At 46.5% G+C, this 42520-nt stretch carries 29 protein-coding genes and 2 pseudogenes; 19 read left to right on the forward strand and 12 right to left on the reverse strand.

Going from position 1 to position 42520, the window contains the following annotated elements:
- Positions 1-549: 549 nt before the first annotated feature.
- Complete coding sequence (locus tag ACTQ53_RS12475) at positions 550-1875, reverse strand: VapE domain-containing protein (protein WP_441933254.1); 1326 nt, start codon at positions 1873-1875, stop codon at positions 550-552.
- Between the two features lie 455 nt (positions 1876-2330).
- Between ACTQ53_RS12475 and ACTQ53_RS12480 the strand changes: the two genes are divergently transcribed.
- The gene (locus ACTQ53_RS12480; RefSeq protein WP_441933256.1) at positions 2331-3731 is read left to right on the forward strand and encodes a hypothetical protein; all 1401 of its coding nucleotides are present in this window, start codon (positions 2331-2333) and stop codon (positions 3729-3731) included.
- A 114-nt stretch (positions 3732-3845) separates the two neighbouring features.
- Here the strand turns inward: ACTQ53_RS12480 and ACTQ53_RS12485 are convergent, their stop codons facing one another.
- Entirely contained in the window at positions 3846-5138 is a 1293-nt protein-coding gene (locus ACTQ53_RS12485; protein ID WP_441933258.1) for an ATP-binding protein, read from the reverse strand.
- Positions 5139-5363: 225 nt separating this feature from the next.
- Positions 5364-8273 carry an outer membrane beta-barrel protein gene (locus ACTQ53_RS12490; RefSeq protein WP_441933260.1) on the reverse strand — a complete coding sequence of 970 codons (2910 nt, stop codon included), beginning with the start codon at positions 8271-8273 and terminating at the stop codon, positions 5364-5366.
- 240 nt (positions 8274-8513) lie between these two features.
- Between ACTQ53_RS12490 and leuS the strand changes: the two genes are divergently transcribed.
- The 9 genes from leuS to ACTQ53_RS12535 all read left to right on the forward strand — a co-directional run bounded on the left by leuS (position 8514) and on the right by ACTQ53_RS12535 (position 20244).
- A complete protein-coding gene (leuS, locus tag ACTQ53_RS12495) occupies positions 8514-11375 on the forward strand; it encodes a leucine--tRNA ligase (RefSeq protein WP_441933262.1) in 2862 nt (953 codons plus the stop codon).
- 155 nt (positions 11376-11530) lie between these two features.
- Positions 11531-12484 carry a YitT family protein gene (locus ACTQ53_RS12500; protein WP_294969036.1) on the forward strand — a complete coding sequence of 318 codons (954 nt, stop codon included), beginning with the start codon at positions 11531-11533 and terminating at the stop codon, positions 12482-12484.
- A 59-nt stretch (positions 12485-12543) separates the two neighbouring features.
- The gene (locus ACTQ53_RS12505; RefSeq protein ID WP_153124849.1) at positions 12544-13155 is read left to right on the forward strand and encodes a non-canonical purine NTP diphosphatase; all 612 of its coding nucleotides are present in this window, start codon (positions 12544-12546) and stop codon (positions 13153-13155) included.
- Positions 13156-13158: 3 nt separating this feature from the next.
- Positions 13159-14100 carry a glycosyltransferase family 2 protein gene (locus ACTQ53_RS12510; protein WP_441933265.1) on the forward strand — a complete coding sequence of 314 codons (942 nt, stop codon included), beginning with the start codon at positions 13159-13161 and terminating at the stop codon, positions 14098-14100.
- The gene (porZ, locus tag ACTQ53_RS12515; RefSeq protein ID WP_441933267.1) at positions 14097-16094 is read left to right on the forward strand and encodes a type IX secretion system anionic LPS delivery protein PorZ; all 1998 of its coding nucleotides are present in this window, start codon (positions 14097-14099) and stop codon (positions 16092-16094) included. The genes ACTQ53_RS12510 and porZ overlap by 4 nt, the downstream gene beginning before the upstream one ends.
- On the forward strand, positions 16070-17188 hold the full coding sequence (locus ACTQ53_RS12520) for a hypothetical protein (protein ID WP_441933269.1): 1119 nt from the start codon (positions 16070-16072) through the stop codon (positions 17186-17188). Before porZ ends, ACTQ53_RS12520 begins: the two co-directional genes overlap by 25 nt.
- On the forward strand, positions 17185-18192 hold the full coding sequence (locus tag ACTQ53_RS12525; protein ID WP_294969047.1) for a glycosyltransferase family 2 protein: 1008 nt from the start codon (positions 17185-17187) through the stop codon (positions 18190-18192). The genes ACTQ53_RS12520 and ACTQ53_RS12525 overlap by 4 nt, the downstream gene beginning before the upstream one ends.
- A complete protein-coding gene (locus tag ACTQ53_RS12530) occupies positions 18180-19130 on the forward strand; it encodes a glycosyltransferase family 2 protein (protein WP_441933271.1) in 951 nt (316 codons plus the stop codon). Before ACTQ53_RS12525 ends, ACTQ53_RS12530 begins: the two co-directional genes overlap by 13 nt.
- A 25-nt stretch (positions 19131-19155) precedes the next feature.
- Positions 19156-20244, forward strand: a complete 1089-nt coding sequence (locus tag ACTQ53_RS12535; protein ID WP_441933273.1) for a glycosyltransferase family 1 protein — start codon at positions 19156-19158, stop codon at positions 20242-20244.
- Positions 20245-21222: 978 nt separating this feature from the next.
- On the opposite strand, the pseudogene ACTQ53_RS12540 reads toward ACTQ53_RS12535, so the two are convergent.
- From ACTQ53_RS12540 to ACTQ53_RS12560, 5 genes and pseudogenes are all read right to left on the reverse strand, one after another.
- Positions 21223-21336 (reverse strand): annotated as a pseudogene (locus tag ACTQ53_RS12540) (Rpn family recombination-promoting nuclease/putative transposase); the annotation flags it as partial.
- 103 nt (positions 21337-21439) lie between these two features.
- A complete protein-coding gene (locus ACTQ53_RS12545; protein ID WP_441933275.1) occupies positions 21440-23425 on the reverse strand; it encodes a glycoside hydrolase family 97 catalytic domain-containing protein in 1986 nt (661 codons plus the stop codon).
- A gap of 85 nt (positions 23426-23510) precedes the next feature.
- Positions 23511-24503 (reverse strand): quinolinate synthase NadA, encoded by a 993-nt coding sequence (nadA, locus tag ACTQ53_RS12550; RefSeq protein WP_217760003.1) that lies wholly within the window; start codon positions 24501-24503, stop codon positions 23511-23513.
- Positions 24504-24918: 415 nt separating this feature from the next.
- Positions 24919-26004 (reverse strand): glycosyltransferase family 9 protein, encoded by a 1086-nt coding sequence (locus tag ACTQ53_RS12555; RefSeq protein ID WP_294971318.1) that lies wholly within the window; start codon positions 26002-26004, stop codon positions 24919-24921.
- 73 nt (positions 26005-26077) lie between these two features.
- The gene (locus ACTQ53_RS12560; protein ID WP_294971315.1) at positions 26078-26683 is read right to left on the reverse strand and encodes a DUF4254 domain-containing protein; all 606 of its coding nucleotides are present in this window, start codon (positions 26681-26683) and stop codon (positions 26078-26080) included.
- Between the two features lie 225 nt (positions 26684-26908).
- Between ACTQ53_RS12560 and ACTQ53_RS12565 the strand changes: the two genes are divergently transcribed.
- The 6 genes from ACTQ53_RS12565 to ACTQ53_RS12590 all read left to right on the forward strand — a co-directional run bounded on the left by ACTQ53_RS12565 (position 26909) and on the right by ACTQ53_RS12590 (position 34046).
- A complete protein-coding gene (locus ACTQ53_RS12565) occupies positions 26909-27145 on the forward strand; it encodes an acyl carrier protein (RefSeq protein WP_004342032.1) in 237 nt (78 codons plus the stop codon).
- Between the two features lie 21 nt (positions 27146-27166).
- A complete protein-coding gene (gene fabF, locus ACTQ53_RS12570) occupies positions 27167-28429 on the forward strand; it encodes a beta-ketoacyl-ACP synthase II (protein WP_118416262.1) in 1263 nt (420 codons plus the stop codon).
- Positions 28419-29483 carry a ribonuclease III gene (rnc, locus tag ACTQ53_RS12575; protein ID WP_441933279.1) on the forward strand — a complete coding sequence of 355 codons (1065 nt, stop codon included), beginning with the start codon at positions 28419-28421 and terminating at the stop codon, positions 29481-29483. The genes fabF and rnc overlap by 11 nt, the downstream gene beginning before the upstream one ends.
- Before the next feature lie 214 nt (positions 29484-29697).
- Positions 29698-31206 carry a GH3 auxin-responsive promoter family protein gene (locus tag ACTQ53_RS12580; protein WP_294971308.1) on the forward strand — a complete coding sequence of 503 codons (1509 nt, stop codon included), beginning with the start codon at positions 29698-29700 and terminating at the stop codon, positions 31204-31206.
- Between the two features lie 51 nt (positions 31207-31257).
- Complete coding sequence (locus ACTQ53_RS12585) at positions 31258-33231, forward strand: Ig-like domain-containing domain (protein ID WP_441933281.1); 1974 nt, start codon at positions 31258-31260, stop codon at positions 33229-33231.
- 2 nt (positions 33232-33233) lie between these two features.
- On the forward strand, positions 33234-34046 hold the full coding sequence (locus ACTQ53_RS12590; protein WP_294971305.1) for a DUF3108 domain-containing protein: 813 nt from the start codon (positions 33234-33236) through the stop codon (positions 34044-34046).
- Between the two features lie 96 nt (positions 34047-34142).
- Here ACTQ53_RS12590 and ACTQ53_RS12595 read toward each other — a convergent pair whose 3' ends face one another.
- Positions 34143-35648: an acetyl-CoA hydrolase/transferase C-terminal domain-containing protein gene (locus tag ACTQ53_RS12595; RefSeq protein ID WP_441933283.1), complete on the reverse strand. Its 1506-nt coding sequence runs from the start codon at positions 35646-35648 to the stop codon at positions 34143-34145.
- A 385-nt stretch (positions 35649-36033) separates the two neighbouring features.
- On the opposite strand from ACTQ53_RS12595, the gene cysS reads away from it, so the two are divergent.
- Positions 36034-37524, forward strand: a complete 1491-nt coding sequence (gene cysS / locus ACTQ53_RS12600; protein ID WP_441933285.1) for a cysteine--tRNA ligase — start codon at positions 36034-36036, stop codon at positions 37522-37524.
- A 739-nt stretch (positions 37525-38263) separates the two neighbouring features.
- Here cysS and ACTQ53_RS12605 read toward each other — a convergent pair.
- The gene (locus tag ACTQ53_RS12605; protein ID WP_441933287.1) at positions 38264-40120 is read right to left on the reverse strand and encodes a calcineurin-like phosphoesterase C-terminal domain-containing protein; all 1857 of its coding nucleotides are present in this window, start codon (positions 40118-40120) and stop codon (positions 38264-38266) included.
- Positions 40121-40222: 102 nt separating this feature from the next.
- Positions 40223-40630: pseudogene (locus ACTQ53_RS12610) on the reverse strand (YifB family Mg chelatase-like AAA ATPase); the annotation flags it as partial.
- Between the two features lie 333 nt (positions 40631-40963).
- Here ACTQ53_RS12610 and ACTQ53_RS12615 point away from each other — a divergent pair.
- On the forward strand, positions 40964-41380 hold the full coding sequence (locus tag ACTQ53_RS12615; RefSeq protein ID WP_441933289.1) for a Fur family transcriptional regulator: 417 nt from the start codon (positions 40964-40966) through the stop codon (positions 41378-41380).
- A gap of 5 nt (positions 41381-41385) precedes the next feature.
- The gene (locus ACTQ53_RS12620) at positions 41386-41952 is read left to right on the forward strand and encodes a 6-carboxytetrahydropterin synthase (protein ID WP_094380541.1); all 567 of its coding nucleotides are present in this window, start codon (positions 41386-41388) and stop codon (positions 41950-41952) included.
- A gap of 57 nt (positions 41953-42009) precedes the next feature.
- On the opposite strand, the gene ACTQ53_RS12625 is transcribed toward ACTQ53_RS12620, so the two are convergent.
- A complete protein-coding gene (locus tag ACTQ53_RS12625) occupies positions 42010-42168 on the reverse strand; it encodes a hypothetical protein (protein WP_006848009.1) in 159 nt (52 codons plus the stop codon).
- Positions 42169-42520 lie beyond the last annotated feature (352 nt).

A 42520-nucleotide genomic window follows, 5' to 3' on the forward strand; every position in this document is an offset into this window, starting at 1 on the left:
CAAGTGGGTACACCCCGAACCGAACTTTAATTAGCAAGATTTTCAAAGATCTCTCGTGCTTACAGCGTATAGCTGCTTAGCACATTATTGAATTATTAACGAACTATTGATTGTATAATCTATTATATAAATAGGTATGGAAGGGTACTTACGAGGTGCCGGAAAGCCTCCCGGAAGTCGTCATGATAGTCCTGACGAGTTGAAAAGAGCCTCATTCCACTTTTTGCCTGACTATGGCACAATATTGCCCTCTACTAGGGCAATTTTTTGCCATTGACGGGCGCAAAGTAATACGTCGGGAGAAAAATTTCGGGAGGTCTACCACAACCATTCGGAATATGCTCTCCGACTGCTGGAAACGTGGTTTTTCCCGTGAAAAACCTTACTCTCGATTTTACTCTTCACTCTTCACAGACTCGCCTGAAATCCCGATAAACACTGGGGTTGTGAGAGGTGAAGAGTGGTCATCCACTCTTCACAACTCTTCACCACTCTTCACAGCGGAGCCGCTTACCCTTCTGTAGGAATAAGGCTCCTCACAGTTCATTCTCAAGCCGAGAGAGCGAGGAGCTGATAGGCCTGTCCGTTTCTGGTATGCTTGCTCTTGCATCCCATAAACTTGAGAGCCTGACCTATTTTAATCTTCGTACTCAAATTTCCTACCAGCATAGGATACTGCAGATGAAGCACCTTGAATACCTCGGAGCTTACCATCCATTTGCCCTCTTCTTCCTCTTCCGGCATTCGAAAACAGTAGTTGATCATGGTCTCCAGATCATCTACCTTGAAGAAAGGCAGGTTGCACTCCTGAATGCGTGCCACCTCATCATTGGTGAACCAATAGGGGGTCTGCTTATCACGAAGCTCATACATCATTTGTGCATAGAGCTGGTCATAATTGATGGCTGAATTATTGTCAATAAACTCCCCGTCGGGAACCCGAAGACAGAGGTAGCGCCGACTTCCCGTCGGGTCGCAGAGCGGATGCTCATCATTGGTGGTTGCCAGAAATGAGGCGTATCTTCTGCGGTCAGCCTGACTCTTGCCGAAGATAGGACGACCATTCACCTTTACCTTCGAGAGGGTCTGCTTCAACTTGCCCTGCTGGGCAACGGTGATGTTGGCAAGCTCATCAACATTCACTATGAGATTGTGGGTGAGAGCCATTTCTGAATCAAACTTGTTGCCGAAGTTGATGTGGTCGAGGAAATACTGTCGAAGTTCCTCGGGCAGCAGTCGGACGGCAAAGGTACTTTTTCCGCAACCCTGCTGTCCGATAATCACCGGTACGGTTTCATTACCGTGCAGCATATCCATCTGCAGCCAATGGGCTACTGCCGAACGGAACCAGGTGGCGCACCAGGCAAGCTGTTCGCTGGTCAATCCCGGAATTCTGCCGAAAAGAGCAGCCACATGGTTCTTGCCATCCCATTTCGGCAACTTGTTCATGTATTCCCGGATAGGGTCGAAAACGGGAACAGCATCCGACTTGATGTACTCCTCGATGTCCTGTCTTGGCGACTTTTGCTCGCCGATTCCCAATTTCTTGGCGCGGCGTACGATGGAGTTGAAAGCCTCGGCTGTAAGAATCTTCCAGTTCTTCTCCTCAGGGTTCTCCTCCTTCAGAGTCACTTCTTTTTTCTCCAACTCCTTCTTCTCGGAAATCTCCTTTATTTCGGATTTCTCCTTCACCTCGGAATTTTCCGGTTCCTCTTCTTCCAGTTCCTTTACTGGTTTGATGCAGAAGAACTCGGTCTTTCCGTTCAAAACATTTCTCCGGAAGAGATAAGACTCCTCCAGAAAGCTCTCTACCTGGTAGATTGCCAGCTGATTACCTGTCATCATAGATGACTTAAAATTTCTTTTTTCTTCCATAATTCATGGCTTTAAAAATTATTAATAATGATGTGATTCGCCCTCAAAAAAGATGGGGTGAAGAGTGGTGAAGAGTGGTGAAGAGTAGGCTACCACTCTTCACGCATCTAAACAACTGTATATTAGCTATTTATAATACATTTGTGAAGAGTGAAGAGTGTTTTTGAAAATAGCTTTCTATCCACCCGCAGCCTGAAACTTCCATCCAGTCTTCTCAACTCCGGGTGCAAAGATAATCAATAGGAAAGGCGTTTTCCAAGTTTTCCCGTCTGTCGCACGCCCTTCCCGCTCCATTTGGGAAAAAATCAGAGGGGTTGTGGGAAAAGGCGTGGGAAAATCGGGCAGAGTTCTTCAGTTTTATGGGAAAACATTTGGTGATAATGATAGAAAAACGTAAATTTGCAGACTGATAACGGAACTTCGTTTCGCAAATTATTCACTATAAAACAAGAAATATGCTTCAGACTCAACAAGATAAACAAGTCCCCGCATTCAGCTACGAGGTTTTCGATCGTCAACTCGACAATTTTGCAATGATGCTCAAGGTGTTGATGGACGGATGGGAAGATTACAGCTCTCAGGAGATGACCTTCGACATCCACTCCCTATGTACCAAGGCTTCCCGACTCTGCTATCTGGCAGATCAGGACCTCGCCTTGCAGCATACCGATGTTTCCCATCATCGCAAGGAGCAGAACGAAACGTATTTTACCTCCTTCGAACTCATCATCTCCACCCAGTTTACCAAATTCATGAAAAAAGTCCTTGCCCAGGTCAAGGCTGGCAAGAAAGTAGAAGGACACTCTTCCCCAATGTTCTCCTCAGAAATCAGTACGCTCCTGCCTAAGTTGCAGGACCTGCTGCTGATGGATGGCATGAGCAGGGAATCGATACAGATAATGGTGGGAGATATCCTGAATACGGAGAAGCTGATTCAGAAAAATCATAAAATTACGAAGTTTCCGGGGGTGAGATACGAGGAACGTCTGTGGTATCTCATCCGTCTCTATTGCCTCGCCAGCTATCTGGTGCTGCATTTCCGCAGAGTTTGCCACGTTACCAGTTCAGAAATGCCACCCGAGGAAGCGGCACGATTAACGGAATGGGCTGTGCAGAAATACATCTCGGAAAAGGAAAGCAGCGAAAAGCTGGAACTGTATTTCTCCAATCTGCAGTATGACAACGATGGAAAACCGCTCAACGTGAACCAATGGCTCCAGGCCAGAAGGGAGTTGAAGCATCTGGTGCCCCAGAATCTGCTCCTGCTGTTTCTCAATAGTGCAGATGACGTGAGCCAGTTGGGTGCTTCGCTGATAAAAGTGAATTTCTCGAATGATGAATTCATGATGCTCGTGGATGCTGTGGCGAAATACCAGCTCATCACGGAGCATATCCGTGCCATAGAATTTCCGGAGGAATTCGAGCAAGACCTCCATAATGAGGTGTTCTATCTTACGGTGAATGGCCGTTCGGTGAATCTGGAGGAATTGAAGAAATCCATCTCCAAGATGGTGAATCTGGTTTCCAGGAAAAACCACTGGTTCTGCGTATGGAGCGTGCTGAAGCATCTCAACCTGATCAAGCATGAGAGTACCTTCGCCACCTTTGCCCATCAGATGATGAGTGACGACTGGTTTGGCAACATCGATCCCCGTCTCCGCTTTACGGGAGATAATCTGAGCGATTATTCCCGCTACTTCAATGAATATGATTACACCGAATGGAACGAGGAGATGTTTCTGGAGAAGAAGGAGCTGTATGGGATGACGAAGTGGTCGCCTAAGCTCTATCAGAATTTCTCCTCGCTCTGTGCCAGGATGATGCAGGCCATCTGGGGCTACAGTTTCTTCGGCTAGCCCCCTATTGATACAGGTTGATGGCAGCAAGAAAAACACATTTAAATGCCTGATTTACAAAATAATATTAAAAGTTCACAAGTTTGTGGTCCACAAACTTGTGAACTTTGTTTTTTATCCGAATATTGCAGATACGGAATATAATGGATAATTGACAAGCCAATCCTGCTCCCTGTAAGGTGACATGGATAGGCGCATACCTTTCAATCCCTGATTGCGCTCCACAAACACCCTCAGACTCTTAGCCTGTAAATTCTCCTGAGCCTTTACTTCTATCGGAATGATTCTTTCCTCATCCTGCACCAGAAAATCTATTTCACCACGTGAATTTTCTGCCGACCAATAATAGATAGACAAGGAAGATTTCTCCTTCAACTGCTGCAGGACATACTGTTCTGTCAGCGCCCCCTTGAAATCAGAAAACAGCACATTTCCTTCCAGCAAGCTTTGGGCAGGAATATTACTCATGGCTCCCATCAGTCCGATATCAGACAGGAATAACTTGAAAGCAGAGAAATCCTCGTATGCTGCCAATGGTAGCAAGGCTTTCTTACAGCGGTTTACCTTATAGATCAGCCCTGCATCTTTCAGCCATTCGATGGCGAGCTCAAAATCCTTTGCTCTGGCTCCTTCCTTCACGGCACCATAGATGAATTTCTTGTTTTCCTTGGCGAGTTGGGATGGAATGGATTTCCATACCATTCGGATACGTGGAACTTCTATAGCCGGGGCATGTTTAGAAAAATCACGCTCATACGCTTCAAGGATTCCATTTTGAATGCTTCTGACTTTAGACAGATTCCCCTCACTGGCAAAAGACTGGACAACAGCCGGCATTCCCCCTACCAGATAATACTGACGCAGGCATTCCTCAAATTTATTCCGGAACATGGTTATCATATTCCAATCCTTTGACATGAGCAGTTCCACCATACGGCTTTCACCGATTGCATCCAGGAACTCAAAGAATGTAAGAGGATATAAATGCATGAAATCTACTTTACCTACAGGAAAAGAGTCTTTCTGATGCATTGCTATTCCGAGCAACGAACCTGCAGCTACGACATGATATTGAGGTGCTTTTTCTGCAAAATACTTTAATGCAGTGATACCCCTGGGCGCTTCTTGTATCTCATCAAGAATGATAAGCGTATCTTCGTCTATAGAAACGCCTGTACTCCATTGTATGCTATTAATAATACGGGGGATATCAAAGTCATGAGCAAAAACTTCCCGGAGCATTTCATTGTCTTCGAAGTTTACATACGCACTACGGGGATAGGCCTCTTTGGCAAATTCCTGCATCAACCAGGTTTTGCCAACTTGGCGGGCTCCAAGCATGATCAACGGCTTTCGGTCGTTGCTTGCTTTCCATTGATATAGGTATTTGATGGCATTTCTCTTCATAACTATCTGACTATTTGATGTTTCTGAATGCAAAGATACATTTTTTATTTCAAAGAACACAAAAAGTCGTCCTTAAAAATGTATAAAATCACAAAAAGTCGTCCTTAAAAGTGTATAAAACCACAAAAAGTCGTCCTTAAAAGTGTATAAAACCACAAAAAGTCGTCCTTAAAAGTGTATTTGTATCATACATCCAAAGCCCCCACAAGCCTCATACCCCCACAATTATTTCTTACTCTTCGGCGCCTTGCTGAATTTATACATCAAATGCACCATCGCATAGCTTGGCAGCGTATTGTTCCATTTCTCTGTCTTGCCCTGTCCGCCCACCTCATACACGGTGCTCGAGAGATTCTGAAGAATATCAAAAGCCTCTGCCTTCAGCGTCAGCTTGCCTTTGCAGAACGAACGGGCTAGCGAGGCATTCCATACCAGATCACTGGTGTTAAACGACTTCTCGCTGTAACCACGCCTGCAATATTCCTTCAGGTCGGTAGAGAGCGAAATGCCCAGAGGCAAGGTGTAAGTCATGTTGCCACCATACTCAAAATCATAGGCATTCAATTTCTCGAAATTGCTGCGGTCGCTCGTACCATGCTTCCACTCCACCTTTCCACCCAAGTTGATGCTCAACTTGTCTTTCTGATACTTGAAGTACAAACTGTTACCCAACTCAGTTCTGAGCACATAGCAGAGCTGAGTAGAATTATCATCGTAAGCAATATCAAAATCCTTGCGGCGTAAACCGTTAAACCACAGACGATAATCCAGACGGAACAATCTTGCCTTGTCAAGAGCCACACCATAAGATGTCGTTGTCCAGAAATCCCAGTTGCCGCCACCACCAATATTATCACTCATATAGGTGTAGCCACCCGTCTGCGAATTATAAGTAGTACGGGTACCCACAAGATTGTGATAGAAATTACCCGTAGCGAAGAATCCTATATACTGCTGATTCTTGAGTCCGTTGAAACGGATGTTTACATCGTAATGATGATACAGCGAATTCTCCAGGTCCGGATTGTTCACCCTCACCGCCAGAGGATTCGAATTGTCTCTGTATGGCATGATGCTGAAGAAATCAGGCGTCAGGCTCTGCATATAATAATATAAGCGGATAGACTTCTTATCGTCACTACAATCATACATGAACGATGGCATGAACACCACACGGTTTCTCCGGGCTATCGTGTCGAGAGCCGAAGTATGGTAATTGAGACGCTCTTTTTCTTCAGAAATGCTCAGCGATAGAAACAGGTATGAAAATCTATCATTTCTTCGGAATACAAGTTCACCACCCGTATTCTTTTTCATCGTCTGATAGCTTCTACTCACATCCTCGTCTATCACCCCCGAAAGCTGCTCCATGTTAGAAGGCAGCGTGGCGAACATCAGTTCCGGATTGGCTATCCAGTCGCCGCCAAGCTCATCCAGGCGGTATTTCAAGCCCTTCACCGATTGATAGGTCTGCGCAAATTTGGGTCCTATAAACATTGTCCATTTTGAATATGGAAATTCTATTCCATACTTCAAGCTGGCATTCATATCATAGCTGTTCTGTCTGCTGTCGTTGTAATAGTTACGCAAGTCCTTCTCGCCAGTCTTGAAATACTCATTGCGGTTCAGGCTGAAAGACTCGTTTGGCTTAGAGCTGGCATAGCTTCCATTCAAATCCAGTTCTATTCTATCACCCCAAGGCAACTTATACCATACCAGAGCTGTCTGACTACCTGTGAATGCATGCACTTTAGAGCGTGATTGATAGAGCGACCGGTTGGTGATGATGTCGTGCAGGCTGCCACTTACATTCTGTGCAAAGGTAGAATCGATGGTCTGCCTGATATCGCCCCATCTTTCAGGATTGGCAGAATAGGTAGCACTGAGGTTTGACGAAGATGACTTTCTGTCGGAGTAGTCGATACGGGTATCCAACCATACTCCCAACTTTCCACTCACCTGGAAGTTATTGTAGAGGTTGAAACTATGGTTGTCGCTGCGCGAATCACTGATACTTCTACCGAAGATATTGCCAGTAGAGGCAAAATTCTCCTGCGAGCTGTGGGTCAAGTCATGCGTATTGTCCCAAGCAAACGTAACGTTTCCCTGCTCTCTTATCTCCTGACTCTTCGATGTCGTATTAAAGTCAACGCCCACTTGGCGGGTAGTCTTCTGTCCCTGTGGACTGTTGGAAGGCGACCAGTCGCCCTGACTTCCCGGTCTTCGTGTTTCGTTCTTGTTATTCATATTGCCGAATACCGAGATTCGAGAATTGTCAGTGTAGTAGAGACCGAAGAGACGAGCCAGATAGCGGTCTTCGCTTCCCCCCGCCGCCTCCATGTTGGCGATGTATCCACGGGAGTACTCACGCTTCAGGGCCACATCCATCACATAGTCTTTCTTCTCCATCTCCTTCCCCATGAGTCGGCTTTTTTCAGAAGAACGGTCATACACCTTCAGTTCCTTTACGGTATAGTAAGGAAGATTGTCGAGCATCACCTGATTTTTCCCCTTGAAGAAGTCTTTTCCGTTGAGGAGCAGATAATCTATCTTTTTTCCGTTTACGTAAATATCGCCATTACTCTTCATTTCGGCTCCCGGCATCTGTCTTACAAGCGCATCGAGCATGGAACCCTCAGGCACATTGAATGCGCTGGCGTTAAAGACGAGCGTGTCGCCACGGTAAGCCAGCTTCACCTTGGTGCCAGTCACCACCACGCCATCGAGGGCAACATCCCTACTGATTTTCTTCTTGAGCAAAAGCGAAGGGAATAAGAAATTTTTATTGCGTGCTATGTATTTGATGGTATGATTGATACAGTTCGTCTCATAGCCTTCACACTCTGCCTTGACGATATAAGTAGCGGGACGTGCTGGGACTTGAGTATGATAAAAGAGGTGTTTTTCCCATCCACTCGTAGTCATGGTATCTATCACGTTGCTGTCCTTGTCCATCACCGTGACAAAGGCCTTCAGATAGGTTTGGGTAAACGAATCTTTCACGTCACCATAGACTTCTACTTTATGCTCTTTCTTTTTCTTGTCTTGGTTGTTTTGCTGTTGCAGCTGATTGCCGTAAGCATAATTAGGCAATACAGCCATCAAAAACAAGATAATCAAGTTAATAGATTTCATATTATTATCAGTTAGTTATTATTCACCACATTCTCTCATCTACCTACCGTATTGCCCCATCAGGCAGCAAAGATACTGATAGACTTTGCAAAGATACAAAAAAAACTCTACTCGCATTCCTTTTCTAAAAATAAATGACGATTTATTTTGTAATATGCTAAAATAAATGTAATTTTGCACCTTGAATGGGGTTTTACCTTATTATATTTAAGAAAAGAAACATAATTATTAGATAAAACAATGGAATACAACTTCAGAGAAATCGAGAAGAAATGGCACCAGAAATGGGTCGAGAACAAGACCTACAAGGTGACTGAGGATGAAAACAAGAAGAAATTCTATGTGCTCAACATGTTCCCTTATCCATCAGGAGCTGGTCTGCACGTAGGTCACCCACTTGGTTATATCGCTAGCGATATCTATGCACGCTACAAGCGTTTGAACGGATTCAACGTACTGAACCCTATGGGTTACGATGCTTACGGTTTGCCTGCTGAGCAGTATGCTATCCAGACAGGTCAGCACCCAGAGGTTACTACCGTGGCCAACATCAACCGCTACCGCGAGCAGCTCGACAAGATTGGCTTCTGCTTCGATTGGGATCGCGAGGTCCGCACCTGCGACCCTAAGTATTACCATTGGACTCAGTGGGCTTTCCAGAAGATGTTCAACTCATTCTTCTGCAACAGCTGCCAGAAGGCTCAGCCTATCGAAAAGCTCATCAAGCGCTTCGAGGAGAAGGGTTCTGCTGACCTGAACGTGGCTCAGAACGAGCAGATTGACTTCACAGCCGAGGAATGGAACAGCTACGACGACGTGAAGAAGCAGCAGATCCTGATGAACTACCGCATCGCTTACCTCGGTGAAACGATGGTAAACTGGTGCCCAGGCCTGGGTACTGTGCTTGCCAACGACGAGGTAGTAAACGGCGTAAGTGAGCGTGGCGGTTATCCTGTCATCCAGAAGAAGATGCAGCAGTGGTGTCTGAGAACTTCTGCTTACTCTCAGCGTCTGCTCGACGGATTGGAGACCATCCAGTGGAGCGACAGCATCAAGGAAACCCAGAAGAACTGGATTGGCCGTTCTGAGGGTACAGAGGTAGTATTCTCTGTAAAGGACAGCGACGTGAAGTTCACCATCTTCACCACCCGTGCCGATACTATGTTTGGTGTAACCTTCATGGTTCTGGCTCCAGAGAGCGAGTATGTGCAGCAGGTAACTACTGCCGAGCAGAAGGAAGATGTGGAGAAATATCTCGACTACGTGAAGAAGCGTACCGAGTTGGACCGTATGGCTAACCACAGCGTAACCGGTGTATTCTCAGGAAGCTACGCCATCAATCCATTCACCGGTGAGGCAATTCCAATATGGATTTCAGAATATGTATTGGCAGGATATGGTACAGGTGCCATCATGGCTGTGCCTGCTCACGATAGCCGTGACTACGCCTTCGCCAAGCACTTCAACCTGCCTATCATTCCTCTTATCGAGGGTGCTGATGTTTCAGAGGAGAGCTTCGATGCCAAGGAAGGTATCGTAACCAACTCACCTGTAGCAGGCAAGAGCAGCATGGACGGTTTCTCTCTGAACGGACTCACCGTGAAGGAGGCTATCGCAGCTACCAAGAAGTTTGTTACCGAGAAGGGCATCGGTAGAGTAAAGGTAAACTATCGTCTCCGCGACGCCATCTTCTCTCGTCAGCGCTACTGGGGTGAGCCATTCCCTGTATATTACAAGGACGGAATGCCACAGATGGTTCCAGAGGAGTGCCTGCCACTCGAATTGCCTGAGATTGAGACCTACAAGCCTACAGAGACTGGCGAGCCACCATTGGGCAGAGCTAAGAAGTGGGCTTGGGATACTGAGAAAAAAGAGGTGGTTGACAAGAGCCTCGTAGACAACAAGACCGTATTCCCACTGGAGCTCAACACCATGCCAGGTTTCGCAGGTTCTTCTGCTTACTACCTGCGCTACATGGATCCTCACAACGACGAGGCACTCGTAAGCAAGGAAGCTGATGAGTACTGGCAGAACGTGGACCTCTACGTAGGTGGTTGCGAGCATGCTACCGGTCACCTGATTTACTCCCGTTTCTGGAACAAGTTCCTCTTCGACCTCGGCGTAAGCTGCAAGGAAGAGCCATTCCAGAAGCTGGTGAACCAGGGTATGATTCAGGGTCGCTCTAACTTCGTTTACCGCATCAACAGCGATGACCACGACAAGGCTCCTGTATTCGTAAGCTTGAACCTGAAGAAGGATTACGACGTAACTCCTATCCACGTAGATGTAAACATCGTAAGCAACGATGTTTTGGATATAGAGGCATTCAAGGCTTGGCGCCCTGAGTATCAGAACGCTGAATTCATCCTGGAGGATGGCAAGTACATCTGCGGATGGGCCATCGAGAAGATGTCTAAGAGTATGTTCAACGTGGTAAATCCAGATATGATTGTCGAGAAGTATGGTGCTGATACCCTGCGTCTCTACGAAATGTTCCTGGGTCCTGTAGAGGCAAGCAAGCCTTGGGATACCAACGGTATCGACGGTTGCCACCGCTTCCTGAAGAAGTTCTGGGGCTTGTTCTATGAGAACCGCACCGACAACTTCCTTCCATCAGCCGACGAGGCTGCGAAGCCAGAGAGTCTGAAGAGCGTTCACAAGCTCATCAAGAAGGTAAGCGAGGATATTGAGAAGTTCTCTTACAATACTTCTATCTCAGCCTTCATGATTGCCGTGAACGAGCTCGGTCAGCAGAAGTGCCGCAACAAAGAACTGCTCACAGACCTCGTGATCCTCATCGCTCCATTCGCTCCACACATCGCAGAAGAGTTGTGGGCAGCACTTGGCGAGCAGGGCAGCGTCTGCGATGCAGCATGGCCTAAGTATGATGAGCAGTATCTGAAGGAGAACGATATGCAGCTCACCATTTCCTTCAACGGTAAAGCTCGCTTCCAGATGACTTTCCCTGTGGATACTCCTAACGAGGAAATCCAGAAGCAGGTATTGGCAGACGAGAAGAGCCAGAAGTACTTGGAAGGATTCAACGTGTTGAAAGTGATCATCGTACCAAAGAAGATCGTCAACGTTGTGTTGAAAAAGTAATTTACTGATAACAGGAAGTTAAGGAGTTAAGGAGTAAAAGGAGTTAAGACAATTGTATATCCTGTCAATAGAAGATATACGAAAACAAAAGCTGTTGTCTTAACTCTTAACTTCCTTTAACTCCTTAACTACTTTTAAAATACGAGGAAAATATTATGCAAATAGCAATCAGTCAGAGAATTAAGAACGAAATAAAGGACTATTTCTACATTACATTGGGTCTGTTGCTTTACACATTTGGATGGACCATCTTTCTGCTTCCATACCAGATAGTAACAGGTGGCGTAACGGGTATCGCAGCCGTGATTTACTACGGCACGGGGATACCTATCTATTTGTCTTATTTTCTCATCAATGCCGCCTTGCTGCTGGCTGCGCTGAAGATTCTGGGATTCAAGTTCATGGTGAAGACCGTCTATGCCATCATCATGCTCTCCCTATTCCTGGCTCTGGCACAAGACTTGATGATAGGTGAAGACGGCAAGATGGTACAGGTGCTGGGAGAGGGACAGGACTTCATGTCGCTCATCATCGGCTGTCTGTTTACAGGCTTGTCGCTCGCCATCGTCTTCCTGCACAATGGAAGTACGGGAGGAACGGATATCATCGCCGCCATCGTGAATAAATACCATAATATCTCGCTGGGACGGGTGCTCATCTTCGTGGACCTCGTCATCGTGGGCAGTTCCTTCTTCGTCTTCAATGCTAAACCGGAATTCACTACGATTGATGCAGTAAGAAAGGTAGTATTCGGTCTCTGTACGATGGTGATAGAGAATCTGGTACTCGACTATGTGATGAATGCCAAGCGAGAGAGTGTGCAATTCATGATATTCAGCAAGAAATATCAGGAGATAGCCAACGCCATCGGTATGCAGATGAATCATGGTGTGACGATTCTTGATGGTCACGGCTGGTACACGGGTGATGAGATGAAAGTGCTCTGTATCCTGGCAAAAAAGAACGAGAGCGTCACCATCTTCCGTATTGTGAAAATCATCGACCCGAATGCCTTCGTCAGCCAGAGTGCCGTCATCGGTGTATATGGCGAGGGATTTGATGAAATGAAAGTGAAAATCAAGGACAAGGATATTAAGAAACTGAAGTAGTGATTACTTATTCTTATTAGTGATTGCTTAGTTAGAGATTATTTGAAAAATTGAAAATTATGAAGATAGTATTTGCAACCAACAACCAGCATAAACTGCAGGAAATACGCGACATCCTGGGCAGCGACTACGAGGTAGTTTCGCTGAAGGAAATAGGATGCAACGTGGACATTCCTGAAACCGGAAACACACTGGAAGAGAATGCTTTGCAGAAAGCACAGTATGTTTACGACCATTATCATCTGAGCTGCTTTGCCGATGATACCGGACTGGAGGTAGAGGCGCTGGATGGTGCTCCGGGCGTTCATAGTGCCCGATATGCTGAGGGAACCGACCACGACAGCGAGGCTAACATGGCCAAGCTGTTGAGAGAACTGAATGGGAAAGAGAACAGAAAGGCTCGCTTCCGTACCGTTATCTGCTACATAGAGAAGCAGGATGTATGTCCTTGCGGATGTACCAGCATCAAGAAAATCCATCAGTTTGACGGCATCGTAAACGGTTCTATCGCTACCGAGAAGCACGGCACGGAAGGCTTCGGCTACGACCCTATTTTCGTTCCTGAAGGCTACGACAAGAGCTTTGCCGAACTGGGCGAGGAAATCAAGAACGGCATCAGCCATAGAGCCAGAGCCGTGGCTAAACTGGCAGAATATCTGAAAAAGAAATAAGGTATGATTAATACCCTTTCGATATTAATCCCTACATATAATAATGTATGTATTGAGCTTGTAAAGTCCTTACAGGCTCAAGCTTCATTATTGTCTTCTTCCTCGGAAACCCGCTCTTCTTCCCAGGAATCATCCTCCTGTTTCGAATACGAAATCCTGGTTGCCGATGATGGTTCTACCGATAAGGGAACCGTAGAGGAGAACCGAATCATCAACACCCTCCCCCATTGCCGATATATCGAAAGAGAAGAAAACGTGGGCAGGGCTGCCATCCGGAATTTCCTGGCACAGGAGGCAAAATATCCCTGGCTGCTGTTTATCGACAGCAACATGAACATTATCAGCCAGCAGTATCTTGCCGATTATCAAAGAGAAAAGGAAAACGATGTTATCTATGGCGGTTATCAGATAAAACGGGATGCTGAAACCAGAGAACGGCTGAGGTATAACTTACGATATATCTTCGAATCAGCCGGCACGCAGAATGGAAATCATCTCCAGCGCCAGGCTAATCCCTATGCAGATTTCCACACCTCCAACTTCATCGTGAAGCGGAATATCATGCTCAGATATCCCTTCGACGAAAGGTTTATCCACTATGGATATGAAGATGTACTATGGGGTAAAAACCTGAAAGACAACCACATATCCATTCTACACGTAGATAATCCACTGGGTTATGAACACTTTATCGGCAACATGTCGTTTATCCGCAAGACAGAGGAAAGCCTGCACACCCTCTATCAGTTCAGAACCGAACTGCAGGGCTATTCCAGGATCATCAGTTATGCCGGCAAGCTGAAGCGCTGCCGTCTCTATCCGCTCTGCCAGCATCTCTTTCCGCTGCTGAGTCTACCAATAAAAGCAAGGCTCACAGGCAATAAACCCAGCATTTTTCTGTTTAATATATATAAGTTATTATATTATATACATCTGGATATATGAGCAAGAAAATATTGATACTCCTTACGTTCCTGATTCTGCAGGTTGCATCCAACCGCACATTCGCTGCCATCGGCGACTGGAAAGCCTATATGGCATATAGCGAAGTGCAGGAGATAGAACCCGCAGGAAACCTGATTTTCGTACAGGCTTCCAACAATCTATATGTCTACAACAGGAACGACCAGAGTATCCAGACCTTCAGCAAGGTAGACTATCTGAGCGACTGCGATATCCAGCACATCGCCTACAACAAGGCTGCCGGACGCCTGCTGATTCTCTACAGAAATGCCAATATCGACCTGATGAACAGCAGTAATTTCGAAGTTCAGAACCTTTCTGATTACTATACGGCTGCTACCACCGGCGATAAATCGGTAAACGATATCTATATATATGGTAAATATGCCTATCTCAGCAACGGTTTCGGCATCGTCAAGGTGAACGTGGCAGATGGCGAAATCAGCGATACCTATCAGCTCGGATTCAAGGTTGACTGGTGCGAGATAAAAGACCGGTATATCTATGCCTACAGCCAGGCGAGCGGACAATACCGTGCCCCGCTCACCAGCAACCTGCTCGATAAGAGCAGCTGGAGCAGGGTGGGAGATTATGCTGCCCGGAAGCAGGAAGACAAGAGCGAACTCAGGCAGATAGTAAGCACCCTGAAGCCGGGAGGTCCGAAGTATAACTACTTTGGATTCATGAAGTTCGACCGGGGACAGCTATATACCTGCGGAGGCGGCTATAACGTGATGCAGGACATGCGACGCCCAGGCTGCATCCAGCTTCTGGACAACCAGGAATGGAACATCTATGAAGACAATTTTCATGAGGCTGCCGGAAATCCTTCCTATATGGACATCAACTGCATCGATTTCAATCCGCTGCATCCCGATACCCTTTTTGCATGCGGAAGAACCGGACTCTACAAGTTTGCCGATGGCAGATTCATCAAGCATTACAGCTACGACAACAGTCCGCTGGTTTCCGTATTCGGTTCAGACAAGAACTACGTGGTCGTGCAGGGCCTTACGTTCGACAGCCAGGGCAAGCTCTGGCTCATCAACAGCATGAACAAGGAAAAGAACCTGCTCACCTATCAGGACGGAATCTGGACGGCGCTTTCGCAGAACGAGTTATCTACATTGCCCAACATGAGCCATCTGCTGATAGACAGCAGGAACATCCTGTGGTTCAGCAACGACAACTGGCAGAATCCGGCATTCTTCAGATATGACATGACGAACAACAAGCTGTATTCTACCACCAATTTCATCAATGAGGATGAAACTAAGTTTACAACTTATTGGCTGAAGGATATCAAGGAAGACCGGTTACACAACATCTGGCTGGCAACGGATGCGGGTCCGATACTGATAGAAAAGAAGGAAACAACCCAGGAATCCCCGGTATTGACGCAGGTGAAGATTCCGAGAAACGACGGTACCAATTTTGCCGACTATCTGCTGGGAGGCGTAAGCATCAGCGCCATCGCCATCGATGAGGGCAACAGAAAATGGTTTGGAACCAGCAGCAACGGTGTCTATCTCATCAGCGACGACAATATGGAGGAAATCCATCATTTCACGTCGGGCAACAGTCCTCTGCTCTCTGACAACATCGAGTCGATAGCCATCAACGATGCCACCGGCGAGGTATTCTTCGGCACCGACAAGGGTCTCTGCTCCTATATGAGCAACGCCAGCAAGACCAATGACGAAATGACCAGTGGCAATGTCTGGGCCTATCCTAACCCCGTGAAACCTGATTATACGGGACTCATCACCATCACCGGATTGTCATTCCAGGCAGATGTCAAGATTGTCACTTCCAACGGTGTCCTCGTAAACCAGGGCAAAAGCAACGGAGGCTCCTATACCTGGGACGGCAGAAACAGGAAGGGAGAAAAAGTGGCTAGCGGTATCTATATGGTAGAAACGGCAACAAACGAAGGTAATCAAGGAACAGTATGCAAAATTGCAATCATCAGATAAAAGATATAAATACATATATTCTATATGTGCTCTATTTTCTCATCAATGCTTTGTTCATCACGAAGTATCTGATGAGGATAAGCCTCTCTGTCACCCTTCTGGTGCTTTCTGCCTACCTTCTTGCCGGTCTGCTTCTCCCCCGTCTTGCTGCTCGTGTAGGGCATGTGGGCAGTCGCAGCCTCTGGTTCGCCATCCTCGGCTTCATCCTCGTTTTGGCAGGCATGCAATATCTCATCGACCCCTATCAGATACAGGTAGACAGATGGTCGGCAATCCACAATTTCATCAATTATCAGGTGCATGGCAGATACCCCTATATGGCTCCAACCCATCTGGGCGGCTACGGATCTCCCTTCCCCGTCTGGCAGTTTCTGCACATCCCGTTCTATTATCTCAACAATGTAGGACTCTCCATTTTTGCGGTCTTAGCCTTCACGCTATATACCGTCAAACGCCTGTATGGCAACAGGGCAACACTCTGTTTCCTAGCGTGTCTGCTCTATTCTCCAGCCTTCCTATACGAGATATTCGTCAGGAGCGACCTGATGGCAAACTTCCTACTGGTGCTGGCAGTCATCAACCTGCTGCTGATAAAGCAGGCTGGTTTATCCACCCGTCCCGTACTCTTTTCCCTCCTGCTGGGAATGCTGCTCAGCACGCGGTTGGCAGTCGCCATTCCGTTCTTCATCTTCCTGCTGCGCCCCTTCCTTTCATTAAACCTTCGGAGGAAAACAAGCTTTTTATTGGGAATTTTCCTGACATTCAGCCTCACGTTTCTCCCCTTCCTGCTGTGGGATATGAAGAGTCTGCTGTTCTTCGAATACAATCCCTTCGTCCTGCAGACCCGCCAGGGCAGCCTGTCGGGCATCCTCCTGCTGATACCTGTCATGATCTATCTCGCATTCAGCTGGCAGGACAGCAGAAGAAGACTGTATGGCAACATAGGCTACGGACTCTTCCTCCTCACCGCCGTCACGTTCATCATCAATATGGCAACATCGGGCAACTACCAGCTGTTCAGTCCCACATACGACATCTCCTATTTCAGCATGTCGCTTCCATTCATCATCATAGCAAACATCAGAAAGTCATGAAACTGAGCATTATCATACCCGTATATCGCACGCAGGATACCCTGGAAAGATGCCTGGAGAGTATCCTGCAGCAATCATTCACCGACTATGAGATGATTCTCGTAGACGATGGATCAGACGACGGCAGTCCCCAGCTCTGCGATGAATATGCCCGGAAAGATGCCCGCATCAGGGTGATTCACAAGGAAAACGGAGGCTTGAGCGATGCCCGCAATGCCGGAATCAGAAAGGCACGGGGAGAATATATCACCTTTGTGGATAGCGATGATACGATGGTGGATAACACCCTGGAAAACCTGATTCAGGAAATCGGGAAGCATCCCCATGTCGACATTCTGGAGTATTCTGTATCAGAGAGATACGGCAACCGGAAGAGACAGTCAGAACTCACCTTCACGCCTGCCGAATATCAGAATCCGCTGGACTACTGGTTTGCCGAAAGGGGATATCAGCATACCTATGCCTGGAATAAGATCTACAGGCGCCATCTCTTCGACGACGTAGAATTTCCCAAGGGCAGGACCTTCGAAGACGCATGGACCACCCCGCTGCTGATAAGACTGGTTTCTGACAGGAAGGACGAAAAAGCCTTCCCCGTCATCAGGGTCACGGATATAGGGAAATACGTCTATCACTGGAACAGTCGGGGCATCACAGCCCAGGCAAAATATGGGGATTTGAAATCATTATACGATGCCCATATCCGCATCCTGACCAGCATCATGCACCGGTTCAAGGCGCATCCCGCCTATATGCAGCAATACGGAGAACAGCTGCAGGACTATATGGCGCAGATACTGAACATCATGCTCGATCTCTACGACGTTTCCGGGAAGCTGGAACCTTCCCCGCCCCTCGTGGAATATCTTGCCGGGATAGATAAAGGAATCCATCCGTTTAAACTTCAACTTCTTAAAATATTAGGTTATCAACGATTATGCAAAGTCAATCATCTTATACATCAAATTCTCTGTCTGGGCAGAAAGCTCAGATGCCACTGGTAAGTTTCATCATCACCACCTACAACCTGCCGTCAGAATATCTGGAATTCTGCCTGAAAAGCATCCTGCAGCTCTCGCTCAATCCAAAGGAGCGCGAAATCATCATCGTCGACGATGGAAGCGACCTCTCGCCCATCCACGACCTGATGGACTATCAGGACGATTTCATCTATCTGCGCCAGCGCAACCAGGGCTTGTCGATAGCCCGGAACACGGGCATCAAGATAGCTACCGGCAAATTTCTGCAGTTTATTGACGGCGATGACTATCTGCTCCAGCGGGGCTATGAACACTGTCTCGATTTGGTGAGATATCACAACCCCGACATCGTATATTTCGAATTGACGGATAAGGAGATTAAGGAGGTACCTTATTCATATACCGAACCGGTTAGCGGCAGTATCTTCCTGCACAACAACAACTTGCGGGGTTCAGCCTGCAGCTATGTCTTCAGGAGAGATATCCTGCAGAACCAGCGCTTCACCCCGGGCATCCTGCACGAGGACGAGGAATTCACCCCGCTCCTCTTCCTGAAGGCTGAAAGAGTCATCACCACCGATGCCAGGGCATATTTCTACCGCACGAGGAAAGACTCCATCATGCATCAGAAGGAGAATATGCGCCACAATCTGAGGCGACTCGCCGATACCGAGCTCGTCATCTGCCATCTGCAGGAGAAGGCGGCGCTACTGTCTGATACGGAGAGAGTGGCCCTCAACCGCAGAATAGCCCAGCTCACCATGGACTATCTCTACAACACTATCCTGCTCACCCGCAGCACCCGTCATCTGGAAGATGCCATGAAGCGGCTCCACGACAAGGGGCTCTATCCGCTTCCAGACAAGAAATACACCAAGAAATACCAGCTGTTCTGCAAGGCGATAAGAAGCAAGGTGGGCAGAAGACTCATGGTCATGACCCTGCCCCAGCTGAAGGGATAAAAATACATTTTTAGATTCATAGGATATGAAAATACTACTCATGGGAGAATACAGCAACGTTCATGCCACACTTGCCGAAGGACTCCGACAGCTGGGGCATCAGGTTACCGTGCTCTCTAACGGCGACTTCTGGAAGAACTATCCGCGGGATATCGACCTGGTCAGGAAGCCCGGGAAATGGGGCGGAATAGCGTATATGGCACGGTTGTATGCGCTGTTGCCCAAGCTTCGCGGATATGATGTCGTACAGCTCATCAATCCCATGTTTCTCGAGTTGAAGGCAGAGCGCATCCTACCCGTCTACCGCTATCTGAAACGGCACAACGGGAAGATCATCCTGGGCGGTTTCGGGATGGACTATTATTGGGTGAGTGGCTGCTGCAACGACCAACCGCTGAGATACAGCGATTTCAATATGGGAGAGACCCTGCGGACCAACGCTGACGCCCTGAAGGAAAGGAAAGACTGGCTGGGCACGGAGAAGGAAAGACTCAACAGAATCATAGCCGGCGAGTGCGACGGCATCGTGACGGGACTCTATGAATACTGGGCATGCTATCACCCGAAATTCCCCGCAAAGACCACCTTTATCCCTCTCCCCATCAAGCCCCATGACCTGGAACCGACTCAGGAGGATAGTGATAAGGTAAGGGTTTTCATCGGCATCAACAGAAGCCGGAGCGAATATAAGGGTACTGACATCATGCTGAAGGCTGCCCAGGCGATAGCAGAAAAATATCCCAACAGGATGGAACTGCGCCAGGCAGAAAACCTGCCCTTCCGCGAATACGTAAGGATGATGAACGGGAGCGATGCCATCCTCGACCAGCTTTACAGCTACACTCCCTCCATGAATCCGCTGGAAGCGATGTCCAGAGGCATCATCTGCATAGGAGGTGGAGAACCGGAAAACTACGAGATTCTTCATGAAACCCAGCTTCGTCCCATCATCAACGTAGAGCCCAGCTACGAGAGTGTCTACGGAGAACTGGAAAAACTCATCCTGCATCCAGAGCGGATACCTCTGTTAAAAAAGCAAAGTATGGAATATATAGAAAAGCACCACCATTATATAAAGGTGGCTCGCGAATATGAAACCATTTACAGGAAATAAAAAAAAAGAGCACTCAATCACTTGAGCACTCTTTTTTATAATTAGATTAAACTTTCTAATTTTATTTGTATAAGTAAAAGATGATGAAAAGACGTTTCACAACGTCCGTTTGTTTTAACTGATGCAAAGATACAACATTTCGGATTACCAATATCGTAAATTTTGTCTTTTCAGGATGTTAAAAATATTGTTTTATATAAAAGAAAATAGTTTTTACCACCTATCAACCAGTTTTTACCACCTTTATCGATACTCTCTTTTCTTTTTCCGACAATATTTACCGTACATTTTGTTAATAAAGGACGGCGCCCAGGGTTTTCAGGACGCCTTGTGCACTGCTTCTGGGCCTTCAGCCCGTTCTTGAGACCACATACAAGGGGTCTGTAGAGCAAGAAGGCTGGCTTATAGGGCCAAATACTCCAAACCTTATCTCAATTTCAGTTATTTCAGTTATTTCAGTTTTCAGCGTGCCCCTATATGTTAGATATGTAGTTACGAATTGTAAGTAAATTATATATCTTATTTATATATATATATATATATATAAGATACTACTATAAAGAGAAAAGTACTAAGGCGCTGAAAACTGAAATAACTGAAATAACTGAAATTGAAATAATAAATCGGGGATCTTTACGGAATATCCTGATTCTCCTGATTTACAGTTTTTTTTCCACAACTCTATGTTTTCTTTTCCATAACTCTATGTTTTCTGCTCCGCAACTCTATGTTTTTCTTCTCTCAAAACTATGACTTGTAATTATTAACCAACTTACAATTTGAAAACTACTGAAAATCGGCCCTTATCACAACCCGAAATTTGGTGGTATCAAAAAAAAGTCGTACTTTTGCAGGTGATTAGGAGAAAGGCATCAACCTCTCCTTCACACCATCAATCGGAAGATATAGGCGCCAATCGGAAGAAAGATGGAAACAATTAATAATTTACAATTAGTATCTACATCTCAGTTGGTATATTTATTTCTTAATGATTTCCAAAGGTAGCTGGGTAGCTTTGGAAACCTGTTCGGCAGAAAGTCCCATTGCCAGCAATCGTTGTGCTGTTTCAGTTTTGGTCTTATGTTTGCCTTCCGGGCTGAAGGCCCAAAAGCTCCTAGCCCAGGGCGTGTGGGGCAAAACAATAGAAAAAGGGTCTAAATGCCACGATGAACGGGTGACGTATAGACCCTTTTATTTACTCTACGATGGCTGTCCAGCCACCTGCTGGAGCCAGATGTATCTGAAGCTTATCGCCGGCACTGATCTGCTGGTAAGTATGTTTATAGTCTGTGGCTTCACGGTCGGCATTGATGCCGTCGGCAAAAATGTTCGCCTTGCCGCTCAGCTTTTCAGGACGGTTGGTCTTTCCGTTCAGCTTCAGCAATGGAGAGAGGTCGATGGTGAGGTCACGAGCCTGCCAGTTGTTCATCGCTGCAATATACCATCTGCTGCCCTTTCTCTTGGCTACAACCACGTATTCGCCCAGTTTGCCGTCCAATGGCACCACCTGGTCATAAACCGTCGGTATCTGGGCTATGAAATCGGTACACTCCTGATTCTGCATATACTTCGTAGGACTGTCGGCAAGCATCTGCAAAGGAGCATCAAAGATAGTATACATCGCCATCTGATGCACTCTGGTGCCCTGGCTCATCGGATGGTCGTTGTTGCCGAAGAACTGCGAACGGACGGCATTCACCATGGCTCCAGGCGTATAGTCGAAACTGCCCGGCAGGGCACGGAGATATGGAATCGTCACGTCATAGCGAGGCTGGTCGTGCAGAGGACCATCGCCCACACGAGGCTCCCACTTGGAATTCTCCAAACCCTTCACGCCCTCGAAATTCACGATGTTGGGATAGGCAAACTGTACGCCAAACGGCCGCATGCCATGAAGGTCGAGCAGAAGATGATGTCTGGCAGCACATTCAGCCACCTCGTATACGGAATTGATAGCCTTCTGGTCGTCACGGTCAAAGAAATCAACCTTGAATCCCTTGACGCCCATATCGCCGTAATGCTTCATGATTTCTTCCATCTTCTCATGACCGCGCTGGATGAGATTGCGCCATGAAGACCAGAGAATCACTCCTACCCCATTCTGCTTGGCATAGTTGATGATGCCCGCCATATCCATCTTGTCGGAGAAGATGAGCAGGTCTTCGGGATCGCTCCAGCCTTCATCGATGATGATATATTCCAAGCCGTTCTTGCGGGCAAAATCCACAAAATACTTATAGGTATCGGTATTGATGCCGGCACGGAAATCCACGCCCGTGATATTGGTGTTGTTCCACCAGTCCCAAGCCACTTTTCCCGGCTTTATCCACGATGTATCCTTGATTCTGCACTGAGGTCCCAGCTGTCGGGCAATATCATTGCCTACCAGCTGTTTGTCTTCATCGGTTACGAGCACGATGCGCCAAGGCAGACGGGTTACCTTTTCTGCGATATAGCCGGCACGCTCTGTAGGGACCAGGTTCAGGCGGTTGTATCCACCTATCTTCTCCTTTAAAGGATAAGGAGGGAAGGCAGCCTGCAGCGAATATTCTGAAGAAGACGCACCCTTCAGGAGATACATGCCCGGATAGTTTTCCACATCAGCCTCCATGACCACGGCCTTCTTTCCTTCAGGCAGACAGACGGCTAGAGGCGTGATGGCGAGGGAATCCTGATACATTCTGGACAGCGGAGCCTCGTCATAATAGGACTCGAAGGAATAGCACCAGCGCTCTCCTTCACGGTTATCATTCACATAAGGTACGAAACTCTGATAGTTGCCGGCAAAGCGATATTCGGAAGTTTCATTCACCACCTTATTGATTGTCTTCTTAGGGATGATGCGATAGGCTGCAGCATTCAGGAAAACGCGGAATTCCACATCATATCCGTTGCAGGAAAGGAGCAGCTGCTGATAGCCGCCCGTATCATCGTTCTTATAATTATGAACGGTAGCCTTGCGCACCTTCGGATTGACGCCAAAGATCTGTCTATCAGTCTGTAAGGAGATAGCGGAAGGTTTCAGAACCTGGGTTTTCCCCTTGGTGATATCCCAGGTTATCGACTTATCCACATGGATGTTAACAACCATATCGCCCAATAATGATTGGACGGTATATACTTTCGCCGACAAAGGCAGGCAGCATAAAGCCAGGATTGGAGTGATTAATCTTGCATCCATACCTAAGTTGTTTTGTTGTTTATCTAATGGTTAAAGAGTTCCGTTCCAAAAATGCAGATCATTCACGGAACGGAACTTCCGGGTCTTATGAGAGGGAAAGCATCTTCTCGATAGGCTTGACGGCATCCTTGGCTATTTCCGGAGCCACTTCTACCGTAGGCCAGCCGAACTTCAGGCTATTGTAGATCTTCTTCAATGAGTTCATCTTCATATATTCGCACTCATTGCAGCTGCAGCCTACTCCACCCTCGCTAACCTCCGGCGGAACAGGATAGAAGACTACGGAAGGACAGTTGCGCTCCAGCTCGTGCAGGATACCAGCCTCTGTGGCGATGATATACTCCTTGATTTCCGGATGCTCCTGGGCATAATGAAGCATGGTGGCTGTAGAACCCTTCACATCGGCTACGGCAAGCACAGGCGCCTTGCACTCCAGGTGGGCCATCACGACGGCATCAGGATGCTCCTGCTTCAACTGGATGATAGCCTCTACAGAGAACTTCTCATGCACATGGCAGCCACCATTCCAGAGCAGCATGTTCCTGCCCGTCACGCTGTTGATATAGTTGCCCAGGTTGTAATCAGGACCGAAGATGATCTTCTCGTCCTGCGGGAAGGCATCAATCACCTTCTTGGCATTGCCGCTGGTCACCACACAATCGGTCAGCGCCTTCACGGCAGCGGTAGTGTTGACATAGCTCACCACCTTATATCCAGGATGCTCCTCCTTGTACTTCTTCAAATCCTCAGCCTTGCAGCTGTCGGCAAGCGAGCAGCCGGCATTGAGGTCTGGGCAGAGCACGGTCTTGTCAGGGCTCAGGAGCTTGCAGGTCTCAGCCATGAAATGAACACCACACATCACCATCACCTTGGCATCGGTCTCGGCAGCCTTGCGTGCCAGCGCCAGGGAATCGCCCACGAAGTCGGCAATGTCCTGAATCTCGCCTACGGTATAGTAGTGCGCCAGGATGATAGCATCCTTCTCCTTACAGAGTTTCTTGATTTCAGCTTTCAAGTCTAAGGCTTCGTCAACGGGTTCGTCAACGTATCCTTTCTCAATCCATTCTTTTTTCACCATAACATTCATATTTATATTTCTTTATTTCTAATTTTTAAAAAGGAATTATTAGGATGATGATATGACGTGGATAAGTGGATAAAAAACAGTCCGGATATTTGCTGTTTCCGTTATCCAAGTCTTCCTGTCAGTTATGAGCACGGGTAATGGAAATCTTTTTCCTGGCTCTTAATGCCTTAACCGTTTTATCAACATTTCCCCAATTCGCTGCAAAGTTAATAAGTTTATATCTTTTTCCGCTCAAAAAGTGCGAAAAAGTTTCTAAAAACTTATTAATAACCCTGTGGATATCCCTATTTTCACATTCATGACATGGGGGCTGTGGATATTTACGAAGTTATTAAAAAGTTATGAATAGGGTTTTCCGTACACTTATCAACGGTTTTTCGTGTATAAACAAAAAAGCAGAAACCGGTCAGGATTTCTGCTTGAATACGTTTTCTATTTTTTCGATAATCAGTTCGGGAGATATATTCTTCATGCAGGCAAAGTCGCCGCGCATGCATGGCTTGTTGCCGTAGATGCTGCAAGGACGGCAAGGCAGGTCGAGTTGAACGGCATTGTCGGGGCTCTGATGCCATCCCATGAAGCCAGCGTAAGGATGAGTGGCTCCCCAGACGCTAACGACAGGAGTATTGACGAGCGAAGCCAGATGCATATTGGCACTATCCATGCTCAGCATGACGTGGAGATGGCTCATCAGGATTAGTTCCTGCTGCAGACCGCCCAGATGGGAGGAAGCATTCACTACCTGCTTATAGTCTTCTGCCCATTTATCCATGACCGGAGTCTCGTTTTTGCCTCCTCCGAAGAGGAAGATATGGCAGTGGGGATGATTGTGGATAAGTTGCTGGATAACTTTTTCCATCAGCTGTACGGGATAAATCTTGCCTTCGTGTGCAGCAAACGGAGCGATGCCTATCCAAGGTTCGGTTATGTGCTTGTTTTCCAGACTGATAACGCTGTCTCCAGCTCTGAAAACTTCCTGTGGCAGGCTGGCGAGATTACCTTTTCCTTCGCCGAAGATGGATGTAAATTCCATCTTGACGGGATAGCCTAACTGTGCAAAAACATCTGCATAATTCTGGAAGGAGCTAGACAGCTGCTGCAGTTTCTTGCCGGAAGATGCTACCAGCTTGCGCTTGCCGCTGCGATGCTTGTCGATGTGTGCCACCTTGAAATTGGCTAGATTGAAACGCATGCGCAGATAGCTGGAGCGCAATACGCTATGCAGGTCGGCTATCGCCGTGAACTGCTTGGCGATGAGTCGGCGATACAATGCATTCAAGCCCGTTACGCCTTTGTATTCGCCCTTGATGTCTGCCTCCATGAAGCCTACGTTAGGGGCGAGGTCTTCGAAGAATGAGCGGGCGAATGGACGACTGAGCACTGTTATCCTGACATGTGGATATTGTCTGGCCAGCGAATATATCACAGGTACGGTCATGGCAACATCGCCCATGGCCGAGAATCTTATAACAAGTATATGCTCTGTCTTCATTTGTTTTTTCTTCTTTATATATATAATAAGGTGGGAATGGGGAGAAATAGCTCTCCCTCATCCTCCTCCTGTTTTATTTCTGGTTGTAGAGAACCGGATTGGTAGAAGGGTCGTTGTACATCTTCATCTGGCGATATACCTTCATGTACTTTCTTCCCGCCTCGATATCTTCCAGGAGCTGGTCGATGGCTGTAGAAAGGTCTACCTGCTGTTCGAGCAGCACGTTGAGCTTAGCCTGGCACTTAGCCTTGTGCTCAGCAGAAGCCTCAGGACGGTCTACCTGCTCCTTCATGTGATAAATCTTGAGGGCGAGGATGCTCAGGCGGTCAACAGCCCATGCCGGACTCTCGGTATTGATGCGCGCATCCGGATGTACCTTTACGTCCTTATAAGTCTCACGGAAGTAAGAGTCAATCTGCTCCACGAGGTCAGTACGGTCCTGATTGCTCTTGTCGATACGGCGCTTCAAGACGAGCGCTTCAGCAGGATCAATCTGCGGATCGCGGATGATATCCTCGAAATGCCACTGTACGGTATCAATCCAGCACTTGAGGTAGAGACGGTTCTCGATGGTACCTTCGGCAAACGGATTATTGATAGGAGTATCAATATTGTCTTTGATGTGATAATCAGCTATCGCCTGATTAAAAATCCTGTTAGCGTTTTCTGTAAATGTCATATGGTTTGAAATGTTTAATTAAATACTGCACAAAAGTAACAAATTTCTCTCAAAGAGCCAACAAAAAAGCGAAAAAAGACCAAATTAATGCACAATTTAGGGGTGATTGTGCACCGAAAGTCACTTTTTTCGCCAAAATATTTGTTTATCTCAAAAAAAAAGTGTTCCTTTGCACTCAGATTTTTAATTAGAAATTAATTTATAAACATTTTAAAGGTTACAATTATGTCAGAAATTGAAAGCAAAGTAAAGGCAATTATCGTTGATAAGCTCGGTGTTGATGAGGCAGAAGTAAAGCCAGAGGCAAGCTTCACAAACGATCTCGGTGCAGATTCATTGGATACAGTAGAGTTGATCATGGAATTCGAGAAGGAGTTCTCTATTTCTATTCCAGACGATAAGGCTGAGAAGATTGCTACTGTAGGTGACGCTATCGCTTACATCGAGGAGAACGCTAAGTAATTTAGCACTAAAATTTTATAAATGGAATTAAAGAGAGTTGTTGTAACAGGTCTCGGTGCTGTGACTCCAGTAGGTAATAATCCAGAGGAAACCTGGAATAACCTTCTTGCTGGAAAGAGCGGTGCTGCTCCTATTACTCATTTCGATACAACCCTTTTCAAGACCAAGTTCGCTTGCGAGGTTAAAGACCTGAACATCAATGATTGGATTGATCGTAAGGAAGCTCGCAAGCTTGACCGTTATACCCAGTTGGCTATGATTGCTGCCATGCAGGGTGTAAAGGACGCTGAAATTGATCTTGAGAAGGAAGACTTGGACAACGTTGGCGTTGTATTCGGTGTAGGTATCGGTGGTATCAAGACTTTCGAGGATGAGGTGAAGTACTACGGTACTCACGAGGAGAATGGTCCTAAGTTCAATCCATTCTTCATCCCAAAGATGATTGCAGATATCGCTTCTGGTCAGATTTCAATCCACTTCGGATTCCACGGACCAAACTACACTACTACATCTGCATGCGCTTCTTCAAGCAACGCATTGGCTGATGCCTTCAACCTGATTCGTCTGGGCAAGGCAAACATCATCGTGAGCGGTGGTGCCGAGGCTGCTATCTGCGCTTGTGGCGTGGGTGGTTTCAATGCTATGCATGCATTGTCAACACGTAATGATGATCCTGAGCATGCTTCACGTCCATTCAGCGCAAGCCGTGATGGATTTATCATGGGCGAAGGTGCTGGTTGCTTGATTCTCGAGGAACTGGAGCACGCTAAGGCTCGTGGTGCGAAGATCTATGCTGAGATGGTAGGCGAGGGCGAGAGTGCTGATGCTTATCACATCACAGCTTCTCATCCTGAGGGTCTCGGTGCTAAGCTCGTTATGGAGCGCGCATTGGCTGATGCCAATCTGAAGCCAGAGGACATTGACTATATCAATGTTCACGGTACATCTACCCACGTAGGTGATATCTCTGAGGCTAAGGCTATCAAGGCTGTCTTCGGTGATGCAGCTTACAAGCTTAACATCAGTTCTACCAAGTCAATGACTGGTCACCTCCTCGGTGCTGCCGGTGCAGTAGAGGCTATGGCTTGTGTTCTTAGTGTGAAGAACGATATCGTTCCTCCTACTATCAACCACGAAGAGGGTGATGACGATCCAGAGCTCGACTACAACTTGAACTTTACCTTCAACAAAGCTCAGAAGCGTGAAGTTCGTGCTGCATTGAGCAATACTTTCGGATTCGGCGGTCACAACTGCTGTGTAGTATTCAAGAAGTATGCTGAATAATTTTATAGATAGAATAAAGCTCTCTTTCCGCAAGGATAAAGAGCTTTATTTTTCTTTGTACGAAATCCTTGGTTTCTATCCTCACGATATCAGTTATTACAAGCTTGCCTTGATGCACAAGAGCATCATGCGCCGCAATTCAAAGGGTAAGCCGGTGAATAACGAGCGCCTGGAGTTCCTGGGCGATGCTGTTCTGGATGCTGTAGTAGGAGACATCGTATACCAGCACTTCCCTGGCAAGCGTGAGGGATTCCTTACGAATACCCGAAGCAAGCTAGTGCAGCGCGACACGCTCAACAAGCTGGCGCAGGAGATGGGTATCAATCAGCTGATTTTATCTAACGGACACAGTTCTTCTCATAACAGCTATATGGGAGGAAATGCATTCGAAGCCTTGGTTGGTGCCATCTATCTGGACCGCGGTTATGACGCATGCATGTTTTTCATGAAGAATCGCATTCTGGCACAAATGATAAACATTGATAAGGTGGCTTACAAGGAGGTTAACTTCAAGAGCAAGCTTATCGAATGGAGCCAGAAAAACCGCGTACAGCTTGAATATGTATTGATTGAGCAGCAGAAAGATGACAATGGAAGCCCTGTGTTCACCTATCAGGTGGAAATTGAAGGCGTGAAAGGGGGTATCGGCAAGGGATATTCCAAGAAAGAAAGCCAGCAGTTTGCCTCTAAGGAAACTTTAGACAACCTGCGCAAGAAACCGCAGTATATTGATGAGGTCTTTGCTGCCAAGGCTAACCGTACAAAGATGGAGGAAGAGCCTGTGCTCAATGTGCCTAGCACAGAAGTGCAGGAGAATTTCATCATCTCGCAGAATCTGGACGAAAAAAAACTAGAGGAGAAGCACGTCAGCGTGTTCAAGGAAGAGGTTTTTTCGGACAAGGCTGCTGCAGAGGAGAATGAAATGGCAGAAACCGTCGTAGAACAGAACAATAGCGACGAGTTTGACTTGAGCGATATTACAGCAGAGCCTAAGGAGATGTCTAGAGAAGACATCATTGCAGCTGCCGAGGCGGCTGCTTTTGCTGAAGAATAAACTCTTTACATATCGGAAAAAGACTCCCATAGAAAGGTAATATAAACTTATCTATGGGAGTCTTTTTGTATACATCAGGTAGGGCTTTTATTGCAGTTTCTCTCCTCATATATATCTATCTTGGATTTTTGTATTAAAAAAAAGTAAAAACTTTCTCTATATCAAAAGATTGAATTAATTTTGCATCTACTTTATAAGGTATATATATCTAGATATGAGTTTAACAACGATAGTAAGTAATGTCTTCAAACCCCGACAGAAGGAGTTGGAGAAGTATGTTAATGATGCAGAACATTTGCAGCATCATACACTCATGCGCCTTATTGAAAAGGGCAAGAATACGGAATATGGTGTAAAGCATCTATTAAATACTACCAATAGTTATGAGAAATTTGCGATGAATGTGCCTGTCAACACCTATGAGGAGCTGAAGGGGGACATCGACCGCATGCGCCATGGAGAAAAGGATATCCTGTGGCCGGGTACCGTGAAATGGTATGCTAAATCTTCGGGTACTACCAACGACAAGAGTAAGTTTATCCCTGTTTCTCATGATGGTTTGCATGGTATTCATTATGCGGGTGGATTTGATGCCGTAGCGCTCTATCTGCGTAATAATCCGAAAAGCAGGATTTTCGACGGCAAGAGCCTGATTCTCGGCGGTAGCCATTCGCCTAACTATAATGTTTCGGGCAGTCTGGTGGGCGATTTGAGCGCTATTCTCATCGAAAACATCAATCCGCTTGCCAATTGGGTGCGTGTGCCTAGGAAGGAAACGGCTCTCCTGAGCGACTTCGAGGTGAAGCGCGACCGTATTGCGCAGGAAACCCTGAACAAGAACGTTACGAATATCTCGGGTGTGCCTAGCTGGATGCTCAGCGTTCTGGTACGCGTCATGGAGCTTTCAGGCAAGAAGCATCTGGAGGAAGTATGGCCAAACCTGGAGGTTTTCTTCCACGGTGGTATTGCCTTTACGCCTTATCGCAAGCAGTATGAGCAGCTCATCACTTCGCCTGACATGCATTATATGGAGACTTATAATGCCAGCGAAGGCTTCTTCGGACTGCAGAGCGATCCATCCGACCCGGCGATGCTCCTGATGATAGATTATGACGTCTTCTACGAGTTTATCCCTATGGATGAATTCGGCAAGGCCAATCCTACCATCATACCTCTATGGGATGTGGAGATAGGCAAGAACTATGCGATGGTTATCACAACCTCCTGTGGATTATGGCGTTACATGATTGGTGATACCGTTCAGTTTACAAGCAAGAATCCATATAAGTTTGTCATTACCGGCAGAACCAAATACTTCATCAATGCCTTTGGCGAGGAACTGATTATGGATAATGCCGAGAAGGGTCTGGCTTATGCCTGCGAGAAGACGGGTGCCCAGGTGGCTGAATATACGGCTGCTCCTGTCTATATGGACAGCAACGCCAAATGCCGCCATCAGTGGCTTATCGAATTCTCCAAGGAACCGGAAAGCCTGGACGAGTTTGCCAGCCTGCTCGACCGGAAACTGCAGGAAATCAACAGCGACTATGAGGCTAAGCGATTCCACGACGTTACGCTCCAGCATCTGGAAATAGTAAAGGCAAGACCGGGAGTCTTCAACGATTGGCTCAAGAGCAAGGGCAAGCTGGGTGGTCAGCATAAGATTCCCCGTCTCAGCAACAGCCGCAAGAATCTCGACGAAATGCTGATGATGAACAAGTAAATTTTTATCGCTGCCTTCGAGATAGGGTAGCGAATATAAAGATAATATACAATGATTAATATGAACGACATCAAGGACAAGTTGAAGTTAAATTCCTTGTTTCTGCCTTTCTATCTGGCGGTCTTCTTCCTGTTGGCTTCCTGTGCACGAATGGGACAGCCTGACGGAGGATGGTTTGACGAGACACCACCTAAGGTGGTAGGTGCCTCGCCGGCTGACGGTGCTGTCAATGTGAAGGAGAAGAAGATAGATATTTACTTCGATGAGTTTATCAAGGTGGATAATCCTACCGAGAAGGTGGTGGTTTCGCCTCCTCAGCTCGAAGTGCCTGAAATCAAAGGTGCAGGAAAGCGTATTCATATTTCGCTTGTCGATTCTCTGAAACCCAATACCACTTATACCATCGACTTCTCGGATGCTATCAGCGACAACAACGAGGGAAATCCGATGGGCAACTATACCTATAGTTTTTCTACAGGTACCGTCATTGATACGATGGAGGTTGCGGGATATGTGCTGGAGGCTGAGAATCTGGAACCTATCAAGGGTATTCTCGTAGGTCTCTATGATGATCAGGCTGATTCTGCGTTCAAGACCAAGCCTATGTTGCGTGTAAGCCGTACGGACAGTAGAGGACGTTTCGTCATCAAGGGCGTAGCGCCGGGCTCTTATCGCATCTATGCCCTGCAGGACATGGACGGCAACTATATGTTCAATCAGAAGAGCGAGAAAATCGCCTTCACCCATGACATCATCATACCATCCAGCAAGCCTGATATCAGACAGGATACCACATGGATAGACTCGCTGCACATCAAGTCGATTGACCAGGTGAAATATACCCATTTCCTGCCTGATGACGTGGTGCTCAGGGCTTTTACGGAACCGTTGACAGACAGATATTTCCTGAAGGCAGAGCGCAAGATGCCTAACTGTTTCTCTCTCTATTTCAGTTATGGAGATTCCATCCTTCCTGAGATAAAGGGACTTAACTTTGATGCCGAAAAAGCGTTCATCATAGAAAGTTCGGAGAAGAAAGATTCCATCACCTATTGGCTGAGGGATACTGCCCTGGTCAATCAGGATACGCTTCGCATGGATCTTACCTATCGCATGACCGACAGTACGGGTGTGCTGATATGTCATACCGATACGGCTATGGAGATTCTTTCCAAGGAACCATACGCCAAGCGAATGAAAGCCAAGGAAAAGGAGATAGCCGAGTGGTCCAAGAAGCAGGAAAAACTCAAGAAGAAAGGTATGCCTTATGACTCGGTGATGGCCATCAAACCGCTTGAGGTCAAGGTGGGAGTTGCCTCAGAACTGGACCCGGACAAGAACGTTACGTTCAGTTTTGATACTCCGCTTGCCAAGGCAGATACGGCAGGAATGCATCTTTATGCCAAGCATGATACGCTCTGGTATCGGGCTCCTTTTGAATTTGATTCGATAGGAAACCGGGAATATGTGCTGAGAGGAGAGTGGAGACCTGATATAGAATATAGTCTTGAGGTGGATTCTGCTGCTTTCGAGGATATCTACGGTCTGGCATCCAAGCCTATCAAGCAGGGATTCAAGGTCAGCTCGCTCGATACATACGGCACTCTCCTGGTGAATATCACCGATAATTTTGGAAATTTGCCTCTCCTGGTACAGTTGTTGAATGCTCAGGACCAGGTGGTGAAGTCGGTGAAGGCAGTAAATGGGGTAGCAGAATTCTATTATCTTAAACCGGAGAAGTATTACATGCGCCTGATTGTTGATAGAAACAACAACGGCAAATGGGATACGGGCTGTTATGATGATGATTTGCAGGCGGAGGAAGTATATTATTATCCGGAACTCCTGGAATGTAAGGCTAAATGGGATTTGACGGAAAGCTGGAGCCCGAAGTCTTATGAACTGTCCAGGCAGAAGCCTTCTGCCATCACCAAGCAGAAACCTGACAAGGAAAAGAAAGTAAAGAATCAGAATGCGCAACGTGCCAAAAAATTGGGCATAGAGTACATTCCTAAAATGTTATAGTTATGAAGACATTTAAATCTTTTTTGATAGCAGCAATGCTACTCTTGGTCAGCACAACCGTGTCTGCCCAGTGTACATTTCGTAATACGGCATTCAAATCGGGTGAGTTTCTCACCTATAACCTATATTACAATTGGAAGTTCGTTTGGGTAAAGGCTGGTAATGCCAGCATGTCGGTTATCCAGACTACCCGTCATGGTAAGCCTGCTTATCGTGGTTCGCTCGTAACCAGAGGAAATAAGCGAGTAGACGATTTCTTTGTGCTTCGTGATACTTTGCTTTGCTATAGTGGTACGGATCTGGCACCGCTCTATTTCCGCAAGGGAGCCCGTGAAGGCAAGCGATATACCGTAGATGAGGTTTTCTATAATTATGCCGGTGGCAAATGCAATGTAAACCTGCATTATCAGAATAAGAATGGTGAGCATAAATGGAAAAAGGCTTCCTACGAGGATTGTGTTTTCGACATGATGAACATCTTCCTCCGTGCCCGCAGCTTTGATCCTGCCAACTGGAAGCGGGGACATTGCGTCAAGTTCCCTATCTGTGATGGCGGCGGTCGTAATCCGGCTCAGTTGAAGTATGGTGGAAAGGTTACGGTCAAGGCTGACAACGGCGTGAAGTATCGTTGCCTGCGTCTTGAATATATGGAGATTGACGATGGTAAATGGAAGAAAATCGTAGATTTCTATATCACCGATGATGAGAATCATGTGCCTGTACGCCTGGATATGTTCCTGAAGTTTGGTTCGGCAAAGGCATTCCTGGTTGGCATGAAGGGCACCAGAAACCCTGTTACTTCTATTGTGCAGTAAGCAGCAGGTTTATAGATAAAAAAATAAAGGCATCAGGTTGTATTCCGTTGATGGAAACAGCCTGGTGCCTTTTTTATGTTTATGCGGTAATCTTCCTTATTGCAGATATTCTCCGAAGTCGGTCAGTCTCATATCTCCCTTCTTCAGGAAGGTATCGTGCATGGCGAGGGCGGCACGCATGCTCTGTGGCTCGTGCCCCTTTTCTGCAAATTTCAAGTATTCACGAAGCATTGGACGATAATCCGGGTGCGCACAGTTCTCGATAATCTCCTTGGCACGGCGCAAAGGACCCTTGCCGCGAAGATCGGCGACTCCCTGCTCAGTAACGATAACATCCACATCGTGCTCGGTGCTATCTACATGGCTGCACATCGGAACGATGGCTGAAATGCAACCGTTCTTGGTGGTACTCTGGGTGGTGAAGATGGAGATGTAGCCATTTCGCTCGTAATCGCACGAACCACCGATACCATTCATCAGCTTGCTGCCGCAGATGTGGCTGGAGTTCTCGTTGCCATAGATATCGCACTCGATGGCGGTATTCATGGCGATGACACCCAGTCGGCGGATTACCTCCGGAGAGTTGGAAATCTCGCTCTGGCGGATGGTGAGATGCTTCTTGAAGTAATCTATATCATCATACACCTCTTTCAAAGTCTCGTTTGTTACGGTGAGCGAAGAGCAGGATGCATCCTTGATTCTTCCCTCACGCATGTATTTCACTACAGCATCCTGAACCACCTCGGTATAGACGCTGAATACAGGCACGTTAGGATTCTGTCCCAATGCCTCAAGAACGGCATTGGAAGTTACGCCCACTCCGCTCTGCAAAGGCAGGAACTGAGGAGGAATATGTCCCTTCTTCAGGTCGCTGACCAGGAAATCAGCCACATTATGTCCCATCTGTTCGGTTACAGGGTCGAGTGGCTTGAAGGCACGCGCCTCTTCCGGAATGTTGCATTCTACCACACCCACAATCTTATGTGCATCAATCTCCACATACTCTTTACCTATTCTATCGCCCACATTCAAGATTGGGATAGGTGTGCGGAATGGGCATTCTGCTATCTCATATACATCGTGAAGATAACGGGAAGCTGGACTGTGGAAGGTATTCTTCTCGATGAGCACCTTCTTTGCCAATCTAACGATGGTAGGAACAATGCCGCCGGCAGAGGTAAGGAATGCCTTACAGGTAGTTTCGCCTTCTTCCAAATCAGAAACTTCGATGATGGCAAGGTCTATCTCGCCATAGAAACCACGGCGCAGGCGCTCAGCCATGTGGCCGAGATGCATATCCTCGTAGTCGATTTCACCGAGATTGGTATGGGTGCGGAAATCCTTGTTGGTAGAAAATGGCGCACGGAACTTGATGGCATGGGCTGCTGCCATGTCACCTTCGATACTCTGCGAGGTAGAAGCACCTGTCAGGATGCCCACTTGGAAAGGTCTGCCCGCCTCATGCTCTGCCACGGCTCTCTTGGAGAGTTCGCGGAAAGTTGCCTTAGGCACGCCGTTTGGTGTGAAACCACTCAATCCGATTGTATCTTGATCGTTAATCATCGCTGCCGCTTCGGCAGCACTCAATCTTGTATATGCCATTTTCTTCTAACTTAATACTCATTAGCGGAACTTATAGCCGCCTTCTTGATAATTGATAACTGTTATGCGGCTGCAAAGTTACACATTATTTTCGATATACGCTAATAATTTGATAATTTTATGCATATATTAGGCAAAAAACTTACAAATAGTGAATAGATATACAGAAATTGTTTACTTTATGCAAAAAACTATTTTGTTTTCTGCATCCTGTATTTTGTTTTTTCCCGATTTATTCTCTACTCATGTTAGCATTTTCATCAGATAAAAGTGGTATTTTAGGGGCATTTAATAACATTTTGCGAATGATTTGTCGGATATATCAGAAAAATGAGTTAACTTTGCACTCAAAACATAAATAATATAAAAATAAGGTTCAAACAAAATGGAACAGAAATTATTGATCTACAACACTCTCACTCGTACGAAAGAGAGATTCACTCCGCTCCACGCTCCTAACGTGGGCATGTATGTTTGTGGCCCAACTGTGTATGGCGATCCGCATCTTGGTCATGCGCGTCCTGCCATTACATTCGATATACTCTTCCGCTATCTCAAGCACCTGGGCTACAAGGTTCGCTACGTTAGAAACATTACCGACGTGGGCCACCTGGAGCACGATGCAGATGAGGGCGACGACAAGATTGAGAAGAAGGCACGCCTGGAGCAGTTGGAGCCAATGGAGATTGCGCAGTACTACATCAACCGCTACCACGATGCCATGGAGGCGCTGAACGTACTCCCTCCTAGCATTGAGCCTCATGCCACAGGCCATATCATCGAACAGGAGAAGCTGGTACAGGAAATCCTGGACAATGGCTATGCTTACGAGAGCAACGGCTCTATCTACTTCGACATCGAGAAGTATAACAAGGATAATAAGTACGGTATCCTCTCCGGACGTAACCTGGAGAACGTAATCAACGAGAGCCGCAAACTGGCTGGTATCGGCGAGAAGAAGAACCAGGCTGACTTTGCCCTCTGGAAGAAGGCTTCACCAGAGCATATCATGCGCTGGCCTAGTCCTTGGAGCGATGGTTTCCCAGGATGGCACTGCGAGTGTACTGCAATGGGCAGAAAGTATCTGGGCAGCCACTTTGATATTCACGGTGGCGGCATGGATTTGATTTTCCCTCACCACGAGTGCGAGATTGCACAGGCTGTGGCTTCTCAGGGCGACCAGATGGTTCGTTACTGGATGCATAACAATATGATTACCATCAACGGTCAGAAGATGGGTAAGAGTCTTGGCAACTTCATCACTCTGGAGCAGTTCTTCACTGGCAATCACGACAGTCTGGAGCAGGCTTATTCGCCAATGACCATCCGTTTCTTCATCCTCTCTGCTCACTACCGCAGCACAGTAGATTTCTCTAACGATGCCTTGAAGGCTAGCCAGAAGGGATTGGAGCGCCTGATGAACGGTTTGAAAGACCTGGAGCGTGTGCCTGTGGCTAAGCAGAGCGATGAGCAGGTGAAGAAGTTCGTAAGCGAGTTGCGCCAGCGCTGCTACGATGCGATGAACGATGACTTCCAGACTCAGCTCGTCATCAGCTATCTCTTCGAGGCTTGCCACGTAATCAACACAGCCCTCGACCACAAGGCAAACATCTCTGCCGAAGACCTGAAGGAGCTTTCAGACACCATGCAGCTCTTCACCTTCGACCTGCTCGGCTTGAAGAGCGAGAAGGGAGCCAACAATGATGCCCGTGAAGAGGCTTATGGCAAGGTAGTAGATATGGTTCTCGACCTGCGTGCCAAGGCAAAGGCGGCCAAGGACTGGGCTACCAGCGACCAGATTCGCGATGCCCTCGCTGGTGCCGGCTTTGAGGTAAAGGACACCAAGGATGGTGTTACCTGGAAACTGAACAAGTAAAAATAGTCTCTATATATAATTAAGGTATGTCTCTCAAGAAACGTTTTGAGAGACATACCTTATTTAGTATGATTACTAAAACGTAAGGAATGATGAGATACAAGGTCATATATTTCGTGTTTTTTCTTCTTGCAATAATTAGCATAAGTTTCAAGCTTCGGGTGGATAGAAAGCTACTTTCAAAAACACTCTTCACTCTTCACGGATGCTCCCTAAACAACTAATATACAGTTGATTAGGTGAGTGAAGAGTGGTAGTCTACTCTTCACCACTCTTCACCACTCTTCACCATGATCAGCTACTGTTTCCGAATGCCGGAAGAGGAGGGCAAATGGATGGTAAGCTTCGAGGTTTTCGATGAGCTTCATCTACAGTATCCTATGCTGGTGGAAAATTTGAGTACGTGTGAAGAGTGGTGAAGAGTTGTGAAGAGTGGATGACTACTCTTCACCGCTTGCAACCCTAGTGTTTATCAGAGTTTCAGGCTAATCTGTGAAGAGTGAAGAGTAAAATCGAGAGTAAGGTTTTTCCCGAGCAAAACCACGCTTCCAGCAGCCGGAAAGCATATTCCGACTGGCGATGGTAGACCTCCCGAAAATTTTCTCCCGGCGTATTACTTTGTGCCCGGCAATGGCAAAAAGTTGCCCCAGTAGAGGGCAATATTGTGCCATAGTCAGGCAAAAAGTGGAATGAGCCTCTTTCCAACTTCAAATAAGAGGGGAATCTCCCTTTTTCTTTTCTATTTATTTACTGATTTAGTAGCAATCGTATCCTTCTGCTTGGTAACTACGGAATCTCTCAACATTTTGTCTTTCTGCTTCTTATATTCCTTGTACTCTCGCTCATAGTAGTGAGCGTAGTTGACGAAAGGCTCGGTTACGGCATCGCTGCTGCTTGCCGTGAATGTGTGACCGTATGGGTCGCTTGCCTTGATGATAATCTTGGCATTCGGGTTCTTTGGTACATAATAATAAAGGTGGTTCATGATGAGATAACCGTTACCTTTGCTCACGAAACGATAGGATACACTCTCGCTGTATTTATGATGATAGCCGGCTGCAAAGGCATCCTGACCCTTGCTGCTGATGCGGCGCATCAGATATTCCTTGCCATCCTCTATGGCTACCACGCGCCAGTGACTGGTGGCATTGAAGACATTAGCTACCAGGATATTCCTGTTGGTTGCCAACTGCCAGTCTTTGGCATATTTCTCACCGTTGAAATCGGTCTGGGCACGGAAGATGGTCATCTGCTTGCTCTTGTCCCAGAAAGTTCCCTTGTAGTAGCAATCGTTGATGCTGGTACCTACAAAGCTATAGACATAATATCCGTTCGGGGTGCCGCAGATGTTGATGTTCGACTGCCAGATATTGCCACAGGCAGCAGCATGACAATGCTCCATCACATCCTCGCCCTCGTAGTTGATCTCATGGTTGCAGGCAAAATGAGTATGTCCGCAGAAGAGTTCGTATCCTCCCTTAAACTGCTTCAGCAGAGAGAGCAGGAGCGAGAGGCGGGAAGAGGAATAATGCCCCTCCTCATTGGCATTGGTCAGCGGCTTCGCCTTGCTGAAAGGCGCATTGCCGAAGGTAAAAGGAATATGATAGCAGAGCACCACCTTCTTATCCTTGGACGTAAGAGCCAGATTCTGTTTCAGCCACTTCACCTGGCGCTCACGCAATTCTCCAGGAGAATAATAAGACATGCCGCGATGGAAGAAGCAGTTGTTGATGCAGACATAATGCACATCGCCACGGTCAAAGGAAAAATCGGTAGGACCGAAATTTTCCTCCCATTTCCTGCGATAGAGTGCCTTCCCATCCTGGTCGTGATTGCCGATGACGGAGAAGAGACGCATCTCTGAAGAGCCCAATGCCTGGCGTATCTGGCGCTCCAGCTTGGCATTATAGCCGCCATAATACTGTACATCATCGCCCATGCTCAGTCCATATACGGGAGTTCCTGCAGGAAAACTCTTGATGGTCTGCTTGATGTCTGCCATCGTCTGGGTTGTGAATCTTTCCACATCGCTCTTCTTGATGGGATTATCATCCGGAGAAGTATAGTAAGGGCTGTAGGCATTGGTAACCTGCGGGTCGCCGATGACTATCATCTTGTAACTCACCTCCTTGCCGCCGGGCAATCGGGTGAGAGTAAAGTCATATTTCTTCTTATCGTTGGAAACTGCTTGGTAGAAACAAGCCGTGCGATCGGTTTCGCTATGGGTAGGTACCTCGCAGTCGGCAGGCACGGAGTAGTAGATGAAGCGAGCCAACGAGTCTCGTTTCATCTTGTAGCGTCCCGAGGAATCAGTCTTCACACAATGGTAGCCATCGCTCACGATGACGCCAGTCACTCCCTTGCCATCGGTATCCAGCAAGGTGCCGCTGATATTGAAGTCCATCTTCTTCACCACCGGCTTCGGTTTCTGAATGGAATCCTTCATCTGTGGATGATAATGTATGTTGGCCGCTATCTTGGGTCCGATGGCGGGCAGGGTAGTGATTTCCTCGTTGAGGCGCATTGTCATGCCGATTGCCACGAGCATGCAGCAAACGAGCAATATTCCACCGATGTATAGCAGTTTCCTTTTCATTCCTTTTGTATTGATATTATCGTGCAAAATTACGCATTTATTATGGGAAAACCTTAGATTATTGTTTAAAAATAACTAAATATTAATATATCTTCTTTATGATTATAAATGTCCTCTTTCTGCCCAATCGCCTCTGTCGAGGGTTCCGTATCCCACGGCTTCTGCTATATGGTCAGGCTTAATCTGTTCACTTCCTGCCAAATCAGCAATGGTTCGTGCCACTTTCAGTATTCTGTTATAGGCTCTGGCTGACAAAGAAAGCTTCTCCATTGCCATTCGGAGCAGTTCGATACCTTGTTCGTCGGGTTCGGCAAACTGATGAATCATTCTTTCGGTCATCTGGGCGTTGCAATGGATGCCTTTATAATCATTGAATCTTTCAGCTTGAACTTCTCTTGCCTTGATGACTCTTTCTCTGATCTTGGCACTTGGCTCACCTGGTGCTGCCTTCGATATGTCCTGGAAAGGAACGGGACTGATTTCACATTGGATGTCTATTCGGTCTAAGAAAAGAGGGGCCGCTGATTGTCCCACTTTTTGGCTCGCTCCATGCCATCTGGCACTACGCCTACGATGATTTATCAAGGACATAGGTGAATGGCCATTGTTTATGTTCACGATGCAAAGATAACACTTTTTGTTTAATTAGTCGAGCCTTTTTGATTAGAATTGCTCCATTGTGCATAGACTCTATACATTCCCACATGGGCCAGGTGAATTTCTGATAGACAGAATCTAAGGAATGTATTTCGGCTTTATTCTTAAAAAAAAATAATTTTGTTGGTAAAAATTTGCAAATGCGAAATATTTTCATTAACTTTGTGGCATCAAAATACGAGAAGAATGGAAAGTACGGAGATTATAAAGAACGCAGGACTAAAAATCACTCCGCAACGTAAAGTGGTTTATGAGGTTATGATGGAATTGCGTCATGCTGCCATTGATGAAATAATCAAGTGTGTGCAATCCAAAGATAATCAGATAACCATCTCAACCATCTATCGCATTCTTGATTCGTTTTGCAAGGCTAATCTGTTATCATTTGTGTTCCATCCCGAAGTGGGGAAAAGCTATTATGACATTACCGTGACAGAGCATCACCACATATTCGAGGGAGAGAGCATCTTGGATTATATGGATGAAGGGCTTACGGAATTGATACGACAGTATTTGAAAGAAAAGAATTTTGCATCGGTTGACATTAGCCGAATACAGGTGCAGATAACGATAAATAACCCAAAGTTAAACTCTAAAAAGTAACAAGTATGAGAAGTATCACGACTTTCGATTTGCAGTATGCACATCGCTTCTATGGCTTCCAAGGCGAAGCCCAGTATCTTCACGGTCACACTGGCACACTGACCATTGAGGTGGAAGATACGGTTGAAGAAGGTGTAAACATGGTGTACCCTTGTAATGAAATCCAAAAGGTGGCATGGAGCCTGTTGAAGAATTTTGACCATGCCTTGGTGCTCCGCGAAGATGACCCTTTGCTTCCTGCCATTCTTGATGTGTATGAAAAGCAAGGCATCAAAAACGGCCATCCGCAAAACAAAATGAAAGGAGAGGCCTTCAAGACCGAATTGGCAACGGCTTACCCTGATGCCCGTCTGGTTGTTACCAAAGAAACCATGACAGTGGAAGGTATGATTAAGATTGTATATGACTTGTTGAAAGACAAACTGAACATCGCTAAAATCACTTTCACAAGCGGTGTGAATGCCGCTTCTGCCGAGTTTACCACAAAGAATAACATCGACCGCTGTCCTCTTTGCGGTGTCGCCCTCAATGCGGATGGAGTATGCCCAAAATGTGGTTATCGTAAAAAATAATCCACGTAAAGCTGCATATAAAATAATGTGATGATGAAAATACGGGTGGAAAAGATTTCACACTTTTCCACCCGTATTGTACAAGTTAGAAAAATAATTTGAAATTCGGCTAATGGCTTCAACCTTTGTTTCCATAACCACATCGGCATACACCTGTGTTGTGTGACGGCTCGTATGGAAACTGACATTTTTCGTAATCCCTGCATCCGCAGCCATTTTTTTAAGGCTCGACTGATTATAGAGAGGCTATCATTCTCGTTTAATTTGTAATTTTACTATTTTATAGTGATTATTCTTTATCCTTGCTAAGGGAAGCATCGTGGCATCACCAAGTTTTTTTGGGGGTAGATTGTCTGAAAACCCATAACAGCCAAAATGTCTCCTAATATTTCTTATTGTTAACACTTTATCTTTGGTTTTCTCGAAATATTTTCATAACTTTGTAGCTATCAAACACTTATCGCTTATGAAGTACATTAAAGGTGAAGATAGAAGACAATACGTATTGTTTCCGGCTTGTCTGGACGAGTACATCGAGCAGGATAATCCTGTTCGCTACATTGATGCG

This window comes from Prevotella sp. Sow4_E9_plate, from assembly GCF_052116205.1.
Classification (GTDB): domain Bacteria; phylum Bacteroidota; class Bacteroidia; order Bacteroidales; family Bacteroidaceae; genus Prevotella.

Excerpts from the sequence above, each read along its gene's own strand:
- ACTQ53_RS12555 (WP_294971318.1), bottom strand. The coding sequence starts at position 26,004 with ATGAAGACAGAGCATATACTTGTTATAAGATTCTCGGCCATGGGCGAT.
- ACTQ53_RS12535 (WP_441933273.1), top strand. The coding sequence starts at position 19,156 with ATGAAAATACTACTCATGGGAGAATACAGCAACGTTCATGCCACACTT.
- ACTQ53_RS12625 (WP_006848009.1), bottom strand. The coding sequence starts at position 42,168 with ATGGCTGCGGATGCAGGGATTACGAAAAATGTCAGTTTCCATACGAGC.
- ACTQ53_RS12490 (WP_441933260.1), bottom strand. The coding sequence starts at position 8,273 with ATGAAATCTATTAACTTGATTATCTTGTTTTTGATGGCTGTATTGCCT.
- ACTQ53_RS12580 (WP_294971308.1), top strand. The coding sequence starts at position 29,698 with ATGAGTTTAACAACGATAGTAAGTAATGTCTTCAAACCCCGACAGAAG.
- rnc (WP_441933279.1), top strand. The coding sequence starts at position 28,419 with ATGCTGAATAATTTTATAGATAGAATAAAGCTCTCTTTCCGCAAGGAT.
- ACTQ53_RS12620 (WP_094380541.1), top strand. The coding sequence starts at position 41,386 with ATGAGAAGTATCACGACTTTCGATTTGCAGTATGCACATCGCTTCTAT.
- ACTQ53_RS12605 (WP_441933287.1), bottom strand. The coding sequence starts at position 40,120 with ATGAAAAGGAAACTGCTATACATCGGTGGAATATTGCTCGTTTGCTGC.
- ACTQ53_RS12615 (WP_441933289.1), top strand. The coding sequence starts at position 40,964 with ATGGAAAGTACGGAGATTATAAAGAACGCAGGACTAAAAATCACTCCG.
- ACTQ53_RS12565 (WP_004342032.1), top strand. The coding sequence starts at position 26,909 with ATGTCAGAAATTGAAAGCAAAGTAAAGGCAATTATCGTTGATAAGCTC.
- ACTQ53_RS12595 (WP_441933283.1), bottom strand. The coding sequence starts at position 35,648 with ATGGCATATACAAGATTGAGTGCTGCCGAAGCGGCAGCGATGATTAAC.
- porZ (WP_441933267.1), top strand. The coding sequence starts at position 14,097 with ATGAGCAAGAAAATATTGATACTCCTTACGTTCCTGATTCTGCAGGTT.
- ACTQ53_RS12480 (WP_441933256.1), top strand. The coding sequence starts at position 2,331 with ATGCTTCAGACTCAACAAGATAAACAAGTCCCCGCATTCAGCTACGAG.
- fabF (WP_118416262.1), top strand. The coding sequence starts at position 27,167 with ATGGAATTAAAGAGAGTTGTTGTAACAGGTCTCGGTGCTGTGACTCCA.
- ACTQ53_RS12525 (WP_294969047.1), top strand. The coding sequence starts at position 17,185 with ATGAAACTGAGCATTATCATACCCGTATATCGCACGCAGGATACCCTG.
- ACTQ53_RS12510 (WP_441933265.1), top strand. The coding sequence starts at position 13,159 with ATGATTAATACCCTTTCGATATTAATCCCTACATATAATAATGTATGT.
- cysS (WP_441933285.1), top strand. The coding sequence starts at position 36,034 with ATGGAACAGAAATTATTGATCTACAACACTCTCACTCGTACGAAAGAG.
- ACTQ53_RS12500 (WP_294969036.1), top strand. The coding sequence starts at position 11,531 with ATGCAAATAGCAATCAGTCAGAGAATTAAGAACGAAATAAAGGACTAT.
- ACTQ53_RS12505 (WP_153124849.1), top strand. The coding sequence starts at position 12,544 with ATGAAGATAGTATTTGCAACCAACAACCAGCATAAACTGCAGGAAATA.
- ACTQ53_RS12520 (WP_441933269.1), top strand. The coding sequence starts at position 16,070 with ATGCAAAATTGCAATCATCAGATAAAAGATATAAATACATATATTCTA.
- nadA (WP_217760003.1), bottom strand. The coding sequence starts at position 24,503 with ATGGTGAAAAAAGAATGGATTGAGAAAGGATACGTTGACGAACCCGTT.
- ACTQ53_RS12545 (WP_441933275.1), bottom strand. The coding sequence starts at position 23,425 with ATGGATGCAAGATTAATCACTCCAATCCTGGCTTTATGCTGCCTGCCT.
- ACTQ53_RS12475 (WP_441933254.1), bottom strand. The coding sequence starts at position 1,875 with ATGGAAGAAAAAAGAAATTTTAAGTCATCTATGATGACAGGTAATCAG.
- leuS (WP_441933262.1), top strand. The coding sequence starts at position 8,514 with ATGGAATACAACTTCAGAGAAATCGAGAAGAAATGGCACCAGAAATGG.
- ACTQ53_RS12485 (WP_441933258.1), bottom strand. The coding sequence starts at position 5,138 with ATGAAGAGAAATGCCATCAAATACCTATATCAATGGAAAGCAAGCAAC.
- ACTQ53_RS12560 (WP_294971315.1), bottom strand. The coding sequence starts at position 26,683 with ATGACATTTACAGAAAACGCTAACAGGATTTTTAATCAGGCGATAGCT.
- ACTQ53_RS12585 (WP_441933281.1), top strand. The coding sequence starts at position 31,258 with ATGATTAATATGAACGACATCAAGGACAAGTTGAAGTTAAATTCCTTG.
- ACTQ53_RS12590 (WP_294971305.1), top strand. The coding sequence starts at position 33,234 with ATGAAGACATTTAAATCTTTTTTGATAGCAGCAATGCTACTCTTGGTC.
- ACTQ53_RS12530 (WP_441933271.1), top strand. The coding sequence starts at position 18,180 with ATGCCACTGGTAAGTTTCATCATCACCACCTACAACCTGCCGTCAGAA.